55 protein-coding genes (1 of these 55 only partly in view) are annotated in these 56,094 nt (G+C 69.4%); 28 read left to right on the forward strand and 27 right to left on the reverse strand.

From position 1 onward, the window contains the following. Window positions 1-715 precede the first annotated feature (715 nt). Window positions 716-1,393 carry a hypothetical protein gene (locus tag AB0J95_RS44635; RefSeq protein ID WP_364771863.1) on the reverse strand — a complete coding sequence of 226 codons (678 nt, stop codon included), beginning with the start codon at window positions 1,391-1,393 and terminating at the stop codon, window positions 716-718. Between the two features lie 63 nt (window positions 1,394-1,456). After that, window positions 1,457-2,860 carry an NAD(P)H-quinone dehydrogenase gene (locus AB0J95_RS44640; protein WP_364771865.1) on the reverse strand — a complete coding sequence of 468 codons (1,404 nt, stop codon included), beginning with the start codon at window positions 2,858-2,860 and terminating at the stop codon, window positions 1,457-1,459. Between the two features lie 106 nt (window positions 2,861-2,966). Between AB0J95_RS44640 and AB0J95_RS44645 the strand changes: the two genes are divergently transcribed. Beyond that, complete coding sequence (locus tag AB0J95_RS44645) at window positions 2,967-3,419, forward strand: gamma-glutamylcyclotransferase family protein (RefSeq protein ID WP_364771867.1); 453 nt, start codon at window positions 2,967-2,969, stop codon at window positions 3,417-3,419. Here AB0J95_RS44645 and AB0J95_RS44650 read toward each other — a convergent pair. The 6 genes from AB0J95_RS44650 to AB0J95_RS44675 form a co-directional block, all read right to left on the reverse strand. Further along, window positions 3,412-3,813, reverse strand: a complete 402-nt coding sequence (locus AB0J95_RS44650) for a hypothetical protein (RefSeq protein ID WP_364771869.1) — start codon at window positions 3,811-3,813, stop codon at window positions 3,412-3,414. The genes AB0J95_RS44645 and AB0J95_RS44650 overlap by 8 nt on opposite strands. A gap of 1,543 nt (window positions 3,814-5,356) precedes the next feature. After that, on the reverse strand, window positions 5,357-6,628 hold the full coding sequence (locus tag AB0J95_RS44655; protein WP_364771871.1) for a M20 family metallopeptidase: 1,272 nt from the start codon (window positions 6,626-6,628) through the stop codon (window positions 5,357-5,359). Window positions 6,629-6,888: 260 nt separating this feature from the next. Then, window positions 6,889-7,176 carry a hypothetical protein gene (locus AB0J95_RS44660; RefSeq protein ID WP_364771873.1) on the reverse strand — a complete coding sequence of 96 codons (288 nt, stop codon included), beginning with the start codon at window positions 7,174-7,176 and terminating at the stop codon, window positions 6,889-6,891. A gap of 9 nt (window positions 7,177-7,185) precedes the next feature. After that, a complete protein-coding gene (meaB, locus tag AB0J95_RS44665) occupies window positions 7,186-8,154 on the reverse strand; it encodes a methylmalonyl Co-A mutase-associated GTPase MeaB (RefSeq protein ID WP_364771875.1) in 969 nt (322 codons plus the stop codon). Further along, window positions 8,147-10,321: a methylmalonyl-CoA mutase gene (gene scpA / locus AB0J95_RS44670; protein ID WP_364771877.1), complete on the reverse strand. Its 2,175-nt coding sequence runs from the start codon at window positions 10,319-10,321 to the stop codon at window positions 8,147-8,149. Before scpA ends, meaB begins: the two co-directional genes overlap by 8 nt. Beyond that, a complete protein-coding gene (locus AB0J95_RS44675; protein ID WP_364771879.1) occupies window positions 10,318-12,141 on the reverse strand; it encodes a methylmalonyl-CoA mutase family protein in 1,824 nt (607 codons plus the stop codon). Before AB0J95_RS44675 ends, scpA begins: the two co-directional genes overlap by 4 nt. 90 nt (window positions 12,142-12,231) lie before the next feature. Here AB0J95_RS44675 and AB0J95_RS44680 point away from each other — a divergent pair, with 90 nt between their 5' ends. Continuing rightward, on the forward strand, window positions 12,232-13,926 hold the full coding sequence (locus AB0J95_RS44680; protein ID WP_364771881.1) for a serine/threonine-protein kinase: 1,695 nt from the start codon (window positions 12,232-12,234) through the stop codon (window positions 13,924-13,926). Here AB0J95_RS44680 and AB0J95_RS44685 read toward each other — a convergent pair. Then, window positions 13,906-14,556 (reverse strand): MerR family transcriptional regulator, encoded by a 651-nt coding sequence (locus AB0J95_RS44685; RefSeq protein ID WP_364771883.1) that lies wholly within the window; start codon window positions 14,554-14,556, stop codon window positions 13,906-13,908. The genes AB0J95_RS44680 and AB0J95_RS44685 overlap by 21 nt on opposite strands. Window positions 14,557-14,652: 96 nt before the next feature. On the opposite strand from AB0J95_RS44685, the gene AB0J95_RS44690 reads away from it, so the two are divergent. The 5 genes from AB0J95_RS44690 to AB0J95_RS44710 are packed head-to-tail and all read left to right on the forward strand — an operon-like array spanning window position 14,653 to window position 18,948. Next, window positions 14,653-15,615, forward strand: coding sequence for a hypothetical protein (locus AB0J95_RS44690; RefSeq protein WP_364771884.1), 963 nt, complete (start codon window positions 14,653-14,655; stop codon window positions 15,613-15,615). Continuing rightward, window positions 15,615-16,049 carry an ABA4-like family protein gene (locus AB0J95_RS44695; protein ID WP_364771886.1) on the forward strand — a complete coding sequence of 145 codons (435 nt, stop codon included), beginning with the start codon at window positions 15,615-15,617 and terminating at the stop codon, window positions 16,047-16,049. Before AB0J95_RS44690 ends, AB0J95_RS44695 begins: the two co-directional genes overlap by 1 nt. Then, window positions 16,046-16,852 carry a purine-nucleoside phosphorylase gene (locus AB0J95_RS44700; protein ID WP_364771888.1) on the forward strand — a complete coding sequence of 269 codons (807 nt, stop codon included), beginning with the start codon at window positions 16,046-16,048 and terminating at the stop codon, window positions 16,850-16,852. Before AB0J95_RS44695 ends, AB0J95_RS44700 begins: the two co-directional genes overlap by 4 nt. Continuing rightward, window positions 16,849-18,495: a phospho-sugar mutase gene (locus tag AB0J95_RS44705; RefSeq protein ID WP_364771890.1), complete on the forward strand. Its 1,647-nt coding sequence runs from the start codon at window positions 16,849-16,851 to the stop codon at window positions 18,493-18,495. Before AB0J95_RS44700 ends, AB0J95_RS44705 begins: the two co-directional genes overlap by 4 nt. Next, entirely contained in the window at window positions 18,496-18,948 is a 453-nt protein-coding gene (locus AB0J95_RS44710) for a flavodoxin family protein (protein ID WP_364771892.1), read from the forward strand. It begins immediately after the preceding gene. Here AB0J95_RS44710 and AB0J95_RS44715 read toward each other — a convergent pair. Further along, window positions 18,945-19,592: a class I SAM-dependent methyltransferase gene (locus tag AB0J95_RS44715; RefSeq protein WP_364771894.1), complete on the reverse strand. Its 648-nt coding sequence runs from the start codon at window positions 19,590-19,592 to the stop codon at window positions 18,945-18,947. The two genes, AB0J95_RS44710 and AB0J95_RS44715, sit on opposite strands and share 4 nt — an antisense overlap. Beyond that, window positions 19,571-20,338 (reverse strand): helix-turn-helix transcriptional regulator, encoded by a 768-nt coding sequence (locus tag AB0J95_RS44720; RefSeq protein ID WP_364771896.1) that lies wholly within the window; start codon window positions 20,336-20,338, stop codon window positions 19,571-19,573. Before AB0J95_RS44720 ends, AB0J95_RS44715 begins: the two co-directional genes overlap by 22 nt. 51 nt (window positions 20,339-20,389) lie before the next feature. On the opposite strand from AB0J95_RS44720, the gene AB0J95_RS44725 reads away from it, so the two are divergent. Both AB0J95_RS44725 and AB0J95_RS44730 read left to right on the forward strand, forming a co-directional pair. Continuing rightward, window positions 20,390-21,298 carry an LLM class flavin-dependent oxidoreductase gene (locus AB0J95_RS44725; RefSeq protein WP_364771898.1) on the forward strand — a complete coding sequence of 303 codons (909 nt, stop codon included), beginning with the start codon at window positions 20,390-20,392 and terminating at the stop codon, window positions 21,296-21,298. A 76-nt stretch (window positions 21,299-21,374) separates the two neighbouring features. Next, window positions 21,375-24,953, forward strand: a complete 3,579-nt coding sequence (locus AB0J95_RS44730) for a S8 family serine peptidase (RefSeq protein ID WP_364771900.1) — start codon at window positions 21,375-21,377, stop codon at window positions 24,951-24,953. Window positions 24,954-25,028: 75 nt separating this feature from the next. On the opposite strand, the gene AB0J95_RS44735 is transcribed toward AB0J95_RS44730, so the two are convergent. Genes AB0J95_RS44735 through AB0J95_RS44745 form a run of 3 tightly spaced genes read right to left on the reverse strand, consistent with a single transcriptional unit; the run spans window position 25,029 to window position 26,060 of the window. After that, window positions 25,029-25,409, reverse strand: a complete 381-nt coding sequence (locus tag AB0J95_RS44735) for a MerR family transcriptional regulator (RefSeq protein ID WP_364771902.1) — start codon at window positions 25,407-25,409, stop codon at window positions 25,029-25,031. Window positions 25,410-25,456: 47 nt separating this feature from the next. Then, window positions 25,457-25,837, reverse strand: coding sequence for a Fic family protein (locus tag AB0J95_RS44740; protein ID WP_364771904.1), 381 nt, complete (start codon window positions 25,835-25,837; stop codon window positions 25,457-25,459). 16 nt (window positions 25,838-25,853) lie between these two features. Beyond that, window positions 25,854-26,060 (reverse strand): ribbon-helix-helix protein, CopG family, encoded by a 207-nt coding sequence (locus AB0J95_RS44745; RefSeq protein WP_364771906.1) that lies wholly within the window; start codon window positions 26,058-26,060, stop codon window positions 25,854-25,856. A 133-nt stretch (window positions 26,061-26,193) separates the two neighbouring features. On the opposite strand from AB0J95_RS44745, the gene AB0J95_RS44750 reads away from it, so the two are divergent. Beyond that, on the forward strand, window positions 26,194-26,769 hold the full coding sequence (locus AB0J95_RS44750) for a TetR/AcrR family transcriptional regulator (RefSeq protein WP_364771908.1): 576 nt from the start codon (window positions 26,194-26,196) through the stop codon (window positions 26,767-26,769). Here the strand turns inward: AB0J95_RS44750 and upp are convergent. Next, on the reverse strand, window positions 26,751-27,374 hold the full coding sequence (gene upp, locus AB0J95_RS44755; protein ID WP_364771910.1) for a uracil phosphoribosyltransferase: 624 nt from the start codon (window positions 27,372-27,374) through the stop codon (window positions 26,751-26,753). The two genes, AB0J95_RS44750 and upp, sit on opposite strands and share 19 nt — an antisense overlap. A gap of 239 nt (window positions 27,375-27,613) precedes the next feature. Next, a complete protein-coding gene (locus tag AB0J95_RS44760) occupies window positions 27,614-29,431 on the reverse strand; it encodes a glycoside hydrolase family 97 catalytic domain-containing protein (protein ID WP_364771912.1) in 1,818 nt (605 codons plus the stop codon). A gap of 137 nt (window positions 29,432-29,568) precedes the next feature. Here AB0J95_RS44760 and AB0J95_RS44765 point away from each other — a divergent pair, with 137 nt between their 5' ends. The 3 genes from AB0J95_RS44765 to AB0J95_RS44775 are packed head-to-tail and all read left to right on the forward strand — an operon-like array spanning window position 29,569 to window position 31,167. Next, window positions 29,569-30,192 carry a DUF1707 domain-containing protein gene (locus AB0J95_RS44765; RefSeq protein ID WP_364771914.1) on the forward strand — a complete coding sequence of 208 codons (624 nt, stop codon included), beginning with the start codon at window positions 29,569-29,571 and terminating at the stop codon, window positions 30,190-30,192. Window positions 30,193-30,226: 34 nt separating this feature from the next. After that, window positions 30,227-30,853: an alpha/beta fold hydrolase gene (locus tag AB0J95_RS44770; RefSeq protein WP_364771915.1), complete on the forward strand. Its 627-nt coding sequence runs from the start codon at window positions 30,227-30,229 to the stop codon at window positions 30,851-30,853. Between the two features lie 2 nt (window positions 30,854-30,855). Next, on the forward strand, window positions 30,856-31,167 hold the full coding sequence (locus tag AB0J95_RS44775; protein ID WP_364771978.1) for an alpha/beta fold hydrolase: 312 nt from the start codon (window positions 30,856-30,858) through the stop codon (window positions 31,165-31,167). Window positions 31,168-31,345: 178 nt separating this feature from the next. Here the strand turns inward: AB0J95_RS44775 and AB0J95_RS44780 are convergent, their stop codons facing one another. After that, a complete protein-coding gene (locus tag AB0J95_RS44780) occupies window positions 31,346-32,215 on the reverse strand; it encodes a DUF1996 domain-containing protein (protein ID WP_364771917.1) in 870 nt (289 codons plus the stop codon). 156 nt (window positions 32,216-32,371) lie between these two features. Between AB0J95_RS44780 and deoC the strand changes: the two genes are divergently transcribed. The 6 genes from deoC to AB0J95_RS44810 all read left to right on the forward strand — a co-directional run bounded on the left by deoC (window position 32,372) and on the right by AB0J95_RS44810 (window position 37,890). Beyond that, the gene (gene deoC, locus AB0J95_RS44785; RefSeq protein WP_364771919.1) at window positions 32,372-33,316 is read left to right on the forward strand and encodes a deoxyribose-phosphate aldolase; all 945 of its coding nucleotides are present in this window, start codon (window positions 32,372-32,374) and stop codon (window positions 33,314-33,316) included. A gap of 1 nt (window position 33,317) precedes the next feature. Then, window positions 33,318-34,751, forward strand: coding sequence for an aldehyde dehydrogenase family protein (locus tag AB0J95_RS44790; RefSeq protein ID WP_364771921.1), 1,434 nt, complete (start codon window positions 33,318-33,320; stop codon window positions 34,749-34,751). Then, complete coding sequence (locus tag AB0J95_RS44795) at window positions 34,744-35,607, forward strand: aldehyde dehydrogenase family protein (RefSeq protein ID WP_364771923.1); 864 nt, start codon at window positions 34,744-34,746, stop codon at window positions 35,605-35,607. Before AB0J95_RS44790 ends, AB0J95_RS44795 begins: the two co-directional genes overlap by 8 nt. A gap of 24 nt (window positions 35,608-35,631) precedes the next feature. Beyond that, complete coding sequence (locus AB0J95_RS44800) at window positions 35,632-36,321, forward strand: hypothetical protein (RefSeq protein WP_364771925.1); 690 nt, start codon at window positions 35,632-35,634, stop codon at window positions 36,319-36,321. A 67-nt stretch (window positions 36,322-36,388) separates the two neighbouring features. Continuing rightward, window positions 36,389-36,712, forward strand: coding sequence for a type VII secretion target (locus AB0J95_RS44805; RefSeq protein WP_364771927.1), 324 nt, complete (start codon window positions 36,389-36,391; stop codon window positions 36,710-36,712). Then, a complete protein-coding gene (locus tag AB0J95_RS44810) occupies window positions 36,712-37,890 on the forward strand; it encodes a C40 family peptidase (protein ID WP_364771929.1) in 1,179 nt (392 codons plus the stop codon). The genes AB0J95_RS44805 and AB0J95_RS44810 overlap by 1 nt, the downstream gene beginning before the upstream one ends. 125 nt (window positions 37,891-38,015) lie before the next feature. On the opposite strand, the gene AB0J95_RS44815 is transcribed toward AB0J95_RS44810, so the two are convergent. After that, on the reverse strand, window positions 38,016-38,444 hold the full coding sequence (locus AB0J95_RS44815; RefSeq protein ID WP_364771931.1) for a nuclear transport factor 2 family protein: 429 nt from the start codon (window positions 38,442-38,444) through the stop codon (window positions 38,016-38,018). On the opposite strand from AB0J95_RS44815, the gene AB0J95_RS44820 reads away from it, so the two are divergent. The 4 genes from AB0J95_RS44820 to AB0J95_RS44835 all read left to right on the forward strand — a co-directional run bounded on the left by AB0J95_RS44820 (window position 38,445) and on the right by AB0J95_RS44835 (window position 41,137). After that, entirely contained in the window at window positions 38,445-38,873 is a 429-nt protein-coding gene (locus tag AB0J95_RS44820) for a helix-turn-helix domain-containing protein (RefSeq protein ID WP_364771933.1), read from the forward strand. Further along, a complete protein-coding gene (locus AB0J95_RS44825) occupies window positions 38,860-39,243 on the forward strand; it encodes a YbaB/EbfC family nucleoid-associated protein (RefSeq protein WP_364771934.1) in 384 nt (127 codons plus the stop codon). The genes AB0J95_RS44820 and AB0J95_RS44825 overlap by 14 nt, the downstream gene beginning before the upstream one ends. Before the next feature lie 10 nt (window positions 39,244-39,253). Beyond that, window positions 39,254-39,739, forward strand: a complete 486-nt coding sequence (locus AB0J95_RS44830; protein WP_364771936.1) for a YbaB/EbfC family nucleoid-associated protein — start codon at window positions 39,254-39,256, stop codon at window positions 39,737-39,739. A gap of 129 nt (window positions 39,740-39,868) precedes the next feature. Next, the gene (locus AB0J95_RS44835) at window positions 39,869-41,137 is read left to right on the forward strand and encodes a primosomal protein (protein WP_364771938.1); all 1,269 of its coding nucleotides are present in this window, start codon (window positions 39,869-39,871) and stop codon (window positions 41,135-41,137) included. 57 nt (window positions 41,138-41,194) lie between these two features. On the opposite strand, the gene AB0J95_RS44840 is transcribed toward AB0J95_RS44835, so the two are convergent. Then, window positions 41,195-42,304, reverse strand: coding sequence for an adenosine deaminase (locus tag AB0J95_RS44840; RefSeq protein WP_364771940.1), 1,110 nt, complete (start codon window positions 42,302-42,304; stop codon window positions 41,195-41,197). A 204-nt stretch (window positions 42,305-42,508) separates the two neighbouring features. Between AB0J95_RS44840 and AB0J95_RS44845 the strand changes: the two genes are divergently transcribed. Continuing rightward, entirely contained in the window at window positions 42,509-43,999 is a 1,491-nt protein-coding gene (locus AB0J95_RS44845) for a hypothetical protein (protein WP_364771942.1), read from the forward strand. 52 nt (window positions 44,000-44,051) lie between these two features. Here AB0J95_RS44845 and AB0J95_RS44850 read toward each other — a convergent pair whose 3' ends face one another. From AB0J95_RS44850 to AB0J95_RS44880, 7 genes are all read right to left on the reverse strand, one after another. After that, window positions 44,052-45,332 carry a thymidine phosphorylase gene (locus tag AB0J95_RS44850; protein WP_364771944.1) on the reverse strand — a complete coding sequence of 427 codons (1,281 nt, stop codon included), beginning with the start codon at window positions 45,330-45,332 and terminating at the stop codon, window positions 44,052-44,054. Window positions 45,333-45,370: 38 nt separating this feature from the next. Then, on the reverse strand, window positions 45,371-45,763 hold the full coding sequence (locus tag AB0J95_RS44855; protein ID WP_364771979.1) for a cytidine deaminase: 393 nt from the start codon (window positions 45,761-45,763) through the stop codon (window positions 45,371-45,373). Between the two features lie 235 nt (window positions 45,764-45,998). After that, complete coding sequence (locus AB0J95_RS44860) at window positions 45,999-47,267, reverse strand: ABC transporter permease (protein ID WP_364771946.1); 1,269 nt, start codon at window positions 47,265-47,267, stop codon at window positions 45,999-46,001. Continuing rightward, window positions 47,267-48,337 (reverse strand): ABC transporter permease, encoded by a 1,071-nt coding sequence (locus AB0J95_RS44865; protein ID WP_364771948.1) that lies wholly within the window; start codon window positions 48,335-48,337, stop codon window positions 47,267-47,269. The genes AB0J95_RS44860 and AB0J95_RS44865 overlap by 1 nt, the downstream gene beginning before the upstream one ends. After that, window positions 48,334-49,866 (reverse strand): ABC transporter ATP-binding protein, encoded by a 1,533-nt coding sequence (locus AB0J95_RS44870; protein ID WP_364771950.1) that lies wholly within the window; start codon window positions 49,864-49,866, stop codon window positions 48,334-48,336. The genes AB0J95_RS44865 and AB0J95_RS44870 overlap by 4 nt, the downstream gene beginning before the upstream one ends. A gap of 78 nt (window positions 49,867-49,944) precedes the next feature. Next, window positions 49,945-51,096 (reverse strand): BMP family ABC transporter substrate-binding protein, encoded by a 1,152-nt coding sequence (locus tag AB0J95_RS44875; RefSeq protein WP_364771952.1) that lies wholly within the window; start codon window positions 51,094-51,096, stop codon window positions 49,945-49,947. A 449-nt stretch (window positions 51,097-51,545) separates the two neighbouring features. Beyond that, window positions 51,546-51,857 (reverse strand): hypothetical protein, encoded by a 312-nt coding sequence (locus AB0J95_RS44880; protein ID WP_364771954.1) that lies wholly within the window; start codon window positions 51,855-51,857, stop codon window positions 51,546-51,548. A gap of 430 nt (window positions 51,858-52,287) precedes the next feature. On the opposite strand from AB0J95_RS44880, the gene sdhC reads away from it, so the two are divergent. From sdhC to AB0J95_RS44900, 4 genes are read left to right on the forward strand one after another with little or no spacing between them, the layout of a single operon-like run. Next, complete coding sequence (gene sdhC, locus AB0J95_RS44885; RefSeq protein WP_364771956.1) at window positions 52,288-52,704, forward strand: succinate dehydrogenase, cytochrome b556 subunit; 417 nt, start codon at window positions 52,288-52,290, stop codon at window positions 52,702-52,704. Beyond that, window positions 52,704-53,111, forward strand: a complete 408-nt coding sequence (locus AB0J95_RS44890) for a succinate dehydrogenase hydrophobic membrane anchor subunit (protein WP_364771958.1) — start codon at window positions 52,704-52,706, stop codon at window positions 53,109-53,111. The genes sdhC and AB0J95_RS44890 overlap by 1 nt, the downstream gene beginning before the upstream one ends. A 33-nt stretch (window positions 53,112-53,144) precedes the next feature. After that, window positions 53,145-54,899: a succinate dehydrogenase flavoprotein subunit gene (sdhA, locus tag AB0J95_RS44895; protein ID WP_364771960.1), complete on the forward strand. Its 1,755-nt coding sequence runs from the start codon at window positions 53,145-53,147 to the stop codon at window positions 54,897-54,899. Continuing rightward, complete coding sequence (locus AB0J95_RS44900; RefSeq protein ID WP_364771962.1) at window positions 54,899-55,675, forward strand: succinate dehydrogenase iron-sulfur subunit; 777 nt, start codon at window positions 54,899-54,901, stop codon at window positions 55,673-55,675. Before sdhA ends, AB0J95_RS44900 begins: the two co-directional genes overlap by 1 nt. An 81-nt stretch (window positions 55,676-55,756) precedes the next feature. Here AB0J95_RS44900 and AB0J95_RS44905 read toward each other — a convergent pair whose 3' ends face one another. Continuing rightward, a protein-coding gene (locus AB0J95_RS44905) for a hypothetical protein (protein WP_364771964.1) crosses the window boundary here: on the reverse strand, window positions 55,757-56,094 show its 3' portion. It continues 220 nt past the right edge of the window; the window shows 338 of its 558 coding nt (coding positions 221-558); its start codon lies off the right edge, out of view; it ends in the stop codon at window positions 55,757-55,759.

The raw sequence follows: 56,094 nt of genomic DNA on the forward strand, positions 1-56,094 counted from the left end.
CCCGCCAGCCCGCCAGCCCGCCAGCCCGCCAGCCCGCCAGCCCGCCAGCCCGCCAGCCCGCCAGCCCGCCAGCCCGCCAGCCCGCCAGCCCGCCAGGACAGTGTGGCTTCGTGGAACCAGCTTTCGGCCAATGCGCAGGTATTGCCGACCGTTGCGGCACTTCCACATACCCGCCGACCAGCACCGCTACTCGCCTCCCCCGAACCAATCCCGAAGCCGATGCGTGACTATCGCTGACTACCGCGCCATGTCCCACACCACCAACCACCATGTCCGCTCCCCTCTACGGAACCACCCCAGTCGAAGTGCAGCCACCGCTGGCCACCGAGCCGCTTCCCCACCTGGCAACCAGCATCGGCGCTCTCCCGGAACCGATTCCCAGCCGTCGCTGGTCAATGCGTCGGATCCGCGTAACGGCTGCTTTGCCAGGAACGAGTCTCACAAGCCGCTTGTGGCCATCGCTGCACTGTCCCGTCAGGACGGTCGCTTGACTGGCGGGAAACAGGCCCAGTTGGGCTGCGGTCGTCCCTGGTGGCTGCGCCGGGCTGGCCTTCCTCGGCTGTGGGGCTGTAGCGGCTTTGGTGGTGAAGTGGCTTTGGTGGTGAAGTGGCCTTGGTGGTGAAGTGGCTTTGGTGGTGGGGTGTGGGTTGGTGTTCCAGGGGGTGTGGGGTGGCGGTCAAGTGTGGGTCTTGACCGCCGTTGATCCCCCTGCGGGTCAGTTGGCTAGGAAGCCGCCGCCGGTTTGGGGCGCGCCCTTTGGCTTGACCGAGACCTGGGGTGGTTGGGGTGTGGGGTGGTTGGGGTTGGTGGGCGGTGGTTTGGTGATGGTGAAGGTTGTCGCGATCTTCTGGCCCTTGCAGGCGAAGATGACGCTGTACTTGCCCGGCTTGGCCGCCGCCGTGCCCGCGCCGACGCCCTTTCCGTTGTTCCCCTCGAAGTTCACCGGGATGTCCGCGGCGAAGCCCAACGAACGCGCCTTGGTGTCGCCGGGCCCGGCGAGGCACCACACCGTCACCGTGAGCTTGCCGCCCGGTGCGACCTCGCTGGGCTGCACGGAGATCCGGCCCTGCTCGGCGCCCACCACCTCGAAGGACGCGGTCACCGTGCCGTCCTTGCACTTCATCGTCGCCACGTACTTACCCGGCTTGTCGACGACCTTCGCGCTCGCGCCCAACGGCACCGACTGCGCGAAACCGGCCGAGTCCACCGCGTTCTTGGGGTACGGCGAATTGCAATGCCCTTGTGTCGCAACGCTTTGCCCGGGGCCGACCCGGGACGGGACGATCTTGAGATAGGAGGGCTCCGCCGAGCCCGAGTTCTGCTCTGCCACCGCCGGCAACGCGCCGACGACCAATGCGAGACCGGTGGCAGTGACGACCTTTCCGAGTTTCATGGAATGCCTCCCCAGCGTGTTCCAGACACCCTGAACACGCCGGACCCGCTGAGGAGGTTGCCGTCAATCCAAGTCGTCGTGGCGCATCAACCGGCGCCCAGCCTCGGTGATCGACCCCGACAGCGAGGGATACACCGAGAAGGTCAGCGCGAGGTGCTCGACGGTCAGCTGGTTCTGCACCGCGATCGCGATCGGCAGGATCAGCTCGCTCGCGGTCGGCGCGACCACCACACCGCCGATCACCACACCGGTCGCCGGGCGGCAGAACAACTTCACGAAACCCCGGCGCAGACCCTCCATTTTGGCCCGTGCGTTCGTCGCCAGCGGCAGCATGATCGTGCGCGCGGGCACCTCGCCGGAGTCGATGGCGTGCTGGCTGATGCCGACCGTGGCGATCTCCGGGTGGGTGAACACGTTCGCCGCGACCGTCTTCAACCGGATCGGCGCGACCCCCTCGCCCAGGGCGTGCCACATCGCGATGCGGCCCTGCATCCCGGCCACGGACGCGAGCATCAGCACGCCCGTGCAGTCACCGGCCGCGTACACGCCCGGCACGCCCGTGCGCGACACGCGGTCGACCGAGATGAAGCCGCCCGGGCCCGGCTCGATGCCGATCTTGTCCAGGCCGATGTCACCCGTGTTCGGCACCGACCCGACGGTCATCAACGCGTGGCTCGCCTCGATCTTGCGGCCATCGGCGAGGTACACCACGACCCCGTCGGTCACCCGCTCGACCTTCTCGGCGCGCGCGTGCTTGTACAGCTCGGTGCCGCGCTCGGCGAACACGTCCTCCAGCACCGCGGCGGCGTCCGCGTCCTCGTGCGGCAGGATCCGGTCCCGGCTGGACACGACCGTGACCTTCACGCCCATCTCGGTGTAGGCCGACGCGAACTCCGCGCCGGTCACCCCGGAGCCGATCACCACCAGATGCTCGGGCAGCTCGGTCAGGTCGTACAGCTGACGCCAGTCGAGGATGCGCTCGCCATCCGGCACCGCCCCGGGCAGCACCCGCGGGGTCGCGCCGGTTGCGATCAGCGTCACATCCGCGCCGAGCACCTCGGGTTCACCCGTGTGGGGCACGACCTGGATACGGTGCGCGGCCAGCCCCGGCTGCTCGTCGACGAACCGCGCCACACCCGCGATCAGCCGGACACCCTCGCGCTGCAACCGGGCCCGGATGTCCGCCGACTGCGCGAGCGCCAGCCCACGCACCCGCCCGTGCACCACCGGCAGCTCGATCGCGGCCTCCGAACCGTTGGTCCGAATCCCCAGCTCATCGGCGTTGCGGAAGGCCGACCGGGCGCCCGCCGAGGCGATGAACGTCTTGGACGGCACGCAGTCGTAGAGCACGCACGCGCCACCCAGGCCGTCACGCTCGACGATCGTGACGTCCGCGCCGTGCTGCGCGGCCACGAGAGCCGCCTCGTAGCCGGCGATACCGCCCCCCATGATCACGATCCGGGTCAACGGGCCCCTCCACATGCCGAACTGAAGCAGATCCACGTAAACCGTACGCGTGACTCCCCGAGCCGCATCCCGTCGGGGGATGTATCGGGTCGCTACGCTGTCCGTCGTGCCGCTCTACGCTGCTTATGGGTCCAACATGGATCCCAGCCAGATGCTCGAGCGAGCGCCCTACTCGCCCATGGCGGGAACCGGGTGGCTCGTCGGCTGGCGTTTGACCTTCGGAGGCGAGGATCTCGGCTGGGAAGGCGCCCTGGCCACCATCGTCGAAGATCAGGAGTCGCAGGTCTTCGCGGTCCTGTACGACGTGAGCCCCCGGGACGAGTCCAGGCTGGACCGTTGGGAGGGCGCGCTCGGCCTGTACAAGAAGATCCGCCTGCGGGTGCAGACCCTCGAAGGGTCGGTGGTCGCCTGGCTGTACGTGCTGGACGCCTACGAAGGCGGTCTCCCTTCCGCTCGTTACCTGGGTGTGGTCGCCGACGCCGCCGAAGCGGCCGGCGCGCCCGCCGACTACGTGGCGGACCTCCGGATCCGCCCGTGCCAGGGCATCGGGCCTAGCTGACCAGGAGGACCTCCGCACGCCGGCGCGACGCCGAGTCAGGCAGCACCTTGACCGCGGCCCGGACAAGATCCCGGAACCCCGGCGGATGCCGCGCGAGCGCCTGGTTCAGGCACAACAGCGCCGTGCCGATCTCGGCGTGCCCCAGCATCACCGCCAGCGCGTGATCCAGCGACAGCGTCCGCAGGTCATGCACGACCTCCGTCTGGTACCGCTCCCATCTCCCCCGATGGATGGTGAGCCCCACCCTGCCGCGGATCCTGCGCCCCGGGCGCAGCATCACGTGAATGGGTGACAGCTCCGCAGCCGTGCAGCCATAGAGGCGGACCGCCGTATGGCTGGTCAGGACCGCTTCCGGGCCCGCTTGGCGGAGGGCTTCGGTGGCTCTCCGGATCATCTCCGCTTCGGCTGCTGCTCGAGCGTCATGACTCGGCTTGGTGGGTGAGCGGGTTGTGGATCGCGTGGGGTCGAGCGGCCAGGAGTCGGGTGGGACGTGGAACGGGTGGTGGTGGGTGACGGGGACGTCGGCCAGGGGGCGCGGGTGGAGCCTGACCGTCGGCAGGAGCGGGGTGGGGACCACGGGAACGGCAGGGCCGGCCGCGGCGGGATCTGGGTAGGGAGCGGCGGCAGTCGGGGCGAGCAGGCCGCAGGCCTCAAGGGCGGCTCGGGTAGTTGCGAAGTCGGCGGCAGGATCGGGGGCCGGGTCTCCGGTGGGGTCGGCGGTCGGAGCCGCTGGCGTTGGGTTTGGGGCCGAGTCATCGGCTGGGCCAGTGGTCGGAACCGCTGGGGTTGGGCGTGGGGCCCAGTCTCCGGCTGGGCCAGCGGTCGGAGCCACTGGGGCCGGGGCCGGGGCCGGGATCGAGTCTCCGGCGGGATCAACGGTCGAGGCCGGTGGGGCTGGGCTTGGGGCCCAGTCTCCGGCGCGGCCAGCGGCCGAGGCCACAGCAGCTGGGTCCGGGGCCCAGTCTCCGGCGGGATCAGCGACCGAGGCCGCTGGAGCTGGACTCGGCGACCAGTCTGCAGCGACACCAGCCGTCGGGACCGATGGGGCTGGGCTTGGGGCCAACTCTCCGGCGGGGCCAGCGGTGGAGGCCGATGGGGCTGGACTCGGGGCCCAGTCTGCAGCGGGATGAGCGGTCGGGGCCGCTGGGGCTGGGTTCGGGGCCGACTCTCCGGCGAGACCAGCGGCCGAGGCCACAGGGGCCGGGTTCGGGGCCGACTCTCCGGCGAGACCAGCGGCCGAGGCCGCAGCGGCCGGGTTCGGGGCCGACTCGCCGACGAGACCAGCGGCCGAGGCCACAGGGGCCGGGTTCGGGGCGGAGTCAGCGGCTGGGCCATGGGCTCGGCCATCGACCTGGTCGAACGTCAGGTCGGCGGCCGGGGCAACTGCTAGGGCTGGGGCCGAGGCGAAGGTTTCCGGCGATGTGGAGGTAGCGGACAGCTCGGGATGTTTCTCAGGCGCGGCTACGCCTTGAGGGCTTGAAGTTGGGTGGGGCTGAGGAGGTGGTGTTGGGGCGGCTTTGTGGCCCAGGAGGGTTCGCCAAGGCACGCCGAGGGAGTCCAGCCGGGCGATGAGTGCGGCGGCCGTCGGGAACTCGGCATCCAGGGCGGATGTGGGCTGGGCGGAGGCAGCGTGAGAGGCCAGGCCGGGCGTGAGTTGGGAGGGGGCAGGGTAAGACGCCAGGCCAGGTGGGGACTGGTTAGGGACAGGGCGAGACGCCAGGCCGGGTGGGGACTGGCTGGGGGCAGGCTGAGAAGCCAGGCCAGGTGGGGACTGGGTGGTTGCGGTTTCAGGGGCCGGGGCGGGGGCGGGCCCGGAGGGCGTGGCGTGCGGCGCCGGGGTGGATGTGAGGTGGGGCGGCGGGGCTTGGGTGGGCATGCGTCCACGATGGGGGACGCATGCCTGGGGGCGGGAGGGTGTGGATAGGGCCTGTGGATAACTAGCTGGCGAGGGCGGTGAGGGCGGTGTGGACCATCACGCGGATGCCGGTGAGCAGGGCCCGCTCGTCGAGCTGGAAGGTGGGTTGGTGCAGGTCGCGCATGACGCCGTCGCCCGGCCACACGCCCAGGCGGGCGAAGCTGCCCGGCACGTGCTCCAGGTACCAGCCGAAGTCCTCGCCGCCGGAGGACTGCTTGGTCCCCGCCAGCGCGTCGCTGCCCAGGGCCGACTCGATGCCCGCGCGCAGGATCGCCGTGGACTCACTGTCGTTCACGACCGGCGGCACACCGCGGCGGTGGTGCAGCTCGTAACCCACCCCGAGGGGGGTCATCAGGGACTGGACCAGGCCCGCCACCAGCGGCTCCATGTCCTCCCACACGTCGTGGTCGCCCGTTCGGAGGGTGCCGCGCAGCAGGCCTTCCTCCGGCACCGCGTTGGGCGCCTCACCCGCGTGCACCGCGCCCCACACCAGCACCGTGCCCGACCGGGGGTCGACACGCCGGGACAGCAGGGCGGGCAGGCCGGTGATCAACGTGCCCAGCGCGTGCACCAGGTCCGCGGTCAGGTGTGGGCGGGAGGTGTGCCCGCCCGGGGAGGTCAGGCGCAGCTCCAGCAGGTCCGTGGCGGACGTGATCGCGCCGACGCGGGTGCCGATCCGGCCGACCTCGACCCGGGGGTCGCAGTGCAGCCCGAAGATCCGCTCGACCCCGTTCAACGCGCCCGCGTCGATCATGTCCAGCGCACCGCCCGGCATGGTCTCCTCGGCCGGCTGGAAGATCAGCCGCACCCGCCCGGGCAGTTCCGGCGCGGATGCCAGCGCCAGCCCGGCCGCGAGCAGAATCGTGGTGTGCGCATCATGTCCACACGAGTGCGCCACGCCGTCCACGGTGGACGAAAACGGCAGACCGGTCGATTCCTGCAGTGGCAACGCATCGATGTCCGCACGCAGCGCGACACACCGGTCACCCGTGCCGACCTCGCAGATCAGCCCGGTGCCAGTTGGCCCGATCACCGGCTGCAGCCCAGCCGAGTGCAGCATCGTGGCGAGCAGCTGCGTAGTACGGAACTCCTGCCTGGACAGTTCCGGGTTCGCATGGATGTGCCGGTACCACGAGACGATGTCGCCAATGCTCGCGGAAAGCCATCCGTCCAACCAGGACGGCCCCCTACCGGCGCCGATGTCGTCCACAACAGGCATCGTCGCGGCAGTGCCGTTGACCAACACCTCGGGGTCCCCGTCCGGGGAGTCCACCCTTGAGTCCAGAACAGTCATGCCGCACCTCCGCGGCAGCATCACGCAACCGTGACACCGAGTCGAGCTTCGTTGTCTTGAATGAACATCCTGCACGGTCGGCGCAAGAGAAGTGTCACTCGCGGCTCATCCTGCCCTATAGGGCTGTGCGGCAACTGCCAGACCCGTTGATCAAACCGGTCGCCGGTAGAGCCGGAGCGCCGAGCGGCACAGCCGATTTTACCCAGGCCGAAGCGATGACCGCCCAGCGAATACCACTCAATCGTGGATCTTGAGGAAGATCAACTACCGCCGGAGTCCTTCTGACGCTTGCTGCGCGCGCGGTGGCCGATGATGACGATGCCCAGCAGCACCACCGCCGCCACGCCGATGACCAGCTTGTTCCGTGAGTTGGCGCCGTCCTGCGTGGTCGGCGCGGGCGGGATGTCCGGGCCAGCGGGCGCGGTGGTCTGCTGCGCCGCGGCCACTGGGACCCCGCGGTCCGACTGGTCCGCCATGGCACCGACCGGAAGCACGAACACCAGCGCGAACAGACAAACCAGCAACGCCCGGGATACGGTTCGTACCATTCCGCAACATTAACGCAAGCCGAAGGCCTTCAGGATCCGTTCGGCCGCCAGGGTGGGGGTCAGTCGCCCGTCCTGGACGTCACGTTCCACCTCTGGGGTGATGGCCCGTACCTCTGGGTTGTCACTCAGGCGGGACATCAGCGCGTCGCGGACCATCGACCAGGTCCAGTCCACCTGCTGACGGCTGCGCTTGGCGGTCAGCTCACCGGCCGCGTCGAGCGTCGAATGATGCGAGCGGACCTGCTCCCACAGCGTGTCCAGACCGGCGCCGGTCAGCCCGCTACAGGTCAGCACGGGTGGCGTCCACAGCTCGTCGCCCGACCGCAGCAGCCGGAGCGCCCCAGCGAGCTCACGGGCGGCCTTCCGGGCCTCCTTCTCGTGCTCGCCGTCCGCCTTGTTGACCGCGATCACGTCGGCCAGCTCCAGCACGCCCTTCTTGATGCCCTGCAGCTGGTCACCCGTCCGGGCGAGGGTCAGGAACAGGAAGCAGTCGACCATCCCGGCCACGGTGATCTCCGACTGCCCCACACCGACCGTCTCGACCAGCACGATGTCGTACCCGGCCGCCTCCATCAGCACGATCGTCTCGCGGGTGGCCCTGGCCACCCCGCCGAGCGTGCCGGAGGTCGGCGACGGCCGGATGAACGCCGCGGGGTCGACCGCGAGCCGGGCCATCCGGGTCTTGTCGCCGAGGATGCTGCCGCCGGTCCGGCTGGACGACGGGTCCACGGCCAGCACCGCGACCTTGTGGCCGGCGGCGGTCAGCGACGTGCCCAGCGCGTCGATGAACGTGGACTTGCCCACGCCGGGCACGCCGGTGATGCCGACCCGGTGCGCCCCGCCGGCGTGCGGCAGCAGCTCGACGAGCATCTCCTGGGCCTGCTGGCGGTGGTCGGCGCGGGTCGACTCGACGAGCGTGATCGCCCTGGACAGGACGGCCCGCTCGCCGGCGAGGACGCCGCGGACGAAGTCAGTCATGCCCGAGCTGGGCCCGCAGCTTGCCCAGCAGGTCCACGACCGCCTCGGCGATCACGGTCCCCGGCGGGAAGATCGCCGCGGCACCGGCCTCGTGGAGCGCGTCGAAGTCCTGCGGCGGGATGACGCCGCCGACCACGATCATGATGTCCGGGCGGCCCGCCTCGGCCAGCTCGTGGCGCAGCGCCGGGACCAGGGTCAGGTGCCCAGCGGCGAGCGAGGACACGCCCACGACGTGCACGTCCGCCTCGATCGCCTGGCGGGCCACCTCGGCCGGGGTCTGGAACAGCGGCCCCACGTCCACGTCGAAGCCCAGGTCGGCGAACGCGGTCGCGATCACCTTCTGGCCGCGGTCGTGCCCGTCCTGGCCCATCTTGGCGACCAGGATCCGCGGCCGCCTGCCCTCGGCCCGCGCGAACTCCTCGACCAGCGAGCGCGCGTTGTCCACATTGGACACTCCGGTTCCGACCTCCTCGCGGTACACCCCCGAGATCGTACGGATCTGCCCGGCGTGCCTGCCCCAGACCTGCTCCAGCGCACCGGAGATCTCACCCACGGTCGCCTTCGCACGGGCCGCGTCGATCGCCAGCGCCAGCAGGTTCTCCTTGCCCCCGGCGCCCGCGGTCAACCGCCGCAGCGCGTCCTGGCAGGCGCCCTCGTCGCGTTCGGACCGCAGCCGCCGCAGCTTTTCCAGCTGCTGCGCGCGAACCCCGGCATTGTCCACTTTGAGCACTTCGATCTGCTCGTCGGCGTCCACGCGGTACTTGTTCACGCCGATCACCGGCTGGCGCCCGGAGTCGATGCGCGCCTGGGTACGGGCCGCGGCCTCCTCGATGCGCAGCTTCGGGATGCCCGCGTCGATCGCCCGCGCCATCCCGCCCGCGGCCTCGACCTCCTCGATGTGACCCCACGCCTTGCGGGCCAGCTCGTAGGTCAGCCGTTCGACGAAAGCGCTGCCACCCCAGGGATCGATCACCCTGGTCGTGCCGGATTCCTGCTGCAGCACGAGCTGCGTATTGCGGGCGATGCGCGCGGAGAAGTCCGTCGGCAGCGCGAGCGCCTCATCCAAAGCGTTGGTGTGCAAGGACTGCGTGTGCCCCTGCGTGGCCGCCATCGCCTCGATGCACGTCCGCACGACGTTGTTGTAGACGTCCTGCGCGGTCAGCGACCAGCCCGAGGTCTGCGAGTGGGTCCGCAACGACAAGGACTTCGGCGACTTCGGGCCGAACTGGTTGACCAGCTTGGACCACAGCAGCCGGGCCGCGCGCAGCTTGGCGACCTCCATGAAGAAGTTCATCCCGATCGCCCAGAAGAACGACAGCCGCGGCGCGAACGCGTCGATGTCCAGCCCGCCGTCCATTCCCGCCCGGATGTACTCGACCCCGTCGGCGAGCGTGTACGCCAGCTCCAGGTCGGCCGTCGCGCCCGCCTCCTGCATGTGGTAGCCGGAGATGGAGATCGAGTTGTACTTCGGCATGTGCTGCGAGGTGTACGCGAAGATGTCGGAGATGATCCGCATCGACTGCGCGGGCGGGTAGATGTAGGTGTTGCGGACCATGAACTCCTTGAGGATGTCGTTCTGGATGGTCCCGGCCAGCTGTTCGGGCGCCACCCCCTGTTCCTCAGCGGCCACAACGTAGAGCGCGAGCACCGGCAGGACCGCGCCGTTCATGGTCATCGACACGCTCATCTTGTCCAACGGGATGCCGTCGAACAGCTGGCGCATGTCGTAGATCGAGTCGATCGCCACCCCGGCCATGCCGACGTCGCCGGTCACGCGCGGGTGGTCGGAGTCGTAACCGCGGTGGGTGGCCAGGTCGAACGCCACCGACAGGCCTTTCTGGCCGGCCGCGAGGTTGCGGCGGTAGAAGGCGTTGGACTCCTCGGCGGTGGAGAACCCCGCGTACTGGCGGATGGTCCACGGCTGGGTCACGTACATCGCCGGGTACGGGCCGCGCAGGAACGGCGCGATACCCGGGTAGGTCGACAGGAAGTCGATGCCTTCGAGGTCCTCGGCGGTGTAGACCGGTTTGACGCCAATGCCTTCCGGTGTCTCCCAGACGAGAGCGTCCGCACCCTTGCCGGTGGCGTCGGCCAGGGCGCGTTGCCAGTCGGCCAGGGCGGCCGGATCGGCGGTGCCCAGCTCGACGTCGGCGAAGTTCGGGATCATGCGCCTGCTCCCAGCGTCCGAAGGGTCTCGCGCAACACGGCGAGCACGTCGACTCCGATGTGGACATAGCCGTCCACACCCGGATAGTCGCCGCGCCCGGCCACCAGGACCTTCTCCGCGCCCGCCTCGGCGAGCGCCTTGCACACGTCTTGTATGCGCTCTGCATACACTTTGTCCGTACCGCATATACAAGCGATCCGGGCACCGCTGGCCTTGAACGCCTCGGCGACCTCCGGCGCCGACGAGGTGGCCCCGGCGTTCGGCGTCTCGATTCCGCCCGCCTGGAACAGGTTCGCCGCGAAGGTGGCCCGCGCGGTGTGCGAGGCGACCGGCCCGAGCGTGGCCAGGAACACCTTGGGCCGCACGGGTTGCGCGTCGGACAGGTCGCGGAGTTCCTCGTAGGCCTCAGCCAGCCTGACCGACGGCAGGCCGCCCGCGGGAACGGCCGGAGCCGGTTGGCGCACAACGGGTTTCTCGGTCAGGTTGGGGAACTCGCTGACCCCGGTCAACGGATCCTTGCGCTTGGCCAGGTTGCGCGACCGCCGTTCCCAGGTCTGCGCGAGCCGCTCCTCGATCAGCCCCGAAGCCGCCTCGACGCCACCCGCGCGCTCGATCTCCTGGAAGAACGCCCAAGCGGCCGAAGCCAGGTCCTCGGTCAGCTGCTCGACGTACCAGGAGCCACCGGCCGGGTCGATCACCCCGGCGACACGCGACTCCTCCAGCAGCACGGCGTGGGTGTTGCGGGCGATCCGGCGGGCGAAGTCGTCCGGCAGGCCGATGGCCGCGTCGAACGGCAGTACCGTCACGGCGTCCGCCCCGCCGACGCCGGCGCCGAAGCAGGCCAAGGTGGTGCGCAGCATGTTCACCCACGGGTCGCGCCGGGTCATCATCACCGGCGAGGTGACCGCGTGCTGCCGTTGGGCCGCAACGCAACCGGACACCTCGGTGACCCGCGCCCAGAGCCGCCGCGCGGCCCGGAACTTGGCGATGGTCAGGAACTGGTCCGCGGAGGCGGCGTACCGGAAGTCCAGTTGGCCCGCTGCCTGCTCGACGCTCAGGCCCGCGTCGGTCAGCGCCCGCAGGTACGCCACCCCGGTGGCGATCGAGATGCCCAGCTCCTGGGCGTCCGACCCGCCTGCCTGGTGGTACGGCAACGCGTCGACCACGATCGTGCGCAGTTTCGGGTACTCCCCGGCGACGCGGACGGCCAGCGAAACGGCCCCGGCGAGGTCCTGCGCAGCGCCCGTCCGGGCACGCAGGCCCAACGGGTCCGCGCCGAGGTTCCCGCCCACCTCGCTGGCCGGGATGGCCTTGTCCGAGTGGATCTTCAGGAGGGCGTCGGAAGCGGCCAGGAAATCGGCGCCCGCGTCCAGCATGACCGGCGCGAGGTCGAGGTAGACCTCGTCGAGCACGTCTGCCAGCGAGGACAGCGGCAGCCCGGCGTCGCCGACGACCAGCCACAGCGAGGTGACGCCGTGTTCCAGGTCGGCGAGGATCGCCTTGCGGGCGACCGCGGGATCGGGGTGCGCGTGTCGTTGCCGCACGTCCCAGCCGGTCGCCACGTTGCCCTCGGGCCGCCCGCCGCGGACGAACGGCGCCAGCCCTGGCATACCAGGTGCATACGAGCTGTCACCGCTTGTATACAACGGGTGTACGAGGATGTCGTCGTAGGTCTTGGTGGCGATCAGGTCGGACACCTCGCCCGGCACGGAGTCCGGCAGCTTGCCGGACTTGCGCAGGACACCGGCGATCAGCTCCTGCCACTGCGCACGGTCGGGCGTGGGGAACTCCGCGGCGAGGACCAGTTCCTCCTGGTTCATACCCCTGGATGCTAGGGCAGAGATCTAAAGCCAACCTGTGACACGGACCATTGTCCATGGGCATCACCAGAGGTTCGGCACAATGGCGGGGTGACCGACACCCAGCCCGTGCAGCGCCTGATCGCCGGCCGATACCGACTGGTCAGCGAGATCGGCCATGGCTCCATGGGTACGGTGTGGCGCGCGTTCGACGAGTTCCTGCGCCGCCAGGTCGCGGTCAAGGAGGTCCGGCTGCCGCCCGGCATGCCCCAGGGCGAGGCCGATGAGCTGCGGGAACGCACCATGCGGGAGGCCCGCGCGATCGGCGTGCTGTCCCACCCGAACGTGGTCACGCTGCATGACATCGCCAACGAGCACGGCGACCCGTTCGTGGTGATGGAGTACGTCCCGGGCAGCAGCCTGGCGCAGCTGCTGAACACACACGGTCCCCTCGACATCACCCAGGCGGCGGCCGTGACGGACGCGGTCGCTGCCGCGCTGCAGGCCGCTCACCAGGCCGGGATCACCCACCGGGACGTCAAACCGGCGAACGTGCTGGTGGCCGAGGACGGCCGGATCAAGCTGGCCGACTTCGGCATCGCCCGCAACATCTCCGAACACACCCTGACCAGCACCGGGATCACCCTCGGTTCGCCGGCGTACATCGCGCCCGAGGTGGCCTCCGGCGGTGAGGTGACGCCCGCGGCCGACCTGTGGAGCCTCGGCGCGACCCTGTTCGCCGCCATCGAGGGCCGGGCGCCCTACGACCCCGAAGGCGATGTCATCGCCACCCTGCTCGAGGTGGTCAACGGCAAGATCCCGCAGCCGGAGTCGACCGGCCCGATGGCCGAGCTGATCACCGGGTTGATGATCAAGGACACCACCGCCCGGCTGTCGCTGGCCGAGGTGCGCCGCCGGATCTACCCGTACCTGCCCGAGCCCGGGACCTCGGCGTTCACCTTCGAGGCGATCGCCAAGGCCGAGGAACAGGCCGCCGAGCAGCCCACCAGGGTCACCACCACGCCACCGTCGGCGCCCGCGGCACAGGAGTCGCAGGGCGCTCCGGGGCTCGCCGCCGACCCTGGGCCGTTGCCGTTCACGCCGAGCGCACCGCTGCCGGTGCAACGCCGCCGGGGCGTGCCACGGCCGTTGATCTACCTGACCGCGGTCGTGCTGTTCGCGGGCGCGGCCGGGGGCGGGTTCGCGCTGACGCGGCGAGCCGCCGGCCAGGACCTGTTGCCGGCGGCCCCGACCAGGGTGACCCAGCCGGTGCTGGCGCCGACGCAGAACGTGCCGGTCGGCGAGCCCATCCTCCGGACGGGGGACGCTGCCGTGATCAAGGGCGCCAAGGGTGGCGGGTACCAGATCAAGGTGCCGCCGGGCTGGGTCGTGTTCGTCGAGGAACGGGTGCCGAAGAACTACCCGCAGAGCACCCGCGTGCACTACGTCTCGCCGGACGGCAAGTACGAGCTGGTGGTCGAGCGGTTCGCCGGGTTCTACGGCCAGGGCCAGGGCAAGAACATCGAGAGCTACCTGGGCCTGCTGCGGCAGACCTGGCCCGGCAAGGACCAGTACGTGCAGAGCGAGCTCACGCCGCTGGACCGGCAGGGCGGCCCGGAGGTCGCCAAGCAGTTCAGCTACCGGACCGTGGACGCGAACTCGTTGCGCCGCACCACGTTCGCCGATCTGATCCCGAGCGGCGAGGACCTGTGGGTGGTCGGCCTCACCGTGCCGCTGACCGAAGAGGACACCGGCCGCAACAACCTGTTCGCCAAGATCGCGCCGTCATTCGTCATCTCCGCCTGACCGGTCCACGCCGTACAGCCGGGCGGTGGCGTCCTGGTGGGCGAGCCGGCGCAGCGCGATGATCATCGTCTCGCCGAGCACGGTGCCGATCACCGCGCCCTCGACCACGTCGTCCATGCCCTGGTCGCGGACCACTTTGGTGACGTCGACCTTGGCGACCAGCTCGGCCGCGTCGGCGTACACCTCGACCAGGTCGATCAGGTCGGTCCGGCCGAGCTCGGCGAGCGTGGCCAGGGCCGCCACGAGTGAGCGCGCCGGGGGGCAGTCCGGGTCGGCCAGCCAGCCGCGCCGCCGCAGCAGCTCACGCACCTGGGTGTCGGCCTGTTCCCACAGTTCGCCGGAGCCCTCGGGGTGGATCGGGCCGAGCCGGTCCTGCATCTCGCCGAGCACGTTGAACGGGATCTTCTCCGGCGCGTCCACGGCGTCCAGCACGTCCCGGACCGCGGCGATGGACAGCTTGCCGACCTCGACCAGCGCCCGCACCATCTTGAGCCGCCGGACGTGCGACTCGTCGTAAAGCGCCTGGTTGGGGCTGGTGCGCTCACCGGGCGGGAGCAGGCCTTCGCGCAGGTAGTACTTGATCGTCGGCACCGGCACCCCGGTCCGGCTGCTCAGCTCCGCCATCCGCATCCGGCAACCCCTTAGTTCCACGTTCGGGGCAAACCCCGATTGCGCCATCGTAATGGATAGTGTAATTATCGATAGCAGATAGCTCCACTATCCACGTTGACCGAGGGGCCCGACATGGACATCCGCACCTGGCACAAACCACTGCTGCTGCTCACCGGCCTGATGCTGGCCTCGCTGCTGTTCGGCATCGGCGGCCTGGCGTTCGACGACCGCGTCCTGCTTGGCGAGCCGATCTGGCTGAAACCGGTCAAGTTCTCCGTCTCCATCGCGATCTACGCGTTCACCCTGGCCTGGCTGATGTCGTTGTTACGCAAGCGGTCCAGGCTGGTCTGGTGGATGGGGACGGTGATCAGCGCGACCATGGTCGTCGAGATGGTCGTGATCATCGGCCAGGCCACCCGCGGCACCCGGAGCCACTTCAACAACCTGACCGACTTCGACTCGCAGCTCTACCAGATCATGGGCATGTCGATCGTGGTCGCCTGGCTGGCCAACCTGGTCATCGGCATCGCCGTGCTGCGCCAGCGGTTCGCCGCCCCGGCCACGCTGTGGGCGATCCGGCTCGGCCTTCTCATCGCGCTGGGCGGCATGGCGGTCGCGTTCTTCATGACCGCGCCGACCGAGTCGCAGCTGGCCATCGAGACCTCCGGCGGCCACTCGCCGTCGATCGGCGCGCACACCGTGGGCGTGCCGGACGGCGGGCCGGGCATGCCGATCACGCACTGGAGCACGGTCGGCGGCGACCTGCGCGTCCCGCACTTCATCGGCATCCACGCCCTGCAGGCCCTGCCGCTGCTGGCGCTGCTGCTGCGCCGCCGGTTCTCGCGCTGGGACGAGGTCGTGCGCACCCGGCTGGTGCTGGCCGCGGGCGCGGGCTACTTCGGTCTGCTGGTGCTGACCACCTGGCAGGCGCTGCGTGGGCAGTCGCTGATCGCGCCGGACGGGTTGACCATGAGCGTGTTCGCGCTGCTGGTGCTGGCCGTGGCCGGTTCTGCCGTCGCCATCGTCCGTTCGCGGCCCCGGGCCGCCGTCGAGTCACCGGAGAAGGTGCTGGTCTGATGGCCTCGCTGTTCCAGCTGTCGTTCCTGCTGGCCGCGCCGTTCTGGGCGCTGATGATCGTGCTGCCCGGGTGGGAGTGGACGCGCCGGATCATCGGCTCGCCGTGGATCGCCGCCCCGGTGTCCGCGCTGTACCTGCTCATCGCGGTCCCCCGGCTGGCCGACCTGCTGCCCCTGGTGACATCCCCGTCGCTGCCGGGGCTGCAGGCCGCCATGACCGAGGGCGGGGCGGCCACCCTGGTCTGGGCGCACATCATCGCGTGGGACCTGTTCGCCGGGCGGTGGATGTACCTGGACAGCCAGGAGCGCCGGGTTCACCCGTTGGTGATGGCCCCGGTACTGCTGGTCACGATCCTGTTCGCGCCCATCGGTTTCCTGGTCTACCTCGCGGTTCGGCGGGTCGCGGCGCGCGTTCCCGTAGGCTCCCCGGCGTGACCGGTACGAACGAAGACCCGAAAGCAGTCGCCCAGTCGGCAGCGGCGGCGCTGGCCGCCCAGACCGGGGTGGAAAAGCACGACCTGGCCGTCGTCCTCGGCTCCGGCTGGCGGCCCGCGGCCGACGAGATCGGCACGGACGGCGCGGAGGTGCCGGTCGCCTCGCTGCCCGGGTTCCTCGCGCCGACCGTGGCCGGGCACGGCGGCGCGATCCGCTCGCTGACCGTGGGCGACAAGCGGGTGCTGATCATGCTGGGCCGGACCCACGGCTACGAGGGCCACGGCGTCGCCCAGGTCGTGCACGGGGTGCGGACGGCCGCGGCGGCCGGCGTGAAGTCGATCGTGCTGACCAACGCGGCCGGCGGGCTGCGGCCGGCCTACACCGTGGGCCAGCCGGTGCTGATCAGCGACCACCTCAACCTGACCGCGAAGTCCCCGCTGGTCGGCGCCGAGTTCGTGGACCTGACGGACCTGTACTCGTCCCGGTTGCGGGAGGTCGCCCGGTCGATCGACCCGTCGCTGGAAGAGGGCGTGTACGCCGGCCTGCCGGGTCCGCACTTCGAGACCCCGGCCGAGATCCGGATGCTCACCACGATGGGCGCGGACCTGGTCGGCATGTCGACCGTGCTGGAGGCGATCGCCTCCCGCGCCGCCGGGGTCGAGGTGTTCGGGCTGTCGATGGTGACCAACCTGGCCGCCGGGATCACCGGTGAACCGCTGAACCACCTGGAAGTGCTTGAGGCGGGCCAGAAGTCGGCCGCCGCGATGGGCAGGCTGCTGCGGGAACTGGTGGTGCGGGCGTGAGGCTCACCTCCGAGCTGCGCGACCGCGCCTTCCGGTGGATCGCCGACGACGTCGATCCGGCCGCTCGCACTGAGCTGCAACAGGTTCTGGCGCAGGCGATGGGCGGCTCGGAGGCGGCCGTAGCGGATCTCGCCGACCGGATGGCCGGACCGCTGACGTTCGGCACCGCCGGGCTGCGCGGCCCGGTTCGCGCCGGGCCCAACGGGATGAACCGTTCGGTGGTCACTCGCACGACGGCCGGGGTTGTCGCGTGGCTCTTCCACAAGGGACACACAAGCGGCGTGGTCGTCGTCGGCCGGGATGCCCGGACCGGGTCGGCCGAGTTCTTCCTTGACGTCGTTGGGGTTCTGACTGCGGCCGGGTTCACGGTGTGCCCGTTGGACGGACCGCTGCCGACGCCCATGACCGCCTTCGCGGTGCGTCATCTCGGTGCCATCGCGGGGATCCAGATCACCGCGTCGCACAATCCCCCGGCGGACAACGGGTACAAGCTGTACGACGCCAACGGGACGCAGATCGTGCCGCCGGACGACCGGCTGATCGAGGCGGCGATCCGGGACGCGCTCCCCGCCGTGTCGATCTCGCGGGCGCCGGTCACGCCGAGTACGCGCGAGGACATCGTCGAGGCCTACTACTCGCGGCTGGCTTCGCTGCCCCGGGGTACCGCGCGGGACTTGAAGGTCGCCATGACGCCCATGCACGGGGTCGGCGGCGCGGCCGCGGTCGAGGCGTTGCGGCGCGCGGGTTTCACCGATGTGCATGTGGTCCGGGAGCAGGCCGCGCCCGATCCGGCGTTCCCCACGGTGTCTTTCCCGAACCCCGAGGAGCCCGGCGCCACGGATCTGTTGCTGTCGCTGGCTTCCTCGGTCGATGCCGACATCGCGATCGCCCTGGATCCGGACGCTGACCGATGCGCGCTGGGTGTCCGCGGGCCTGATGGCTGGCGGATGTTGCGCGGCGATGAGACCGGGACTCTGCTGGGTCACCACATGTTGTCCACTTTGGACCGCGTGGCCAACCCGTCTCCTTTGGTGGCGACGACGATCGTGTCCTCGTCCATGCTGGGCAAGATCGCCGCGGCCGCCGGGGCCCGGTATGACGAGACGCTGACCGGGTTCAAGTGGCTGGTGCGGGCCGGGGACGGGCAGGGCACCGGGCTGGTGTTCGCCTACGAGGAGGCGCTCGGCAACTGCGTCGACCCGCAGTTCGTCCGGGACAAGGACGGCATCTCGGCCGCCGTCGTCGCTTGCGACCTCGCGGCCACGTTGAAGGCATCCGGGCAGACGCTGCTCGATGTGCTGGACTCGTTGTCCACCACGCACGGCGTGCACCTGACCGACCAGGTATCCTTGCGGGTCACCGAGTTGTCCGTCATCCGGGACCTGATGAACCAGCTGCGGACCTCCCCGCCTGCTTCGCTGGCCGGGGTGCAGGTGTCGGCCGAGTTCCCGCAGCCGGACATCCTGCGGCTCACCGGACCGGGCGTGCGGGTGATCATCCGGCCGTCCGGCACCGAGCCCAAGCTCAAGGCGTACCTGGAAGTCGTCACTCCGGTGACCACCTCGCTGGAGGCCGCGCGGACCTCCGCCCGAGACCAGTTGGCAGGAGTGCACGCCGAGATCAAGTCGTTGCTGGGAGCCTGAATGGCCCGGTTGCTGATCGTCCACCACACCCCATCGCCTGGTATGCAGGCGATGTTCGAGGCCGTGGTGTCCGGCGCGACCGATCCGGAGATCGTCGACGTAGAGGTGGTCCGCCGCGCCGCTCTGGCCGCGACCGCGGTGGACGCCCTCGACGCCGACGGGTACCTCCTGGGCACACCAGCGAACATCGGCTACATGTCCGGTGCCCTCAAACACTTCTTCGACCAGATCTACTACCCGTGCCTCGACGCCACACGGGGCCGTCCGTTCGGCTTTTACGTGCACGGCAACGAAGGCACCGAAGGCGCGGTCCGCGCGATCGAAGGCATCGCCAAGGGTCTGGGCTGGACCTCCGCCGCGGCTGCGGTGACCGTCATGGGCGCACCGGGTAAGGCGGACCTCGAAGCCTGCTGGGAACTGGGCGCCACCCTCGCCGCGGGCCTGATGGGCTAGTTCGGCTTGCGGGCAACGAGATACGCCTGAGGTCCCCCTTCGGTCCGATCAGGGTCACGCACCAGCCTGGCGACCTCGACCAGGCCTGCTCGGCTCGACAGTTCGGCGACGCGCTCCGGCGGTAGCCAGTAGACCTCAAGTGACAGGTCATGCCCGTACGCGTGTGCCAAGTGACGGCGCTCGTCACCGGCCTTGAAGGCGACCAGCAGGTGGCCGCCCGGCGCCAGCACCCGGTGGAACTCGGCGAAGATGCCGGGCAGCGACTCCGGTGGCGTGTGGATGATGGAGTACCAGGCGACAATGCCGCCAAGAACACCGTCCCCGAGCGCCAATGAGGTCATCGACCCCTCTTCGAACCGCAGGCCCGGATGTTCCCGGCGGGCGACGGCGACCATCTCCGATGACAGGTCCACGCCGAACACCGTCAGCCCGAGGCCGGCCAGATGTGCGGTCACCCGGCCAGGTCCACAGCCGAGATCGGCGACCGGGCCGCTGTCCTCAACCCGCACGAGATCGGCGAACGCGGCCAACATGGCCCGGTCGAACGGCTTCGCGTCGAGTTCGTCGCGCAACAGCTTCTCGTAGTCCACGGCCACGGAGTCGTAGGAATCCCGGGTGGTGGTCAGGTAGTCGGGCTCGGCCACGCGAAAGACCTCAGCGCTTCGGCGGTTTTCGCGTCCGCGGGCAGGAACGCTTCGAGCTTGAGTTCGGCGATGGTGATGTCCACTGCTGTGGCGAAGGTGGTCACGGTGGTGGTCAGGCGGAGGTCGCCGAGTTCCAGCGGCACGGCGAAGCCGAGGTGGTCGTCGGGCAGGGCGATGTCCGGGAGGTACGCGTCGAGTTCGGTGGCCAGTTCGGTGAGGCGGGGGTCGGGGTTGCGGACCGACTCCTGGTGCAGGCGTTCGGTGACGTGCCGGGCCCAGGCCGCGAAGTTGCCGATCCGAGGCGCCATTCCCTTGGGGTGCAAGGCGATCCGATAGGCGTTCATCGGCTTGTCCAGCAGCTGCGGCGCCACTGCCCCGATGAGGACCGGGAAAGCCGCGTTGTGCGCGATGATGTCGCCGTAGCGGTCCACCACGATCGCGGGGAACGGCATGTGCCCGTTGAGGATGTGGGTCAACGCGGTCATCACCGGCGCGAGGCGGGTGTCGTCCAGGGACGTCTGCGGGTAGGCGGGGGCGAAACCGGCGGTGAGCAGGAGTTCGTTGCGTTCCCGCAACGGCAGTTCGAGGGACTCGGCCAGGCGGACGACCATCGCGCGGCCCGGCGCCGACCGGCCGCTCTCCATGAAACTCACGTGCCGCTGGGTGGTTCCCGCGCGCACGGCCAGTTCGAGCTGGCTCATCCGGCGACGGGTCCGGCGGGCGCGCAGGGCGCTGGCGAAGTCCACTCCTCAGCGTATTCCTTCGAGGGAATTGCTGCTATGTGGAGGATTCGAGGCATGGCGAACTTCGGTGTGATCCTGCCGACCACGAACACCAAACAGACCCCGCGCGAACTGGTCGGCTTCGCGGTCCGGGCGGAGGACCTCGGCTACGACTCGGTGTGGGTCGGCGACACGCTCCTGCGGCCCGTGCTGGAACCGTTGACGACACTGGCCGCGGTGTCGTCCGTGACCTCGCGGGTGACGTTGGGTACGGCAGCATTGCTGCCCGCGTTCCGGTCGCCCGTTCAGGCCGCGCAAACGTTGGCGTCGCTGGATCTGCTGTCCGGCGGGCGGTTGACCGTGACCGTCGGCGCCGGGTTCCCGGGCCGGTCCGAACCGGAGTACGCGATGTCCGGGGTGCCGTGGGCGAACCGGTTCACGCGGCTCGATGAGACCGTCCGGCTGTGGCGCCGGTTGTGGACGAGCGACGAGCCGGTTTCCTTCCACGGCAAGGTCCTGCGCTTCGACGACGTCCCGCCGGTCGCCCGCCCCGTCCAGCCTGGCGGCCCACGGATCTGGCTCGGCGGCGCCACTCCCCGGGCCCTGGCCCGCACCGCCGCCCTCTACGACGGCTGGTTGCCCTATCCGCCCAACCCCGCCGACTACGCGCCCGGACTCGCCGCCGTCCGGGCGGATGGGCGAGACGTGACCGCGGCCCTGTTCGCGACCGTCCTGATCACCACCAGTGCCGAGGAAGGCCAGGCGGCGCTCGCCGAGTACACGCAGACGAACTACGGCGTCCCGCTGGAGATCGCGAAGACCATCCAGTTCCTCACCGCCGGGCCGCCCGAGCACGTCCGCGACCAGCTCGTCCCGTACCTGAAGGCAGGAGCCGAGCACGTCGTCCTGCGGATCGCCGCCCTGGACATCGGCGTCCAGCGCGACCAGCTGGCCCAGATCGCCGAGCTGACAGCGCGACTGTGAACGAAAGTCCCATGCAACCCCGGCGAGGCGCGGTCCGTGAGCAACGGGTGATCGGTCCCCTACGCTAAGGAAACAAGTGGGCAGAAAGCAGTGCGCGGTCCTGACAGCCGCGCTCCTCCTCACCGGGCTGACCGGGACACCCGCCGCCGCGCAGGACAACCCAGGGGCAGACCCCGCGAACCCGGCCGAGACCGTCACGTTGATCACCGGCGACCGCGTGACCGTGCTCGGCGACCGGGTGGCTGCCGTGCACATGGCGACCGGCCGGGAACAGGTGCGGTACTGGCAGTACCGCCTCAACGGTCATGACTATGTGGTCCCTGATGACGCCGTGCGCGACCTGATGCAGGACAAGCTGGACAAGCGCTTGTTCGACGTCACCGGGCTGGTGCAGCAGGACTACGACGACGCACACGAGCCGGCCGTGCCGACCATCGTGACGAACACCGCCGCCCGCGGGCTCACCGCGGGCGTCCAGGCTGTCTACACACCGAAGACCGAGGCCGCCAAGCAGTGGCGGGAACGCTCGGTGGCCCGCGAGGCCGCGCCGCGGAAGGTGTGGCTGAACGGGCGGGTCCGGCCGGCCCTCGACCAGAGCGTGCCGCAGGTCGGCGCGCCCCAGGCCTGGCAGGCCGGGTTCCGCGGCGACGGCGTGAAGGTCGCCGTGCTGGACACCGGGTACGACGCGGGTCACCCGGACCTGAAGTCTATTGTGGACAACGCGGTCGACTTCACCGGTGAGGGCATCAAGGACACCGTCGGCCACGGAACCCATGTGGCCAGCACGATCGCGGGCAGCGGCGCGGCCTCCGGCGGCCGGTTCAAGGGCGTCGCACCCGGCGCGCACCTGCTGATCGGGAAGGTGCTCGGCGAGTTCGGCGGGCGCGAGGACTGGATCGTCAACGGGATGCGGTGGGCCGTCCAGCAGGGTGCCAAGGTCGTCAACATGAGCCTCGGCGGCGGCGTCACCGACGGCACGGACCTGATGTCCCAGGCGGTGAACCAGCTGTCGGAGTCCAGCGGCGTGCTGTTCGTGATCGCCGCGGGCAACTCCGGGGTGCGCGAGTCGGTCGGCTCTCCCGGTGCCGCCGACAAGGCGCTGACCGTGGCCAACGTGACCAAGTCGGACGTGCTGAGCACGACGTCCAGCCAGGGCCCGCGGGCCGGGGACTTCGGGCTCAAGCCGGAGATCGCCGCGCCCGGCACGGACATCGTCGCCGCGCGGGCCGCGGGGACGTTCACCGAGTTCTCGGTCAACGAGTTCTACACCAAGATCTCCGGGACCTCCATGGCCACACCGCATGTGGCCGGTGCGGCGGCGATTCTGGCGCAGCAGCACCCGGACTGGACCGGTGAGCAGATCAAGAACACGCTCATCGGGTCGGCCAAACGCCTGCCCGGTATCGACACCTTCGCCCAGGGCGCGGGTCGCCTCGATGTCGCTCGCGGTGTGTTGCAGCAGGTCCGGGCCGAGGGGCTGGCCGGGTTCGGGGCGATGTGGGGCGTCGGTGACGTTTCCCGCGAGATCACGTACTCCAACTCCGGGTCCAAGCCGGTCACTTTGGCGCTGGACCTGGATGTTCCGCACCGGGAACTGTTCACTGTGGACAAGTCGGTGACCGTTCCCGCTTCCGGCAGCGCCATTGTCACCGTGAGCACACGTGGTTCTTCGCGGCCTGTTGGTGATGTCACTGGTGTTCTGCGGGCGCGCGCCGGGGATGTTCTCCTGAACACGCCGTTGACCGCACAGTTCAACGGCGACAAGCGAACGCTGACCGTGAAGGTCCCGCCGCGGTCGGGAACCCCGTTGCAGGCGCTGGTCATCGCGCAGAACGAGCAGACCGGGCTGGCGCAGATCGGGTTCACCGACAACGACACGGTCTCGTTCACCGTTCCCGCCGGCAGCTACCGGGTGCTCGGCCAGATCATCGACTCCGCTTTCACCGACACGATGTTCGCGCAGCACGCGGATGTCTCGGCGGATACGTCGATCTCCGTCGGCACCGCGTCGGGCAAGCCGGTCACGGTCGGCATCGACGACCCGGCCGCGCGGGCCCAGAGCGGTGGCGGGATGGGGATCACGTCCGACCCCGACCTGGCCGGTCCCGCTGGTGGGACAGCGTTGTTGCGCGGTGGCGCGCCGGGCGGCAGCGAGTTCACCGTCGCGGGCCCGCCGATGCGCGGGCTGAGCTTCGCCAGCCTCAGCTACTGGAGCTACCCGTGGGCGATCACACACGTCAACGGCGCCGGTGGCTACGAGTTCACCGACACGTATGCCCCGTGGGACATGGGGTTCACCGGTGACCTGACCGCGCGGCTGGTCGACGTCGGCGAGGCGGACACCGAGTCCATCGAGAAGGCCGGTGACGTCTCCGGTGCCATCGCGCTGATCACCCCACGCGACTGGGACGACCCGGGCTACCCGTCCAGCGAGCAGATGCTGGGCGGCATCGAGCTGTTGAAGCAGAAGGGCGCCAAGGCGGTGATCTCCTACTTCAACCCGGCCGCCGACGCGGGTCCGGATGCGCGGCCCGCGCTGCCGACGGTGATGGCGTTCCGGCAGACCGATCTGCAGGGCGCGCAGGCGTTGATGAAACAGCGGACCGTCGAGGCCACGCTGTCCATCCGCGCCAACAGCCCGGTCTCGTACTTCCTCGCGGACAAAGTGGACGGCGGCCTGCCCGGTGGGCACGACTTCCGGTTCAGCAAGGCCTCGCTGGGCCAGATCTCGCGTCAGCTCACCGACACCATGAAGCCCGGGACCTACCGGTTCGGCGGAGCGTCATGGGCGCTCGGGGAGCTGCGGGCGGGCGCGGACATCGAGTCGAAGTGGCCGCAGCAGCGGGTCGACTACGTCTCACCCGGGGCCGCTCTGACGATGTTCGACACCGGCGGCTTCACCGATGACACCGCGTTCGACTACGAGACAACGCTTCCGGTGACGCTCAAGGCCGGCGAGAAGCGGTCGGCCCGGGTCTTCGCGGCGCCGTTCGGGCCCGAGCTCACCACTCCGCCGACGAGCCGTCAGGACGGCAAGCCGGTGCCGTGGGCCTACCGTTCCGGCGACCGGATCACGTTGGCGATACCGATGTTCGCCGACAGCGACCCGGCGACGGCCAGCCAGTTCGACGTCTCGAACGTTGGGTCGACGGTGTTGCTGAAGGACGGCAAGGAAATCGCCCGCCGAGGCGACCGGCCGGCGTTGGGTGCGTTCGACGTTCCGCGCGGGCCGGGGCGGTTCACGTTGATCGCCGACGCTGCACGGGCCGCCGGGAACCTAGACCCGGTGCTGTCCCCGAAGGTCCATTCCGAGTGGACGTTCCAGGCCGGCAAGGGCACCCAGGAGCGGGCGGCGTTGCCGTTGCTGGACATCCGGTACGACTTGAACCTCGACGCCCGCAACACCGCGCACGGCCCCGTCACCGGCACTGTCACGGTCGCGCACCAGCCAGGAGCGCGGTCGTCGTGGGTTCGGTCGGTGAACGTTGAGGTGTCCTATGACGACGGCAAGACGTGGCAGCGCGTCAAGACCTACGGCAACCGCCTGGAAATCCCCGCCGGGCCCGCCGGTTACGCGTCGCTGCGCGCCTCCGCGTCCGACCTCGACGGAAACACCGTCACCGAAACGATCACCCGCGCCTACGCGGTGAAGTAGACCCCAAGGTCAGCCCTCGTGGGTGGGTTCGGTCGTCAGAACGGCCGAACCCACTCACGAAGGGTGAGCTGGGGTTCAGCCTGCCGCGGCTTGGGTGGGTGGGCAGAGCTGGTCGTCGTACAGGCCGATCTTGTGGTTCAGGGCGTCCAGCGAGGTCTGCAGCTCGGCGATCCGCTCCAGCACGTCCTTGCGGTGGTCGACCAGCATCTGACGGCGTCGCATCGCCGCACCCGGACTGTCCTTGAGCTGGGCGTACTCGCGCATCATCCGGATCGGCATCCCGGTGGTGCGCAGTTTCGTCAGGAACTCGAGCCAGCCGAGGTCGGCGTCGGTGTAGGCGCGGCGGCCACCGGAGTCCCGGGCGGGCGGGTCGACGAGACCGATCCGTTCGTAGTACCGCAGTGTGTCGATGGACAGCCCACTGCGCTCAGCTGCCTGGGCGATCGCGTAGTTCACGGACCCGACGCTAGAACCTGGAGCGCGCTCCAGGTCAAGTCCGTGGCCTACTTCCGCTGAATGCCCCACGACTCGAGCAGCGCGGCGATGGCCGGGACCTCGATGGCGCCCCGGTCCACCTCGCGGACCAGGTCCAGCGCGGCGTCCTCCTCGGCGTCCACCCACCAGCCGTTGATGTCGCACAAAGTCACCGCGGCCACCCAGCCCAGCCGCCAGTTGCCCTCGGCCAGCGGCCGGTTGCGGATAATGGACTCCATCAGAGCGGCCGCCTTCAGCCATAACGTCTCGTACGCCTCGACGCCGAGCACGGTGGCCTGCGGGCGGTGCGCGGCGGAGTCGAGCAGGCCGAGGTCACGGACCACGAGGTCGCCCCCGGTCACGGCCGCCGCGAGCACCAGCAGGTCGCTGGCGTCCAGGTAGGTCAGCACGGACAGACTTATATCGTCAGCCGGTGCCCAGTCGGTTCAGCAGGCCCTCGTAGCGGGGCAGGACACGTTCCAGCACGTCGCCAAGCTGCTGCTGCTTGTGCAGCTTGGACCAGCGGTCGGCCAGCGCAAGCCGGAGGATCTCCTGCTTGGAGCGTCCCTCGGCCTCCGCGAGCTCTGACAGGCGGTCTTCTTCGTCGTCGCTCAGGCGCAACGTCAAGGCCATTGAGGCATCCTAACGCTTCGATCTCGAAAAGCCATCAGCCCGTGGCACTTCTCGCGCACCTGAGGCTGCCCACAGGGGTGCACTTTGGTGCACAGTCGGAACCGACTACGCATTTCCGGGCTAACCTCGACAAGTGCCCCGCCCCAAGACGCATGACGAGGCCTTACGAGTCCGGCTGTTAGACCGGGCCGGCCAGCTGCTGTCCACCGCCGGACCGGAAGCGTTGAGCCTCCGGCGGCTCGCGGCTGATGTCGGCACCTCGACCACCGCCGTGTACTCGCTGTTCGGCGGCAAGCCCGCCCTCGTCAGGGAGTTGTACACGGCCGCGTTCCAGCGGTTCGGCGCCCGGCTGTCCGAGGTGGACTGCTCCGGCGAGCCGGCCGAGGACCTGGTCCGGATGGGCCTGGCCTACCGCCGGGCCGCCCTGGCCGAACCACACCTGTACTCGATCATGTTCACCAAGGCCGTGGCGGGGTTCGAACCCGACCACGAAGCAGCTGGACATGTCCTCGCGCCGATGGTCGCGGTTGGACGCCGCGCGGGCGTGCCCGACCCGGAGACCGCCGCGATGACGGTCTGGGGCCTGGCGCACGGCCTGGTGTCGCTCGAGCTGAACGGCAACCTGACCGACAGCGGCCAGGTGGAGCGCGTACTGCGCGCCGGCCTGGCCACCCCGCAGCGGGAGAACGCTCACACCGCGCCGTACTGACGGTCCCCGGCGTCACCGAGGCCCGGGACGATGAACCCGGAGTCGTTGAGCCGTTCGTCGACGCTCGCCGTCACCAGCCGGACCGGCAGCCCCGCGTCCTTCAGCGCCTGGATGCCCTCCGGCGCGGCCAGCGCGCACACCGCCGTGACATCCGTGGCGCCCCGGCCGACCAGCAGGTTGATCGTGTGGATCATCGACCCGCCGGTGGCCAGCATCGGGTCGAGCACGAACACCGGCCGCCCGGCGAGGGTCTCCGGCAGCGACTCCATGTACGGCGTCGGCAGCAGGGTCTCCTCGTCGCGGCTCATCCCCACGAACCCCATCTGGGCGTCCGGGATCAGCTTGTGCGCCTGGTCGGCCATGCCCAGCCCGGCCCGCAGCACCGGCACCAGCAGCGGCGGGTTGGCCAGCCAGTGGCCGTCGGTCCGGGCCACCGGCGTGTGGATGCGCTCCACCCGCACGGGAGCGTCCCGCATGGCCTCGTAGATCAGCATCACGGTCAGCTCGTGCAGCGCGGCCCGGAAGGCCGCGCTGTCCGTGCGAGCGTCCCGCATCGTGGTCAGCCGGGCCTTGGCCAGCGGGTGATCAACCTCGACGACATCCATGACGGGGACACTAGCTTGGCTCCGCGCCGGTAGCGCCCCAGGTCGCGTTGGGTGACCGCCCCGACGGCCCGCCTACCCGGCCGATCCGAACCCACCCTTGTGGACAACCTCCTCGGAGATGATCTTCGCTGCCCGCAACTGTCGGTACCACCCCGTACGCTGGATACCGGGGGCCGGAGGCCAAGGGCCGTTGGGAGATAGGGGGTCGTCTCCCCCGGTGGATTCGGGCCGACCCCTTGTCACTTCGTCTGGGTCAACCGAATCGTGAAGCCACCGTTCTTCCCGACAGGCACCGACAACGTCGTCGCCGCGGTCACCTGTTGAGTCGAGTACGCGATCTTGGTGTCGGCTCCGTCGGCGTACAGCTCCGCGGTCCAGGTGCCGCTTTCCAGGAACCGCAACGGCACCGCCAGCCGCGTGGGATCGCCCGCGGTGATCGCGCCAACGAACCAGTCCGCGCCCGACTTCCGTGCCAGGACAGCGAGTTTGCCGGGATCACCGGCCACCAACTTGGTGTCGTCCCAAGCCGCCGGGATCGCGCGCAGGAGTTGTTCCGCCAACGGATAAGTCCGGTAGACGTCCACTTTGTCGGCGAAGTTCTGCAGCCCGGACTCGTAGACCACCGAGAGGGCCAGCTCGGCGGCGTCGGTGTTCGGGCGGACGCCGCTGAACGTCACCGGGGTGAAGTCCATCGACCCGGTCAGGTTCCTGGTGAACGGCAGGGTCAGGTAGTGCTCGATCGGGAACGGCACGCGGCCCGGGCGGGGCCGGGTGCCCTCGGCGCCCTTCACGGCCTCGGCTGACATGACCTGCGGCCAGGTCCGCTCGATGCCACGCGGGATCGGCGCGCCGTGGAAGTCGAGCATCAGGTGGTACTTCGCCGAGGCCGCCAGAACCGCGTCGTACCAACGCATCCGGTCCTGCCCGTCGGACTCGATGAAGTCGATCTTCAGGCCGACCACGCCCCACGACCGGTACAGCTCGAACAACCGGTCCCGTTCACTGTCCGTATCTATTGTCTGCCAACGCACCCAGAGCCAGATGCCGACGTTGCGCTGTTTGGCGTACGCGGTCAGGTCGGGGATCCAGGTGTCCGACCAGCCCGAGTCGACGAGGTCGTACGCCCAGCCCTGGCTCGCCGCGTAGTCGACGTACTTCTTCTGCAGGTCGAGGGTGCCGGTGCCGTCACCCCACCAGGACCACGCGCCCACCCCGGCCGTTATCCACGCCGTGTCATCTACTTTGGACGGTGCCGCCAGGTCGGTGACGAGGTCGCTTTCCGTGACGGTCGAAAGATCACCGACGACCATGACGCGCCATGGGGTGTTCAGCGGAGCCTGCGCGGTCTCGGCCGGATCGGGCAGGGTCAGGTGGAACTTGCGGTCGTCTTTGAGAGTCACCCGCGATCCGCCGTAGCTGCCGTTCAGATCGGACTCCAGCAACAGCATCCACGTGTCGTCCACTTTGAACAGTGCGGGATAGCCGTACTCGATGGGATCCTGGTCGTTGACCCGGCGGTGGACGTGGACGTTCTCGTAGTCACTGCGGCCGTTGTCGTACGGCAGCAGGAATGAGTCCGCCTGGGTGGGGACGGCGAATTCGCTCGATTCGCGGACGACGGTCACCCACTTCGGCGAATCGAACGAGTACCGGTAGGCGACCCCATCCGCCGAGACCCGCACGATCAGGCTCATCACCGCACCCGATCGGTTGGCGAACCGCAACGTGGTCTCCGCGGCGTCGGCCACGTGCCGCAACCGCCGTCCGGACTTGGTCGAGTAGGTCTCGTGCACGGTTCGCTGCGATATCCCCGCGAACCGCAGGTCTTGCGTGAAATCCCCGTGCGCCGTCTCGATCCCCAGCGCCGAGGGCTCCAGCACGGTCGTCGATCCCCGGCGCACCGACAACGTCAGCCGGCCGTCGGCGAGGTCGACGTTCGCTTCCGGCTGCGCGGGTCCGGCGATCCGCCAGTGCGTCGCCGGGGCCGCGTGGCCGTAAGCGGGGACTGCCAACGCCATGGCCAGCACAGCGAGGATGGTCCGCACACGTCCTCTCATGTCACTCCTTCCCGGTTGCGCGGCGGACATCGTCGACAGTAGTCCGATGTCTGGCGGTTATTCACCGCCATTCAGGGCACTTCGAGGCCAATTCATCGGATGTGTCCGGGGTTCTTTCGAGGACTAGGGTCTGCTGTGTGAGCGAGCAGCAGCCGGGGGACCACCTGAGCATCCGCGTGTCGAACGAGGACCGCGAAAAGGTGGCGCAAATCCTGCACACCGCCATGGCCGAGGGCCGGCTTGACCTGAAGGAACTGGAGGAACGCCTCGACGCCGTGTACGCGGCCAAGACGTTCGGCGACCTCGAACCGATCACCCGCGACCTCCCGGTCCAGGGAGTTCCGTTGCCCGCCACCACACCCGTGCCGAGCAACCGGGTCAGCGGCGCCACCGGGCTGAACCAGTCCATCGCGATCATGTCCGGCGTCGACCGCAAAGGCGTGTGGGTCGTCTCGCCGCACCACACCGTCGTCGCGGTGATGGGCGGCGTCGAGCTCGACCTCACCCAGGCCCAGTTCACCGCCGCGGAGACCACCATCCAGGTGTTCGCGTTCATGGGCGGCGTCGAAATCCGCGTGCCGGACGACATCCACGTGCAGGTCGACGGCTTCGGCTTCATGGGCGCCTTCGAGGACAAGAGCCTCGGCGTGCACACCCCCGGCGGCCCCGTGGTGCGGGTCACCGGGTTCGCCATGATGGCCGGCGTCGAGGTGAAACCCCCGAGGCGCCCCAAGAAGAACCGCCGCGAGATCGAGGAGTAATACCCGGGAAACGTTGCCCTGCTGCAATGGCGGCATGGCGCCGTTGCGTTTCCGGGTGGTGCATGGCTACCGGCGGGCATACCGGATGGCCGGCTCAGGACCGGCGATCCTGTTGATCCACGGCATCAGCGACAACTCCGCGACGTGGGCCCCGATCCTGCCCGCGCTGTCCTCGCGCTACACGGTGATCGCGCCGGACCTGCTCGGCCACGGCGCGTCGGACAAACCCCGAGCGGACTACGCGGCCGCCGCCTACGCCTGCGGCATGCGCGACCTGCTCACCGTGCTGGACGTCGAGCGGGTCACCGTGGTCGGGCACTCCCTCGGCGCGGGCGTCGCCATGCAGTTCGCCTACCAGTTCCCGGAACGGTGCGAGCGGCTCGTTCTCGTCGGCAGCGGCGGGGTCGGCCGGGGCGTGCACCCACTGCTGCGCGCAGCGGCGGCGCCCGGTTCGGAGTTCGTGCTGCCGATGGTGACCTCACTGCCCGTACGCGGCCTCGTGCGGGCCTTCCTTCCGTTGGCGCAGCGTGTCTTCGACGTCGGCCCGGATGTGGACTACGTGTGGGACCGGTACGGTACGTGGCACTGCGGGACCGCGGCGCCAGAACCGCGTTCCTGCGCACCCTGCGGTCGGTCGTCGACGCCCGCGGACAGGTCGTGACCATGCTGGACCGCTGCTATCTCACCAAGGGCATGCCGACGCTGGTGATCTGGGGCGCGAACGACCGGATCGTGCCCGCTGGGCACGCCCGCCTCGCCAAAGCCGCCATGCCCGGCGCCCACCTGGAGATCTTCGAGGACGCCGGGCACTTCCCGCACCACAGTTCGCCGGACCGGTTCGCCGCGGTGCTCACCGGCTTCATGGAGTCGACCACCCCGGCGAGCCACGATCCCGCGCAGTGGCGCGCCATCCTGCGCGAGGGCCGCTGGACCGAACCGGAGATCGACGACCTCACCTACTCGAGCGGCTCATAAGGGGACGCCTCCGGCCCCCGGTTTCCAGCCCAGTGCGGGGGGCTGACAGTTTCTGGTGCCGCGAGACCGTTTGAGGGTGGTTGTGCACATCGGGTGTGGCGGCGCGGTCCACGAGCCGTGTGCTGTGTACCGGGCCGATCCTGCGCTGCGCGACCACAGATGCGACTCGGGCGGGGGGCTAGCCGGGGTTTCCGTTGACGTCGCAGATTCGCTGGGCGCGGATGCAGTCCCGCATTCTTCGTTCCAGTTCGGCGGGGTTCCAGGCGTTCATGAAGTCGCCGTGGAAGGTGTAACCCGGGGCTGTGGTCACGTTCGTGCCGTTGCGGGTTCCGGCGAGGGTCAGCCCCGTGCCGATGACCGGGTAGGTGATCAGGAACTCCGTCCGGGGCAGGACCACCGGGTGGGTCGGCGGGCAGACCAGGCCGGGGGCGAAGGCCATGTGGTCCTTGTGGTTCGGCGAGTCCAGGTCACGGCCGTTCCAGCAGGTCGGGAAGTCCAGGTAGGTCTCCAGCTTCGTGCCCGGCGGGCAGTTCATGAAGTCCCGGCTCGACGGGGACTGGCCGACGCAGGACCAGCGGGCCGCCGGGTTCCCGTCCGGGCTCGTCGCGCCCGAGTTGCCGACCACGATCCGTAACCCCTGCGGCGGCGCGATCGCCTGGGTGGGGTTGTGGATGCCTTGGTAGTAGATCGTCACGCTCTCCGGGGCGACCGGTACGCCGTTCTGGTACAGCGTCGGGACCCAGTACGCCGACAGGTCGACCTGGGGCACGCAGTTCGTTGTGCCCGCACGCAACGATTGCAGGGTCGAGGCCGCGTTGGTCGTGCGGTTCCCGAAGAACTCGTGGATGTGCGACACGTTCGGCTGGTTCGGGAACACGATCGGGTCATTGCCCGCGCGGTGGCTGCTCTGGCAGGTGGCGCGGAACTCCGACGCCGCCTGGATGCCCATCTGCCCGGTCATCGCCGCCGCCTGGATGTCCGAGACCATGCCGCCGTGGCTGTGGGCATGCCCCGGGGACAACACCACGACGGTCACCAGGGGCGCCACCGCCACCACCGCGCCAACCCGGAGACGGAAACGTTTCCAAACACGTTCGCCCAGCATGAGACCCTCCGAATCACAGTCGTGAGAGCGCTTCCACAGCTAGAATGTAACAGCACGGTGACCGCGAGAACACCGCCTGCGAGGACATAGACTCAAGCAATGGCCCTACCGCCCGAACTCGCCGACGCGACCCGCGACGAGACGACCTTGCGCCGGTTCCTGCACGGCCTGCCCGGAGTCGACCAGGTCGGCGTCGAGCAGCGCGCCGCGGGCCTGGCGACCCGCAGCATCAAGAAGGCCTCGAAGCTGTGGGCGATCGACACCGCGATCTCCATGGTCGACCTGACCACCCTGGAGGGCGCCGACACCCACGGCAAGGTGCGCTCCCTGTGCGCCAAGGCCCGCAGGCCCGACCCGGAACGCCCGGACGTCCCGCATGTCGCGGCCGTCTGCGTCTACCCCGACCTGGTGGCCACCGCCGTCCAGGCGCTGGACGGCGCGCAGATCGAGGTGGCCAGTGTGGCGACCGCGTTCCCGAGTGGCCGTGCCGCCAAGGAGATCAAGCTGGCCGACGTCAAGGAGGCGGTGAACGCCGGTGCGTCCGAAGTGGACATGGTGATCGACCGCGGCGCTTTCCTCTCCGGCCGGTACGGCCAGGTCTTCGAGGAGATCCAGGCCGTCAAGGCGGCCTGTGGCGAGGCGCACCTCAAGGTCATCCTGGAGACGGGCGAGCTGGTCACCTACGACAACGTCCGCCGCGCGTCCTGGCTGGCGCTGCTGGCGGGCGGTGACTTCATCAAGACCTCGACCGGCAAGGTGTCCCCCGCCGCCACGCTCCCGGTCACGCACGTGATGCTGCAGGCCGTGCAGGACTGGTACAAGACGACCGGGGAGCTGCGTGGCGTCAAACCGGCCGGCGGCATCCGGGCGACCAAGGACGCGGTGCGCTACCTGGTCGCCGTGCACGAGGTGGCCGGCCCGGAGTGGCTGACCCCCAAGCTGTTCCGCTTCGGCGCGTCCAGCCTGCTCAACGACCTGCTGATGCAGCGCCGAACCCAACTCGAGGGCCACTACAGCGGCCCGGACTATGTGACGGTGGACTGACATGACAACTTGGGAGTACGCACCCGCGCCGGAGTCGCGGGACATCGCGAACCTCAAGCCCAGCTACCGGATGTTCGTCGACGGCAGGTTCGTCGAAGGTACGGGCGAGCCGCTCAAGACGATCAACCCGGCCACCGAGGAGGTCCTGGCCGAGGTGTCCACCGCGGCACCGGCCGATGTGGACACCGCGGTGAAGGCCGCGCGCCGCGCCCACGACAAGGTGTGGGGCAAGATGCCCGGCGCCGAGCGGGCCAAGTACATCTACCGGATCGCGCGGATGATCGCCGAGCGCGGCCGTGAGCTCGCGGTACTGGAGAGCCTGGACAACGGCAAGCCGATCAAGGAGTCGCGGGACACCGACATCCCGGTCGCCTCGGCGCACTTCTTCTACCACGCCGGCTGGGCGGACAAGCTGGACTACGCGGGCTTCGGCCCGTCGCCGAAGCCGCTGGGCGTCGCGGGGCAAGTGATCCCGTGGAACTTCCCGCTGCTGATGGCCGCGTGGAAGATCGCGCCCGCGTTGGCTTGCGGCAACACGGTTGTGCTCAAGCCCGCGGAGACGACTCCGCTGACCGCGTTGGTGCTGGCCGAGATCATCCAGCAGGCGGACCTGCCGCCGGGCGTGGTCAACATCATCCCGGGCGCCGGCCAGGTCGGTGCCGAGCTGGTGAACCACCCACAGGTGGACAAGGTCGCGTTCACCGGCTCCACCGAGGTCGGCAAGATCATCCAGGGTTCGCTCGCGGGCACCGGCAAGAAGCTGACCCTGGAGCTGGGTGGCAAGGCGGCCAACATCGTCTTCGAGGACGCGCCGCTGGACCAGGCCGTCGAAGGCATCGTCAACGGGATCTTCTTCAACCAGGGCCACGTCTGCTGCGCGGGTTCCCGGCTGCTGGTCGCCGAGTCCATCGCGGACGAGCTGCTGGAGAAGCTGCGCACCCGCGTGTCAACCCTGCGCGTGGGCGACCCGCTGGACAAGAACACCGACGTCGGCGCGATCAACTCGCCCGAGCAGCTCGCCAAGATCAAGGAGCTGACCAAGGCGGGCGAACAGGAGGGCGCCGAGCGCTGGACGAGCCCGTGCCCGTTGCCGGACAAGGGGTTCTTCTTCGCGCCGACGGTCTTCTCCAACGTCAGCCAGGCCATGCGGATCGCCCGCGAGGAGATCTTCGGCCCGGTGCTGTCGGTCCTCACCTTCCGCACCCCGGACGAGGCCGTGGCCAAGGCGAACAACACCCCGTACGGGCTCTCGGCCGGCATCTGGACCGAGAAGGGCTCGCGGATCCTGTGGATGGCCGACAAGATGCGCGCCGGCGTGGTCTGGGCCAACACGTTCAACCGCTTCGACCCCACCGCGCCGTTCGGTGGCTACCAGGAGTCGGGCTTCGGCCGTGAGGGCGGCCGCGCCGGGCTGGAGGCGTACCTCGATGTCTGAGAACCGGTTGGCTGTAGCCAAAACGTACAAGCTCTACATCGGCGGCGCCTTCCCGCGCTCCGAGTCCGGCCGGACGTACCCGGTCAGCGACACCAAGGGCAAGTTCCTGGCCAACGCGGCCCAAGCGTCCAGAAAGGACGCTCGTGACGCGGTCGCGGCCGCCCGCAAGGCTTTCGGCGGCTGGTCCGCCGCGACCGCGTACAACCGCGGCCAGGTGCTGTACCGGGTCGCGGAGATGCTGGAGGGCCGCCGGGACCAGTTCATCGCGGAGGTCACCGCGAGCGAGGGCACCCGGCGCGCACAGTCCCTTGTGGACCTGGCGATCGACCGCTGGGTCTGGTACGCGGGCTGGACGGACAAGATCGCGACCGTGCTCGGCGCGGCCAACCCCGTCGCCGGACCGTACTTCTCGTTCACCGTGCCGGAACCGACCGGCGTGGTCGCGGTGTTCGCGCCCCAGGAGTCGTCGTTGCTGGGTCTGGTCAGCGTGCTGGCGCCGGTGATCGCGAGCGGGAACACGGCGGTCGTCGTGTCCAGCAAGGACCGCCCGCTGCCCGCGATCACCCTGTCCGAGGTGCTGGCCACGTCGGACGTTCCCGGTGGCGTGGTCAACATGCTGACCGGCAGCGCCGTCGAACTGGCGCCCTGGCTGGCCTCCCACGCGGACGTGAACGCCCTGGACCTGACCGGCGCGCCGACGATCCTGCGCGCCGAACTGGAAAAGGCCGCCGCGGGAACGGTGAAACGCGTCCTGCGCACTCCCCAGGACGAACCGGACTGGACCAAACAGCCGGACATCACACGTCTACGTGCGTATTTGGAGACCAAGACGGTGTGGCACCCTATGGGCGTCTAGGACCCCTGGGGAAAAGAAGTTCACATGCCTGAGTTCGACCAGGCACGGATCGCCGAGACCGTCACCGCGATGCTGAGCGAGAGCCATGGCATCGCGGCGACGGCCGACGGGGGCATCGTGTCGTTGCCGCAACTGTCGCTCAAGATCGTGGTCGAGGAGCCGATCTGGCACCAGGACGGCCAGATGGTGCAGATCCCGATCGCGGTCGGCGACCCCGGGTGGGCCGCGCCCGCCTGGGACCAGGCCGTCGGCATCGCCTCCGAGCACGAGCACCCGGTCGGCCAGGCGCTGATGGGCTGGACGCACAACGTGCTGCCGCTGTTCATCGCGCTGCGCCTGCCGGACCACCCGCTCACCGAGGTGGTCTACCGCGAGGACGCCCGCAACGCCGACGGCTCGAAGGCCGAGATCCTGGCCGGGCCGATGATGACCCGCCGGCTCGGCAAGCTGCCCAAACGGTTCGACGAGGCGCTGGCCGTCCGGCCGCCGACCCTGCGCGTGGTCGACCGGCTGCTCGAGCGGTTCACCGTCAGCCCGGACCCGATCTGGGTGTACACGCTCAGCGGGCGCGCCAACCGCGAGCCCACCGCCGAGGTCGTCGTGAACAACGCGCGGCTGACCGACCGGTTCCCCGGGTTCGACGACCATTTGCGCTGGGGCCGCGGCAGCGGCACGGTGAAGTCCTGGGCGGTGGTCCGGCCGGTCCCCAGTTAGCGGAACTGGGACACGCCGGGCCGCGTCCTAGGGCAGAGTAGGGCGAACCAGAACGGACGGGGGGAACATGCCGGACGGCTTCGAAGTCGAGCCAGAGGCGCTCGAGTCGTACAAGAGCACCATGACGACTATGGCCGACGAGCTGGCGAAGGTCGGCACCGGCACGTTGTCCGGGGTGAACTCGCTGCCCGCCGACTGCTTCGGCAAGATCGGCGCCGAGGTCGGCCTGAACGCCGCCTTCCAGCAGGCCGCCACCTCGCAGCTGGACGGCATCAAGTCGGCCTCGAGCGGGCTGGCCGCGCTGGCCAAGGCCGTCGGCGACGCGCTGACCGGGTACCAGAACCAGCAGAAGGACCACGCCCAGTCGATCAAGAAGGCGGAGCAGGTCTGATGAGCGCCGCGGGGTTCGTGGCCGGCCTGGTCCAGCCGATGAAGGACCATCTGGCCAAACTGGACGGTGACACCGGCGCCGGCAGCCGGGCCGCGGAATCGCTGGGCCGTGGGGTGACCGCGCTCAACGAGCTGAAGGGCCGCCAGGAGTCGCAGGCCAAGACCACGTTGCAGGGCTGGTACGGCCAGCAGGCCAACGCGTTCCAGGGCCGGTCGGCCGCGTTCACCGGCGCGATGAACACGTTGTCCGGCAACGCGACCGCCGCGCAGAACGCCGCCTCGGCCGCGGTGAACGCGGTGAACGGCGGCCGCACGAGCATCCAGACGCTGATCGACGAGTTCGTCAAGTGGGCCACCCCGGTCATGCAGGCCGCGGAATCGGCCGCACAGACCGGGAACGACGGCGCGTGGGCGAGCGCGGCCGCCGAGGCGAAGTCCAAAGCGGACGAATACGCGACGAAGACCGCTGCCGCCCTGCAGAAGGTCAAGGACCAGCTGACCCCGTTGGTGGGCCAGCTCAACGGCCTGCCCAAGGTCGACGCCGGGGCCATGGGCGGGCTCGGCCAGACCATGGGCCCGCCGGACACCGGCCAGACCTCGGTGCAGAGCGCGACCGACAGCAAGAGCGGGATCGACGAGGCCGCTTCCCGCAGCCACAGCGGCAATGGTGGCGGTGGCGGCGGCGGTCATCACGGTGGCGGCGGAGGAGGCGGGGGTGGAGGTGGCGGCGGTACCGCCGTCGGCCCACGCCTGCCGGTCGCCATCCCGCCGCAACCCGGTTCGGGCGTGGGGATCAACCTGCCCGGCGGCGCCAGTGTCGAGGCGCCGAACGAGGTCGCGGCCGCCGCGGTGCGCAAAGCCCTTACCGCGCTTGGCACTCCGTACGTGTGGGGTGCGTCGAACCCACCGGCCGGCACCGACTGCAGCGGCCTGACCTCATGGGCGTACGCGGACGCGGGCCTGCAGCTGCCGAGGCACTCGGCAGCGCAGGCGATGGGCGCGTCGGTTCCGGACCAGAGCCAGCTGCTACCCGGCGATCTCGTTGTATGGCAGGGACATGTGGCCATGGTCATCGGCAACGGGCAGATGATCGAGGCCGGTGACCCGGTCCAGATCAGCCACATCCGCACGTCCAACATCGGCATGCCGTTCCTGGGCTTCTACCGCCCGACCGGCTGAGAACTCCAGCCCGGACCGGGAGATCCGCAGCCGGAACTCGCGGTCCGGGCACACGTAGACGAGCAGGGCGAACGTCAGGAAGACGAGTACGTCAGCCACTTCGGGCTCCTGGATGACCGCCTTCGTCAGCCTGGATGGCCCCCTCGCGCGGCGGTCGATGCGCACTGCCAATGTAGCGCGGGATCCGGCTGGAGTTCAACGGGTTGCGGGTTGTCGATCACGTACCGCCAGCAGCCGTCCTCGCCGCGGCGGGCGACATCGGTGGCGGTGCCGCTGATCCCCGCGGCGGCGATCTCCCAGTCCACAATCAACAGTGCGATGTCCCCGCTGACGTAGACATGCCGTGGCCGCACCTCGATCCTCCTGCCCAGCGACTGGAGTTTCGCGTTGGCCGCGCGCCGGTCGTAGCCGGTGACGGGCGTACCCGGGGAGGGCACCAGAACGGCGTCCGGCTCGTACACGGCGTCCAGCTCGGCCAGGTCGAACGAGTTGAACGCGCGAGCGAACACATGCGGGTGATCACTTGCCTCGGTGGCAAGGGGCAGACTGGGCATATGACCACCGAACACGCCCGGCTCGTGGGTCACCAAACGGAAACCTGGGATGCGCAGCTCGTACCGACCGACCGCGGCCGGGTCCGGCAGCCCACCCCGGACTGCCCGGTCGAGGTGGCGCTGAGCGCGATCTCCGGCCGGTGGACCACCCTGGTCCTGCGCGAGCTGATGCATGGGCCGTGCTCGTTCAGCGAGCTGCGCGACCTGCTGCCGGCGCTGAGCGCCAAGGTGCTGGCCGACCGGCTGCACGGCCTGGTCGAGCGTGGGCTCGTCGTGTGCGAACGGACCGCCGGGTTCCCGGTGCGGACCCGCTACCAGCTGACCGCGCGTGGCCAGGCGCTGCGGCCCCTGCTCAAGACGCTGTACGAGGTCGGATCGGCCCTCGCCGAGGGGCCGGAGGCCATAGACTCGCCCTGTGGTGGGGAATGAGGATCACGGGGTGGAACGGCTCGGCCGGGCCGTGGCCGAGACCGGTGAGCGGGCCGCGCGGATCGGCCATGTGACGGGGACGGCGGCCTCGGGCGACAACGCGATCACGGTGTCGGTGAGCCCGGGCGGGATGCTGCGGTCGGTGGAGATCAAGCCGGCCGTGCTGGGCCGGCACCCCGACGAGGTCGCCCGCGAGGTGCTGCGGCTGGCCGGGCAGGCCACGAGGACCGCGAACGCCCGGATGCACCAGTCGCTGCGGTCCGTGGTCGACCAGAACACCGCACGCAGCCTGACCGACCTGGGTATGCCGCCCGGTCAGGCGCCGCACCGCACCGACGATGACGACGACTACGGCAGGGTGTTGATGTGACGGTGCTGATGTGACCGAGCCGCGTGTCGACGAGTACGTCCAGCAGGCCGAGGAGCGCCGCCGGGCCAGCCAGGACCTGCGCAGGCGGATCGAGTCCGTGCAGGCCACCGCCCGCGACCCGGAGGGCCTGGTCGAGGCCACCACGACGGCCACCGGCGAGCTGAAGTCGCTGCGCCTGCACCCGGCCGCGCTGCACCGCGGCGGCCGCTGGCTGGGCGACACCATCACCAGCGTGGCCCAGCAGGCCGCCGAGTTCGCCAAACAGCGCAGTCTCAACCAACTGGCACTTGTCCTGGGCGACGAGGTGACCGCACAGTTGGAAGGCGCGATGGGCATCGCCCCGGCCAGGGCGGCCGGCTGGGATGTCATCGGGGACCGCGCGCCAACAGCACAGACACCGGTATACCAGCCCGGCACCATCACCACGGCGCCGCAGGACGAGGACGACGACGACGTGTTCGCCTTCGATCCTTCGTCGCTGCGGTCCGACCGGTGATCGACGCGGTCGGCAAAACCCGTAGGCTGCCCGCGGTCGGTGTGCCCAGAATGGGCCCCGGTCACCGGGATCACGCAGTAGTGAATTCAACGCAGTGGTGAATCAAGCAGTGGAGAAGGCGGAGGGCCAATGGCTCAGGACATCGTCCCGATCGAGCTGGGGCTGCCACAGGGCGACGTCGTCACGCTCTGGGCTCCCCGCTGGCGGGAGGACGGCGAGGACTGGGAGGCGTTCCTCGGCGACGAGGACGACCTGTACGGGTTCCCGGACGCGGCCCAGCTGGCCGCCTTCGTGCGGACCGCGGAGGAGCACGACCTGACCGACCACCCGGCCTGGCCGGTGGTGCCCAAGCTGTCGGTGCCCGAGCTGCTGCCCGACGAGTCGCACCAGTTCGACCTGGTCGGTGTGCCGGAGCTGGCCGCCGAGGACCCGGACACCTGGACCATCGACGAGCTGGCCGGCATCGTGGCCATCGTGCGGTCGCTGGCCGACGTGTGCGAGCTGGACGCGGTCAACGACGTGCTCAACGCGGCCGAGGGCTTCGACCTGCTCGACCAGGGCACGTTCGCGTTCAGCGGCCGGGACGGCGAGCGCCGGTGGACCGAGCTGGCCACCACCATCGTCGAGCGCTGGGACGAGGTGCTGGACGCCATCGACGAGGTCGTGGTGACGCCGGACGTGGACGCCGCCGCGCTCGAGGTGGCCGCCGAGGAGCTGGCCGCGTTCCAGGCCGAGGCCGAGGAGGACGCCGAGGCCGTCGCCGACGAGGACGTCGAGGTGCTGGACGCCGAGGACTCCGACGCCGATTCCGAGGAAGAGGACGAGGACGCCGAGCCGGAGCCGGCCGGGTTCTGGGCCGAGGTCGGCATCGACCCGATCAAGATCATCACCGATGGCTCGGAGTACTACACGCTGCGCTGCTACCTCGACGACGAGCCGGTGTTCCTGGGCACCGGCGGCAAGATCGACGTGTTCACCTCGGCGCGTGCGCTCGGCCGCTACATCGCGTCCGGCGAGCTGGACGGCAACGACCTGACCGAGGTGTCCACTTGGGACGACGTGGTCGCCAAGGCCACCGACGGGACCCTCGATGTCGACGTGCACATCGACAACACCTATGTGCTGCAAGGACTTGCCGACGACATCGGCGAGGGCCCGAACTCGATCGACCCGACCCAGCTGGACCTCGCGGTGGAGCTGATCACCGACGCGGCCGACTGGGCCGGTGACGACAGCGTGGGCGAGGCCCTGTCCGAGTCGGAGTCGCTGGGCTGGCTGATCTCGTTCGTGCTGCGGCCAGACCCGACCCGCCTGGTGCCGAGCGCGCCGTTCGACGCCGAGGTGGAGGCCTGGCAGAAACTGGTCAACGCCTTCGAGGACCGCCTCAACGCGCACTGACGCACACCAACGACGACAGAGCCCCCTTCGACCGGAGGGGGCTCTGTCGTGTCCGCATCATTCCGAGGGGTGCTTCTCGGACTCCGCGATCAGGGCCTCGTAGCCGGGCTTGATCACGTTGTTGATCAGGGCGAGCCGCTCGTCGAAGCCGATGAACGCGGACTTCATCGCGTTCACGGTGAACCAGCGCAGGTCGGCCCAGCCGTAGCCGAACGCGTCCACCAGCGCGGCCATCTCGCTGGACACCGTGCAGCCGCTCATCAGCCGGTTGTCGGTGTTGACGGTGACCCGGAAGCGGAGCTTGGTGAGCAGGCCGATCGGGTGCTCGGCGATCGAGTTCGCCGCACCGGTCTGGATGTTGGACGACGGGCACATCTCCAGCGGGATCCGCCGGTCGCGCACGTACCCGGCCAGCCGGCCCAGGTGGTAGGTGCCGTCGCCGTTGTCCTTGATGTCGTCGACGATCCGCACGCCGTGGCCGAGGCGTTCGGCACCGCAGTGCTGGATCGCCTCCCAGATCGACGGCAGGCCGAACGACTCGCCCGCGTGGATGGTGAAGTGGGCGTTCTGCTGGCGCAGGTACTCGAACGCGTCCAGGTTGCGGGTGGGCGGGAAGCCCGCCTCCGGCCCGGCGATGTCGAAGCCGACCACGCCGAGGTCCCGGTAGCGCACCGCCAGCTCGGCGATCTCGGCCGACCGCGCGTTCTGCCGCATCGCGCACAGCAGGGTGCCGATCCTGATCTTGCCGCCGGTGGCCCGCTCGCCCTCGCGGAACCCGGCCTCGACCGCCTCGACGATCTGGTCGAGCCGCATGCCGTGCTCGGTGAACAGCTCCGGCGCGTACCGGACCTCCGCGTAGACGACCCCGTCCGCGGCGAGGTCCTGCGCACATTCGGAGGCCACCCGGACGAGTGCGTCCTCACTCTGCATCACCCCGCAGGTGTGCGCGAAGGTCTCCAGGTAGCGCTCCAGCGTGCCGGCGTTGGCGGCCTCGGTGAACCAGCGGCCGAGCTCGGCCGCGTCGGTGGTGGGAAGATCAACATAGCCGTGTGCTTCGGCGAGTTCGATCACCGTGGCAGGTCGCAGGCCGCCGTCCAGGTGGTCGTGCAGCAGAACCTTTGGGGCGCGTCGAATCGCCTCGGGGGTAACCGGATTCGGGGTCGACATGCCCGTACGTTACCCGCACCACCCATCACCCGATCGTGTCCAACCGGGGCCACGTAATGTGCCCGTCTTGTCACCGCCAGAGGCGGTCGGCCTGCCCCATCGGCCGAGATCAACTAACACGAAACTAACGGGTGGTGCATGGACGAGTTTGGGGACTGGCTAGGCTCCCCAGCGTCTCCCCTCCCCAGGACGAAGGTCACCTCCGTGAACGAGAACAACAACGCCACGGTGTCGTTCGACCGGATGCGCAATATGCTGACGCGCGCGGCCGAGATCCGTGAGAGCGAACAGCAGCAGGTGTTCGACGCGCTGGACGAGATCCACGCCCGGCTCTCCCCGCTGGAGTCGATCGGATCCGTGCGCAAACGGCTGTCCGAGCTACCGGACCGCACCGAGGTCGGCGTGATCGCCGAGCGCCTGGACGAGGCGATGGCGAAGCTCGAGGCCCAGGACACGGCCATCGCCAGCCTTACCCGTGCGGTCGAGTCGATCGTCGACAAGCTGGCCACCCCGTTCGCCCAGCTCGACGGCCGCCTCGACGGCGTCGCCGGCAAGATGGAGGGCGTCGTCGGCCGGATGGACGGTCTCGAGGACAAGCTGGCGAACATCCACCGTCGCATCGACTCGCTCGACGCCCACCTGGACAAGCAGGACGTCAAGGTCGACTCGCTGCCCTCGGCCGTCACCGGCCCGGTGCGCGAGCGGGTGGACACCCTGGAGACCGCGCTGCGCGGGCGGCTGGACGAGGTCGACGAGGGCGTGCACGAGCACCTCGACGGCAGCAAGGACGCCCTGCACCGGCACATCACCGAGGTCAACGACGGCCTCAACGGGCGGCTCGACGAGGCCCGCGACACCCTCGGCTCGACGCGCGACACCCTGTCGTCCACCGTGTCGGACACCCGGGCGGCCCTCGCGGCGTCCTTGGACAACACTCGCGATCTGCTGTCGAAGTCGCTGGACAGCACCCGCGACTCCATCGTCGCGTCGGTGTCCGACAGCCGCGACGGCCTGGCCTCCTCGCTGGAGGAGACCCGCGCCGCCCTGGCCTCGTCCCTGGAGACCACCCACACGGACCTCACCACGTCGCTGACGGGTCTCTCGTCCTCGCTGGACGACACCCGCACGGGCCTGTCCTCGTCGCTGGACGACACCCGCACCTCGCTGGCCTCGTCGCTCGACAAGACCCGCGACGCGCTGGCGTCGTCGCTCGGCGAGGCCAGGGACGCGCTCAACGCGGCCCTGGACGAGACCAAGGAGACGATGGACGCCAGCGACCGGCTGGAGGCCCTCGCGCAGCGCCTCGAGCAGGCCCTGGGCCGCCTGGACGACATGGCCTCGCGGCTGGACACCGTCGAGGACGGTTTCGCCGCCAGGCTGGCCGAGCTGGGCGGGTCCATCGAGCAGAACCTGACCAAGGTGCAGAGCATCGTGGCGGTGCAGCCGGACACCGACAAGGTCACCTCGCTGGTGCGCAAGAGCAACGAGGAGACCGAGCGCCGGATCGGTGGTCACCTCGACGAGGCCATGGCCACGTTCGCCGAGCTGATGATGGGCGGCGGCCCCACCATGCCCGCCGCGCCGCCGTCGACGCTGCCCCGCCAGCAGCGGCGGGCCCGCGGCAGCAAGAAGGTCAACGGCGAGAAGCCCCGCCTGGAGGAGCTCGAAGAGGCAGACGCCTCCGACGAGTCCTGACACCCGAACGAAACGGCCCCCGGTGCGCACCGGGGGCCGTTTCGTTTGTGTCTCAACGGATTGTGTCGATGAGGAGCTTCCGCGGGGCGCGGGCCTCGTCGCCGATGTCGTAGCCGCCGAAGAGGGCGTCGAGGGCGCTCGGGACGGCGTCGGGAGTGTCGGTGTGCAGTTCCAGGAGGGGGTCGCCGACGCGGACGAGGTCGCCGGGTTTGGCGAGGATGGTGATGCCCGCGGCGTGTTGGACGGCGTCTTCCTTGCGGGCGCGGCCGGCGCCGAGGCGCCACGCGGCGACGCCGACGGAGTACGCGTCGAGGTGGGTGAGGACGCCGTCCTTGGTGGCGGACACGACGTGGACGTGTGCCGCCTTGGGCAGGGGGGCGGTGGGGTCGCCGCCCTGGGCGCTGATCATGCGGCACCAGGTCTCGTACGCCTCACCGGAGGCGAGCACGCGCCGGGGGTCGGTGGAGATCCCGGCCAGCGACAGCATCTCGGCCGCCAAAGCCACGGTGAGTTCGACGACGTCCTGGGGTCCGCCGCCCTGCAACACCTCGACCGACTCGGCGACCTCGTTGGCGTTGCCGACCGCCCGCCCGAGCGGCACGGACATGTCGGTCAGCATCGCGGTCACGTTGCGACCGTGCGACTTCCCGATCCCGACCAGCGCCTCGGCCAGCGAACGCGCCTGCGCCAGGCTCTTCATGAACGCGCCCGAGCCGACCTTGACGTCCAGCACGAGCGACGAGGCGCCCTCGGCGATCTTCTTGCTCATGATCGAACTGGCGATCAGCGGGATCGACTCCACGGTCGACGTGACGTCCCGCAACGCGTAGAGCTTCTTGTCCGCGGGCGCGAGCCCTTCGGTCGCCGCACACACCACCGCGCCGACGGTCTGCAGCTGCTGCTCGATCTCGTCGGTGCTCAGCTGCGCACGCCAGCCGGGGATGGACTCGAGTTTGTCCAACGTGCCGCCGGTGTGCCCGAGCCCTCGCCCCGACAGCTGCGGCACGGCGGCCCCGCACGCGGCCACGAGTGGCGCCAGCGGCAACGTGATCTTGTCACCGACACCGCCGGTGGAGTGTTTGTCCACAGTCGGCCGGTCGACCTTCAAGTCCAGCGTCTCGCCGGAGTCGATCATGGCCTGGGTCAGCCGGGCGGCCTCGGCGGTGTCCATGCCGTTCAGGAAGATCGCCATGGCCAGCGCGGACATCTGCTCGTCGGCCACCACACCGCGGGTGTACGCGTCGACGACCCAGTCGATCTGGTCGTCGGACAGCCGGTGCCCGTCCCGCTTGGTGCGGATCACGTCGACCGCGGACAGCCGTTCCCGGCTCATGGTGCCTCCTAGCGTCGTCTACCGCCGACAGCCTACGTTCACGCAGGCAGATGCTCCGGCCCGAACGCGTCCGGCAGCACAGCGCTCATCGGCAGCACCCCCTGCGGCGTGTCCAGCAGGCACTCGGGCCCGCCGAACTCGTAGATGATCTGCCGGCACCGCCCACACGGCATCAGCAGCTCCCCCGACCCGCTCCGGCACGCCACCGCGACGAACCGGCCGCCACCTGTCAGCCGCAGCTGCCCGGCCATCGTGCACTCCGCACACAGCCCAAGCCCGTAGGACGCGTTCTCCACATTGCACCCCACAACCACCCGGCCGTCCGAAACCAGCGCCGCAGCGCCCACCTGGAGGCCGGAATAGGGGCAGTACGCGTTCGCGGCCGCCTCGATCGCCGCGGCCCGCAGGGCATCCCAGTCAGGAGTCATGATCCGAACCTAAGCGAGACGGTAACGAGTGCGCAGCAGGGACCTATCGTGCCGGCGTGGGAGGTCTCCTGCTGTGGATCGCCGACAAGTTCTTCGGCGCGTTCCTCCACCCAGGTGGATCGCCGGGATCGCCGCGACCTTGCCTTCCGCGATGCGGAGAGAACGGATCTCCGGCAACCCGTTCCGGCTGTGCCTCGGTGCGGCTGCCGTGGATCTCGGCAGCCGCACCTCGGTCATCTCACGAGCCTGAGCCTCTTCGGTAGATGAAGCCGTCTGCCTGGGGCATTCGTAGTCGTTGCGACGCCACCGCTAGCACAACCAACGTCACGAAGTGCGGGGCGTAGGGGGTGAGGTCGCGGGGCAGTTCGTCGACGCTGTAGTAGATGGCGTAGAGGGCGCCAGCGGCCAGGACCGCGAAGCCCGCGGCGAACCACTTGCGGCGCACCAGTTGTACAACCACGACGATCACGAGCAACAGCACCGCCGCGTACAGCAGCGCGAGGACCGCGGGGCCGCGGCCGGAGAGTTGCAGGCCGTCGGTGTAGCCGAACAGCGCTGAGCCCGCCAGCAATCCACCGGGGCGCCAGTTGCCGAAGATCATCGCGGCGAGGCCGATGTAGCCCCGGCCGTTTGTCTGGTTCTCGAGATAGTCGGCGCCGTCCTTGAGCAGGACCAGGGACGCGCCGCCCATGCCCGCGAGGGCGCCGGAGATCAGCACGGCGACGTACTTGTAGCCGTACACGTTGACGCCCAAGGATTCCGCGGCGACTGGGTTCTCGCCGCAGGACCGGAGGCGCAGGCCGAACCGCGTCCGCCACAGGATCAGGTAGCTCGCCGGCACCAGCAGGATCGTGATCATCGTCAGCGGCGCCACCTGGGTCACCAGGCCGCGCACCAGACCGGCCACGTCGGACAGCATCACCCGCTGCTGGCTTTCCAGGTCCGCCAGCCAGTCCGTCAGCCCCGAGGCCGAGTAGGTGTCGAACTTCGGCACCACCGGCGACATTCGCGGGTTTCCGGAGATCGGCTGGAAGATCAGGTGCGCCAGGTACTTCGCGACACCCAGGCCCAGCAGGTTGATCGCCACACCGGAGACGATGTGGTTCACGCCGAACGTCACCGTGGCGATCGCGTGCAGCAACGCGCCCAGGGCACCCATCACACACGCCGCGATCAGGCCGACCCAGGGGCCGCCGTAGTAGCTTCCCCAGGCGGCGCCCCAGGTTCCGAGGATCATCATGCCCTCGAGGCCGATGTTCACCACACCCGCGCGCTCGGACCACAGGCCGCCCAACGCCGCCAGCAAGATCGGCAACGCGAGCCGCAGGGCGGTCTGGGCGGTGGTGGACGAGGTGAGGTCGGTGTTGCCGGTCAGGTACGAAGCCGTTGACAGCACGGCGATCGCGCCGACCGCCCACAGCACACCCCTGAGCCAGCCGGGGAAACGACGGCGCTTGGGGGGCACCGCCATGGTCACCGGGCCGGTGACCGTCGTCGGAGCAGCCATCAGGACGCACCTCCCGCCGCGAGCTGGCGGCCGACCCGCCGTTGCTCCGCGGCCAGCTCGAACCGGCGCACGATCTCGTACGCGATGACCACCGAGAGCACGATCGCACCCTGCATGATCGTGGTGATCTCCTGCGGCACACCGACGTTGTCCAACGCCACCGCGGACTTGTCCAGGAACGCCCACAGCAGCGCGCCCAGGGCGATCCCGCCCGGGTGGTTGCGCCCGAGCAGCGCCACCGCGATGCCCACGAACCCATATCCCGCAGGGGATGTCTGCAGGTACTCGTGGTCACGCCCAAGCAGTTCGGGCAGACCGGTGAGACCGGCGACCGCGCCGGACAGCAACATCGCGGTCATGATCATCTTGCGGGCGTCGACACCACCGGCGGTCGCGGCGGTCGGCGACTCACCGGTCGCCTTGAGCTCGAACCCGAACCGGGTCCGGTTCAGCAGCACCCAGTACCCGACGCCGACCAAAGCCGCGATGAACACGAACCCGAACAACTCCCCGGTGCCAAAGGGAATCCCGGGCACCCAGCCGGACGACTCGATGGTCTTCGTCGCGATGTTGTTGCCCACCTGGACACCGAAGGCATCCGTACCCGCGAGGTACGCGATCAGGCCGATCGCGATGGCGTTCAACATGATCGTCGAGATGACCTCGCTGACCCCGCGGTACACCTTGAGCAGCGCGGGAACCAGCGCGTACAGCGCGCCGGACACGGTCGCCACCAGGATGATGAAGACGACGTGGATCACCGGCGGCAGCGCGATCTCGCCACCGGCGATCGCGGCCACCACCGCGGCGAACCGGTACTGGCCCTCGACCCCGATGTTGAACAGGTTCATCTGGAAGCCGATGGCCACCGCGAGACCGGCGAGGTAGTACACCGACCCGCTGTTGATGGTGTCCACAAAGGTCGTTCCGCGGCCCAGCTGCCCGATCATCGCACCGAACGCCTCGAACGGGTCATCGCCCGAGATGACCAGCGCGATGGTGCACAACAGCACCGAGAACACGATCGCCAGGACCGGCGGCAGCAGTTTGCCGCGCAGGGACGACTTCACGACTGCGCCTCCCTTGCCGCGCCGGTCATCGCGCTGCCGAGGTCTTCCGGGGTCACCGTGGACGGGTCCTCTTCGGACACCAGCCGGCCACGCAGCATCACCACGATCCGGTCGGACAGGCCGATCAGCTCGTCCAGGTCGGCCGACACCAGCAGCACCGCGAGCCCGTCGGCCCGCGCCTGCCGGATCTGCTCCCAGATCAACGCCTGCGCGCCGACATCCACCCCTCGCGTGGGATGCGAGGCGATCAACAGCACCGGGTTACCGGAAAGTTCCCGGCCGACAACGAGTTTCTGCTGGTTCCCACCGGACAACGCGGCCGCGGGCACCTCGATGCCGGGTGTGCGGACGTCGTACTGCTCGACGATCCGGCGAGTGTCCTTCTTGGCCCCGGCGATGTTCAGCCACTGTCCGCTGGAGACCGGTTCGCGGGTCTGGTAGCCGAGCATCCGGTTGGCCCACAACGGTTGCGTCAGCAGCAGACCGTGCCGGGTGCGGTCCTCGGCGATGTAGCCGATCCCCGCCTCACGCCGGGCCAGGGTGCCGGACTTGGTGATGTCGACGCCGTTCAGGGTGACCGTGCCGCTGGTTGCCTTGCGCATGCCCATGATGGTCTCGACCAGCTCGGTCTGCCCGTTGCCCTCGACACCGGCGATGCCGAGCACCTCACCGGAGTGCACGACCAGGTCGATGTGGTCCAGGATCGCCCGCGCGGAACCGGGTTCCCGCAGCGCCAGTTCCGACACCGTCAGCACGGGCTGGTCGGTGACGGTGGACTCGCGGGTCTCCGGGCTGGGCAGCTCGCTGCCGACCATCATCTCGGCCAGCTGCCGGGAGCTGATCGTCTTGGGGTCGGCCGAGCCGACCGTGGTGCCGCGGCGGATCACGGTGACCGAGTCGGCGATCGCGCGCACCTCGTCCAGCTTGTGCGAGATGAAGATGAAGGTGAACCCGTCGTCGCGCATCTGCCGCACGGTGCCGAACAGGTCGTCGACCTCCTGCGGCACCAGCACGGCGGTGGGTTCGTCGAGGATCACGATCCGGGCGCCGCGGTAGAGCACCTTGATGATCTCCACGCGCTGCCGGTCGGCGACACCCAGATACTCGAGCGGACCATCGAGGTCCGTTTTCAGCCCAGTTCTCTCGGCCAGTCCGGCGACCTCGGCCTTGGCCTTGCGGCCGGTGCCGTGCAGGCCCTCCGCGCCGAGCACCACGTTCTCCAGCACGGTCAGGTTGTCGGCGAGCATGAAGTGCTGGTGCACCATGCCGATGCCGACCTTGATCGCGTCGGACGGGTTGCGGAAGTGCACCTGCCGGCCGTTGACCTCGATGGTGCCCTCGTCGGGCTGCTGCATCCCGTACAGGATCTTCATCAAGGTGGACTTGCCCGCGCCGTTCTCCCCGCAGACCGCGTGCACCTCACCCTTGCGCACCACGAGGTCGACGTCGCTGTTGGCGACCACCCCCGGGAAGCGTTTGGTGATGCCCTTCAGCACGACGGCCGGCTCTCCTGCCACTGTTGTGGTCATGGTGTACCAGCTCCCTGAACCGGGGCCGGGGCCCAGGAGTGTGCACTCCAGGGCCCCGGTTCTGCCGTTTGGCGAAGGTTACTTGTCGGCGACGGTGATCTTGCCGTCGACGATCTGCTGCTTGTACGCCTCCAGCACCGACTTGATGTCGTCGATCTTGCCGCCGGAGGTCGCGTAGCCGACGCCGTCCGCCTTCAGGTCGAACCGCTTGGGCAGCGTGTCCACCTTGTTGCCCGCCACGGCCTGGATGTAGTCGAACACCGCCACGTCGACCCGCTTGAGCATGGACGAGATGATCACGTCCTTGGAGTCGGCGACGGTGGCCTGGTTGTACTGGTCGGAGTCAACGCCGATGGCCAGCACGTTCTTCGACTTCGCGGCCTGGAAGACGCCCTTACCGGAGGCACCGGCGGCCTGGTAGACCACGTCGGCGCCGCGGCCGATCTCACCGGCGGCCACGGTGTTGCCCTTGGCCGGGTCCTGGAAGCCGCTGAAGTCACCGGCCGGGGTGATGTACTCGGACTCGATCTTCGCGTCCGGGGCGGCGGCCTTGACGCCCTGCTTGAAGCCCGCCTCGAACTTCTGGATCAGCGGCACGTTCACGCCACCGACGAAGCCGACGTGGCAGCCCTTGCTCTTGTACGCCGCGGCCACACCGACCAGGAACGAGCCCTGCTCCTCGGCGAACACGAGCGGGGTCACGTTCGGCAGCTTGATGGTGTCGTCGTCGACGATCGCGAACTTGACGTTCGGGTACTGCCTGGCGATCGCCTCGACCGACTTGGCGTAGGCGAAGCCCACCGCCACGATCGGGTTGTAGCCGCCGTCGGCGAGCTGGCGCAGACGGCTCTGCTTGGCGTCCTCCGACTCGTTCGGCGCGGCGGTCAGCTCCTTGACGTCCTTGACGCCCATGTCCGACTTGGCCTTGTCCAGTCCGGCCGCGGCGGCATCGTTGAACGACGCGTCGCCGCGCCCGCCGATGTCGTAGGCGAGGCCGACCTTGAGCGCGCTGGCATCCACCTTCCCGGCGGAGCCACTGCTGGCGGCGCTGCTGCCACCGGACGCCTGCGGCACCGGGTTCGTCTTGCACCCGGCACTTGCCGAGCTCGACTGACCGCCACCGGCCGGTGGCGCGCTGTTGCCGCCACCCGAGTCCTTGGCGCAACCGGCCAGCGCAAGGGCACCGGTCAAGGCGACGGCCGCCAACGTGGTAACGCGCGATCGACGCACGACTTACTCCCTCCCCGCTCCAAGAGCAGCGACGACCCGGCATCGGGGTGCCGGGCATTGGGCGAATTGGCGAACCGTACCCGCCCGTAGGACGCCCTCAGCACAGCACCGGCCCGGCGTAACCTAATCGTTTGCCGTTCATGCCACTCCCGACGCCAAACACTCACGGTGTGTGATCAAGAGGCGGCTGTGCTGATGGCCCTCGCTCCGCTCGGGCGGACTTGATCGCCCGAAGCCGGTCATTCCCGCCGCGGCCCACGCGACCGGCATCGCGAAGGACCTGGCAGATCGAGTGCGGGGCGATGCCGGGCGTGTTCCGCGGCGGGAATGACCGGCGCGATCAAGTCAGGATGCGCAGGTCACTGGGCGAGGGTCAGTGGGCGCGGGTCAGTGAGGGTGTGCGGGTCGGCAGTGGTGCCGGGGGCCGGGTGTGGGGGTGGGTGGGCTGGTCAGGGGTGGTGGGCCTGTTCGACCAGTGCGAGGCCCTCGTCGCAGATGCGTTCGGCGAGGTCGTAGTCGCGGTCGGTGCGGGCGGTGGCCAGCACGGTCCCGGCGGTCACCCAGCGTTCGCGGGCGCGGATGAGCACACCGTCCATCACCGGATCATCGGTCGGGGTCAGCCGCTGGACGTACCGGCCCAGCTGTTCGTGGCGGGCACGGGCGGCGCCGTCCGCGCGCAGCCGCCGTCGCCCGTAGAACGCCGGCACCATCGCCCCCGCCGCCAGCACCAGCACCGCGCCGACGATCCACACCCACGCCATGACCGATTCAGCCCCGCCCTCACGCCTTACATCAAGTCGTGCAACGCGGGGAGGGACAGGGGGATACGAACAATCACGCGCGCTGGCTCTCCGGACTCGTGGCTTGACTTTCGCGGGCGAGCCTATGAGCGGTCAGACAGGGGCGAAAACTGGATCATTCGCCTCGAATATCGCCTCGAACATAGCCGTGGGCTACCGACACGATGGCATCAGGGAATTGCCTGCACACGGCCCGGATTTTGGCCATCCACTGTGATCAGTCGCACTGTCCGTGCAGGTGGGATGTTCGCTCTGTCACAGACGCCAACCGCCGGTTGGGCCGTCGCGGGTTTGTCGGACTAGCATCCCGAAAGTGTCGAAAGGCCCGGCGGTGTTCGTTTGTCCCAGGTGGACTGCCAGGCCATTGAATGTCTTGGAGGCCTGAGAACCCATGTCCGCGCAAGCAGCCGAGGCGGCCCGGCCGGCCCGGCGCGGAACCCTCTATCGCGGCGACCCTGGCATGTGGTCGTGGGTCGCGCACCGCATCACCGGTGTGCTCACCTTCTTCTTCCTGTTCGCCCACGTGCTGGACACCGCGCTGGTGCGGGTGTCGCCGGAGGCCTACAACGAGGTCATCGAGACCTACAAGACGCCGCTGGTGAACCTGCTCGAGGTCGGGCTGGTCGGCGCGGTGCTGTTCCACGCGCTCAACGGGATCCGCGTGATGCTGGTGGACTTCTGGGCCAAGGGCCCGCGCTACCAGCGCCAGATGCTGTGGGGCATCCTCGCGGTCTGGGTCGTGGTGATGGTCCCCGGCGTGTACTTCATGCTGCAGCGCACGGTCACCGACCTGTTCGGAGGCCAGTGATGACCCTCGCCCTCGACAAGCCCCGCTCGCCCCGCCGCCCGGCGGCCCGGCGCAGCAACCTGGAGCTGGCCAGCTGGCTGTTCATGCGGATCTCCGGGCTGGCCCTGGTCATCCTGGTGCTGGGGCACCTGCTGATCATGAACATCCTGGACGGCGGCGTGCACCGGATCAACTGGGGTTTCGTGGCCGGCCGGTGGTCCTCGCCGTTCTGGCAGTTCTGGGACCTGTCGATGTTGTGGCTCGCCGAGATCCACGGCGGCAACGGGCTGCGCACGATCATCAACGACTACGCCCGCAAGGACGCCACCCGGTTCTGGCTGAAGATCCTGCTGTACGTCTCGATGGTGCTGATCCTCGCGCTCGGCACGTTCGTGATCTTCACGTTCGACCCGAACATGGACGCCTGACCCACCACTTTTATTTGCAGGAAGCGGTTTCCCATGCAGTTCCACAAGTACGACGTGGTGATCGTCGGCGCGGGCGGGGCCGGTATGCGCGCGGCCATCGAGTCCGGCCAGCGCGCCCGCACGGCGGTGCTGACCAAGCTGTACCCGACCCGTTCGCACACCGGCGCGGCGCAGGGCGGGATGTGCGCGGCGCTGGCGAACGTCGAAGAGGACAACTGGGAGTGGCACACCTTCGACACCATCAAGGGTGGCGACTACCTGGTCGACCAGGACGCGGCGGAGATCATGGCCAAGGAGGCCATCGACGCGGTGCTGGACCTGGAGAAGATGGGCCTGCCGTTCAACCGCACGCCGGAGGGCAAGATCGACCAGCGGCGGTTCGGCGGCCACACGCGCAACCACGGTGAGGCAGCGGTTCGCCGCGCCTGCTACGCCGCGGACCGCACCGGCCACATGATCCTGCAGACGCTGTACCAGAACTGCGTCCGGCACGGCATCGAGTTCTTCAACGAGTTCTACGTGCTGGACATCTGCCTGACGCCGGACGCGAACGGCGACCCGGTGTGCACCGGCGCGATCGCCTACGAGCTGGCGACCGGTGAGATCCATGTGTTCCAGGCCAAGTCGGTCGTCTTCGCGACGGGTGGGTTCGGCAAGGTCTTCAAGACCACCTCGAACGCGCACACGCTGACCGGCGACGGCATGGGCATCGTCTTCCGCAAGGGCCTTCCCCTCGAGGACATGGAGTTCTACCAGTTCCACCCGACCGGCCTGGCGGGCCTGGGAATCCTGCTCACCGAGGGCGCCCGCGGCGAGGGCGCGATCCTGCGCAACGCGTCCGGCGAACGGTTCATGGAGCGCTACGCCCCGACCATCAAGGACCTGGCGCCGCGGGACATCGTCGCCCGGTCGATGGCCCTGGAGGTGCTGGAGGGCCGCGGCGCCGGGCCGAACAAGGACTACGTGCTGCTGGACTGCACGCACCTGGGCGCCGAGGTGCTGGAGACGAAACTCCCGGACATCACCGAGTTCGCGCGGACCTACCTCGCGGTCGACCCGGTGAAGGAGCCGGTGCCGGTGTACCCGACCGCGCACTACGCGATGGGCGGCATCCCGACCAACATCCACGCGGAAGTGTTGCGGGACAACGACCACGTGATCCCAGGCCTGTACGCGGCCGGCGAGTGCGCGTGCGTGTCGGTGCACGGCGCGAACCGGCTGGGCACGAACTCGTTGCTGGACATCAACGTCTTCGGCCGGCGCGCGGGCATCGCCGCCGCCGAGTACGCGGTCGCGCACGACTTCGTCGACCTGCCACCGACCCCGGCGACGTTCGTGGAGGACCAGCTCGCGCTGATCCTGTCCGAGCACGGCCGGGAGCGCGTGGCGGACATCCGCACCGAGCTTCAGGCCACAATGGACGCCAACGCGTCGGTGTACCGCACCGAGGACACGCTCAAGCAGGCGCTGCACGACGTGCAGGCGCTGAAGTCCCGGTACGCGCACATCACCGTGCAGGACAAGGGGAAGCGGTACAACACCGACCTGCTGGAGGCGATCGAGCTGGGCTTCCTGCTCGAGCTGGCCGAGGTGCTGGTCGTGGGTGCGTTGAACCGCAAGGAGTCCCGCGGCGGGCACGCCCGCGAGGACTACCCCCACCGGGACGACACGAACTACATGCGTCACACCATGGCGTACAAGCAGGGCTCGTCGCTGACCGCGGACATCTCGCTGGAGTACAAGCCCGTCACCTTTACCCGGTACAAGCCGATGGAGCGCAAGTACTGATGACGTCGACAGTTGAGGCCGGCTCCCGCGGTGACGCTCCCCCGGTGCCGGACGGCGCGATCACCGTCACGCTGAAGATCCTGCGGTTCAACCCGGAGTTCGACGACGAGCCGCATTGGGAGGAGTTCGACGTCCCGGCGCTGCCCACCGACCGGGTGCTGAACCTGTTGCACTACGTGAAGTGGTACCTGGACGGGACTTTGACGTTCCGCCGGTCCTGCGCGCACGGCGTCTGCGGCTCGGACGCGGTGCAGATCAACGGCGTGAACCGGCTGGCCTGCAAGGTCCTGGTGAAGGACCTGCTGGCACGCAAGGGAAAGCCGACCACCATCACCGTGGCCCCGATCAAGGGCCTGGTGGCGCGCAAGGACCTCCTGGTCGACATGGAGCCGTTCTTCGAGGCCTTCCGCGCGGTCAAGCCGTACCTGATCACCTACGGCAACGAGCCCACCCGCGAACGGATCCAGTCCGCCGCCGACCGCGAGCGCTTCGACGACACCACCAAGTGCATCCTCTGCGCCTGCTGCACCACCTCGTGCCCGGTGTACTGGTCGGACGGCTCGTACTTCGGACCGGCCGCGATCGTCAACGCCCACCGGTTCATCTTCGACAGCCGCGACGAGGGCGCCGGCGAACGCCTCGACATCCTCAACGACACCGAGGGCGTCTGGCGCTGCCGCACCACGTTCAACTGCACCGATGCCTGCCCGCGCGGCATCCAGGTCACCAAGGCGATCCAGGAAGTCAAGCGCGCCCTGCTGTTCCGCCGGGTCTGAGATCGATGTGCCGACCGAGGACCTTCCTGGTGCGAGTGGTCGCCGCCTGCTACCGCACGTACTTCCCGACCGTCGGGCTGATCACGCCCTGGGACCCGCGGGTGGGAGCGCGTGTTCCGTCCGGGTGGGCTCGGTCAGGCGCTCCGCCTGGGCCTGCTCGGTGCCACGCGCCTGCCGGACGGCCGACTCCAGGCTGCCGAGGATCTTGTCCGGTTGTTCCAGCAGGCTCGCGTTGCGTTCCAGGTGGTGCATTTCCAGCTGGGTCAGGTTGCGCACGGTCAGCGCACCGTCCACTTTGATCAGGAGGACCGAGCCGATCTGGATCAGTGCCGACCGTTCGTCCCTCAACGCCGTGACCAGCTTCGCGACCGCGTCACTCTGCAGGGAGTCGATCTCGGCCTGTTGCTTGTGCAGCAGGT

The sequence above is a fragment of the Actinocrispum sp. NPDC049592 genome, assembly GCF_040675465.1.
Classification (GTDB): Bacteria; Actinomycetota; Actinomycetes; order Mycobacteriales; family Pseudonocardiaceae; genus Kibdelosporangium.

Bases quoted from the DNA above. Each gene is read 5' to 3' on its own strand.
- AB0J95_RS44800 (WP_364771925.1), top strand. From the start codon at position 35,632: ATGCCTGAGTTCGACCAGGCACGGATCGCCGAGACCGTCACCGCGATG.
- sdhA (WP_364771960.1), top strand. From the start codon at position 53,145: ATGCAGTTCCACAAGTACGACGTGGTGATCGTCGGCGCGGGCGGGGCC.
- AB0J95_RS44815 (WP_364771931.1), bottom strand. From the start codon at position 38,444: ATGCCCAGTCTGCCCCTTGCCACCGAGGCAAGTGATCACCCGCATGTG.
- AB0J95_RS44890 (WP_364771958.1), top strand. From the start codon at position 52,704: ATGACCCTCGCCCTCGACAAGCCCCGCTCGCCCCGCCGCCCGGCGGCC.
- upp (WP_364771910.1), bottom strand. From the start codon at position 27,374: ATGGATGTCGTCGAGGTTGATCACCCGCTGGCCAAGGCCCGGCTGACC.
- AB0J95_RS44850 (WP_364771944.1), bottom strand. From the start codon at position 45,332: ATGAGCCGGGAACGGCTGTCCGCGGTCGACGTGATCCGCACCAAGCGG.
- AB0J95_RS44870 (WP_364771950.1), bottom strand. From the start codon at position 49,866: ATGACCACAACAGTGGCAGGAGAGCCGGCCGTCGTGCTGAAGGGCATC.
- meaB (WP_364771875.1), bottom strand. From the start codon at position 8,154: ATGACTGACTTCGTCCGCGGCGTCCTCGCCGGCGAGCGGGCCGTCCTG.
- AB0J95_RS44860 (WP_364771946.1), bottom strand. From the start codon at position 47,267: ATGGCTGCTCCGACGACGGTCACCGGCCCGGTGACCATGGCGGTGCCC.
- AB0J95_RS44770 (WP_364771915.1), top strand. From the start codon at position 30,227: ATGGCGCCGTTGCGTTTCCGGGTGGTGCATGGCTACCGGCGGGCATAC.
- AB0J95_RS44655 (WP_364771871.1), bottom strand. From the start codon at position 6,628: ATGACTGTTCTGGACTCAAGGGTGGACTCCCCGGACGGGGACCCCGAG.
- deoC (WP_364771919.1), top strand. From the start codon at position 32,372: ATGGCCCTACCGCCCGAACTCGCCGACGCGACCCGCGACGAGACGACC.
- AB0J95_RS44775 (WP_364771978.1), top strand. From the start codon at position 30,856: ATGCTGGACCGCTGCTATCTCACCAAGGGCATGCCGACGCTGGTGATC.
- AB0J95_RS44685 (WP_364771883.1), bottom strand. From the start codon at position 14,556: ATGCGGATGGCGGAGCTGAGCAGCCGGACCGGGGTGCCGGTGCCGACG.
- AB0J95_RS44695 (WP_364771886.1), top strand. From the start codon at position 15,615: ATGGCCTCGCTGTTCCAGCTGTCGTTCCTGCTGGCCGCGCCGTTCTGG.
- AB0J95_RS44900 (WP_364771962.1), top strand. From the start codon at position 54,899: ATGACGTCGACAGTTGAGGCCGGCTCCCGCGGTGACGCTCCCCCGGTG.
- AB0J95_RS44820 (WP_364771933.1), top strand. From the start codon at position 38,445: ATGACCACCGAACACGCCCGGCTCGTGGGTCACCAAACGGAAACCTGG.
- AB0J95_RS44760 (WP_364771912.1), bottom strand. From the start codon at position 29,431: ATGAGAGGACGTGTGCGGACCATCCTCGCTGTGCTGGCCATGGCGTTG.
- AB0J95_RS44880 (WP_364771954.1), bottom strand. From the start codon at position 51,857: ATGGCGTGGGTGTGGATCGTCGGCGCGGTGCTGGTGCTGGCGGCGGGG.
- AB0J95_RS44725 (WP_364771898.1), top strand. From the start codon at position 20,390: ATGGCGAACTTCGGTGTGATCCTGCCGACCACGAACACCAAACAGACC.
- AB0J95_RS44805 (WP_364771927.1), top strand. From the start codon at position 36,389: ATGCCGGACGGCTTCGAAGTCGAGCCAGAGGCGCTCGAGTCGTACAAG.
- AB0J95_RS44745 (WP_364771906.1), bottom strand. From the start codon at position 26,060: ATGGCCTTGACGTTGCGCCTGAGCGACGACGAAGAAGACCGCCTGTCA.
- AB0J95_RS44675 (WP_364771879.1), bottom strand. From the start codon at position 12,141: ATGAACCAGGAGGAACTGGTCCTCGCCGCGGAGTTCCCCACGCCCGAC.
- AB0J95_RS44810 (WP_364771929.1), top strand. From the start codon at position 36,712: ATGAGCGCCGCGGGGTTCGTGGCCGGCCTGGTCCAGCCGATGAAGGAC.
- AB0J95_RS44710 (WP_364771892.1), top strand. From the start codon at position 18,496: ATGGCCCGGTTGCTGATCGTCCACCACACCCCATCGCCTGGTATGCAG.
- AB0J95_RS44840 (WP_364771940.1), bottom strand. From the start codon at position 42,304: ATGTCGACCCCGAATCCGGTTACCCCCGAGGCGATTCGACGCGCCCCA.
- AB0J95_RS44795 (WP_364771923.1), top strand. From the start codon at position 34,744: ATGTCTGAGAACCGGTTGGCTGTAGCCAAAACGTACAAGCTCTACATC.
- AB0J95_RS44635 (WP_364771863.1), bottom strand. From the start codon at position 1,393: ATGAAACTCGGAAAGGTCGTCACTGCCACCGGTCTCGCATTGGTCGTC.
- AB0J95_RS44650 (WP_364771869.1), bottom strand. From the start codon at position 3,813: ATGATCCGGAGAGCCACCGAAGCCCTCCGCCAAGCGGGCCCGGAAGCG.
- sdhC (WP_364771956.1), top strand. From the start codon at position 52,288: ATGTCCGCGCAAGCAGCCGAGGCGGCCCGGCCGGCCCGGCGCGGAACC.
- AB0J95_RS44660 (WP_364771873.1), bottom strand. From the start codon at position 7,176: ATGGTACGAACCGTATCCCGGGCGTTGCTGGTTTGTCTGTTCGCGCTG.
- AB0J95_RS44790 (WP_364771921.1), top strand. From the start codon at position 33,318: ATGACAACTTGGGAGTACGCACCCGCGCCGGAGTCGCGGGACATCGCG.
- AB0J95_RS44835 (WP_364771938.1), top strand. From the start codon at position 39,869: ATGGCTCAGGACATCGTCCCGATCGAGCTGGGGCTGCCACAGGGCGAC.
- scpA (WP_364771877.1), bottom strand. From the start codon at position 10,321: ATGATCCCGAACTTCGCCGACGTCGAGCTGGGCACCGCCGATCCGGCC.